The sequence below is a fragment of the Streptomyces sp. BBFR25 genome, assembly GCF_044590125.1.
Lineage (GTDB): Bacteria > Actinomycetota > Actinomycetes > Streptomycetales > Streptomycetaceae > Streptomyces > Streptomyces canus_D.
This window is the reverse complement of record NZ_CP172447.1, coordinates 3,472,972-3,530,642: the sequence shown is the minus strand read 5'-3', so window position 1 is coordinate 3,530,642 and position 57,671 is coordinate 3,472,972. Positions and strand designations below refer to the sequence as shown.

Sequence of the window (57,671 nt, the reverse complement as noted above, 5' to 3'; positions counted from 1 at the left end):
GAACGGCAAAGCGCCGTTCACCACCCGCCAGTGGCTCATCATCGCCCTGCTGTGCGGCACGCAGTTCATGCTCGCCCTGGACTTCTCCATCCTCAGCGTCGCCCTCCCCGTCCTCGGCGAGGACCTCGGCTTCGAGCTGAGCGACCTGCAGTGGGTGGTCACCGCCTTCGCCCTGCCGTCCGGCGGCCTGCTGCTGCTCTTCGGCCGGGCCGCCGACCTCTACGGCCGGCGCAACTGGTTCATCGCCGGCATGGTCCTCTTCACGGTCGCCTCCCTGGCCGGCGGCCTCGCCCCCACCCCCGGCTTCCTGCTCGCGGCCCGCGCCGCCCAGGGCGTCGCGGCCGCCATGCTCACCCCGGCGGCGATGTCCCTGCTCACCACCAGCTTCGCCGAGGGCTCCCAGCGCGACCGCGCGCTCGGCATCAACGGTGCCCTGCTCTCGCTCGGCTTCCTGTCCGGCGTCGTCCTCGGCGGAGTCATCACCGACTTCACCAGTTGGCGCGTGACGCTCTTCATCAGCGTCCCCGTCGGGATCGTCGCCGCCGTCGCCGCCCCGATCCTCATCAAGGAGAGCCGCAACGAGAAGGCGCCGAAGCTGGACCTCCTGGGCGCCGTCACCGTCACCGGCGGCCTCCTCTCGGTGATCTTCGGCATCACCTCGGCCGAGCGCAACGGCTGGGGCTCCACCACCACTCTGCTCTCCCTGGCCGCCGGGCTCGTGCTCCTCGTCGCCTTCTTCGCCGTCGAGTCACGGGTCGCCGCACCCCTGGTCGACCTGACGGTGCTGCGCCGCCGCACCGTCAGCTGGGGCAACACCACCGGCCTGATCACCTTCGCGATGATGACCGGCATGGTGTTCCTGCTGACCCTGTACCTGCAGCAGGTGCGCGGCATGAGCCCGCTCAACGCCGGCTTCACCTTCTCCGCCCTCGGTGTCGCGGCCGTCGTCGGCGGCGCCTTCGCCGCCCGGATCATCGGCGTGATCGGCGTCCACCGGGCCCTCGTCTACGGTCTGCTGCTGCAGGCCGCGAGCACGGCCGCGCTCTACTTCCTCGACGCCGCCGGCAGCATGCCGCTGCTCCTCGTCGCCACCGCCACCGGCGGGTTCGGCCACCTCCTCGCGGTCGTCGGCTACATGATCACCGCCACCTCGGGGCTGCCGGACCACGAGCAGGGCCTGGCCACCGGCCTCGCCTACACGGGCCAGCAGCTCGGCGTCACCGTCGGCACCCCGGTCCTCGCCACCGTCGCCGCGGCCGGCATCGACTCCGCGGGCGGCAGCGGCCCCGCCGCCGTCCTCAACGGCGTACAGGAGGGTCTGCTGGTCGCCGCCGGAGCGCTGCTCCTCGCGGGCCTCGCCGCCGTCGCCTTCCTCCGTCCCGACCGGACCGCGGCGGCCGAGGCCCCGGCGCCCGAGGCCCCGGCGGCCGGCGGCAAGGTCTCCGTGGAAGCGCGCTGAGGAACCGCGGAACGCACCGGCACACCGAGGGGAACGAATCACATGCGCATGCGCCACCTGGGCCGCACCGGCCTCCAGGTCTCCGAGATCTGCCTGGGCACCATGACCTTCGGCGGGCGGCACGGTTTCCAGCACATGGGCCAGCTCAACACCATCGAGGCCCGGCGACTCGTCCACACGAGCATGGACGCGGGCGTCAACTTCTTCGACACCGCCGACATGTACTCCGCCGGACAGTCCGAGGAAGTCCTCGGCGCGGCCCTCGGCGCCCGCCGTGACGACGTGATCATAGCGACGAAGGTGCGCTGGCAGATGCCCGACGGCAGCAGCGGCCCGAACGACCGGGGCCTGTCCCGTCACCACATCGTGCGCTCGGTGGAGGCCAGTCTGCGCCGACTGGACACGGACTACATCGACCTCTACCAGACGCACGGCTGGGACGGCCGCACTCCGTGGGAGGAGACCCTGCGGGCCATGGACGACCTCGTCCGGGCGGGCAAGGTCCGCTACACCGGTGCGTCCAACCTGACGTCCTGGCAGCTGACCCGCGCCCTCGCCACCAGCGAGCGGACCGGTCTCGAGCGTTTCGCCTCGCACCAGATCCAGTACAGCCTCGCGGCCCGCGAGGTCGAGTGGGAGCTGCTGCCCATGGCCGAGGCGGAGGGCGTGGGCGTCATGGTGTGGAGCCCGCTGGCCGGCGGGCTGCTCAGTGGCCACCAGGAGCGGGACGCCACGCCGCCCCCGGGGACGCGGCGGGCGGTGGGCTGGTTCGAGCCCGTGGACCCCGAGCGCACCTTCGACACCATCGACGTACTGCGCAAGATCGCCCAGGAGCGGGAGGTGAGCCCGGCCCAGGTGGCACTGCGCTGGGCCCTGGACGGCAAGGGCGTCACCTCCGTGGTGATCGGTGCCCGCAACGAACGCCAGCTCACCGACAACCTGGCGGCGACGACCTGGTCGCTGACCCCCGAGGAGCACGCCGCCCTCGACGCGGTCAGCGCTCCGCGGCTGCCCTACCCGTACTGGCACCAGGACTACAGCGACGCGGACCGGGTCAGGGAGCGGGGCGAGGACTGACGGCGCCGGACCGAAGCGCGGAGGGCCACCCCGTCCACCGGACGAGGTGACCCTCCGCGATCTCGCAGGGTCCGCGGACCTCAGCGCACGTCGCCCATGAGTTCCTTGACCCGCTTGCGGTACATCCAGATCGCGACGCCGGCGAGCACCGCGAGGGCCGCCTCCGCGGCGACGATGCCCGTCTTGTTGAGGTCGACGCCGGCGATGGAGAGCAGACCGGTCGTGGCGTCACCGGCGGTGACGGCCAGGAACCAGACGCCCATCATCTGCGAGGCGTACTTCACCGGCGCCATCTTCGTCGTCACCGACAGGCCGACCGGGGAGAGCATCAGCTCACCGCAGGTCTGGACGAAGTAGATCGCCACCAGCCACAGGGCCGCCGCCTTGTGGCCGCCCTCCGCGATGCCCAGCGGGGCCAGGAAGAGGAAGAAGGACGCGCCGACCAGGACCAGGCCGCCGCAGAACTTGACGACCGTGCTCGGCTCCTTGCCGCGGCGGTTCAGCGCCAGCCACAGCGTGGCGAAGACCGGGGCCAGGGCCATGATGATGACCGGGTTGACCGACTGGTACCAGGAGACCGGGAAGTCCCAGCCGAAGACGCTGTTGTCGGCCGAGGAGTCGGCGAACAGCGACAGGGTCGAACCGCCCTGGTCGTAGATCATCCAGAACACGGCGGCGGCGACGAAGAACCAGATGTACGCCGACATCTTGGACTGCTCGGCGCGGTCCAGGGACTTGTCGCGCTTGATGTTGGTCAGCACCAGCACCGGGATGATCACGCCGAGCAGGGTCAGCGGGACCAGGACCCAGTTCAGGGTGTAGTGGCCGGAGAAGCCGACGATCGCGTAGAAGACGACGGCCAGCGCGGCCCAGAACGCGGCCTTGCGCAGCGTCGAGGTCTTCTCCTGGACGGACAGCGGCTTCGGGACCACGCTGGAGTGCGCGGCCAGGTGGCGGCTGCCGATCAGGAACTGGAGCACGCCCAGGCCCATGCCGACCGCGGCGAGCGCGAAGCCCAGGTGCCAGTTGACGTTCTCGCCGATGGTGCCGATGGTCAGCGGCGCGGCGAAGGCACCGAGGTTGATGCCCATGTAGAAGACGGTGAAGCCACCGTCGCGGCGCGGGTCGTCGGGGCCGTCGTAGAGCTGGCCGACCATCGTGGAGATGTTGGCCTTCAGCAGACCCGAGCCGATGGCGACCAGACCCAGGCCCGCGTAGAACGTGCCGGAGGACGGCAGCGCCAGCGTCAGGTGGCCGAGCATGATCACACCGCCGGCGACGGCGACGGTCTTGCGGGGGCCCCAGACCCGGTCGCCGAACCAGCCGCCCGGCATCGTGAGCAGGTACACCAGCGAGAGGTACACCGAGTAGATCGCGGTCGCGGTGCCGGCGCCGAGGCCGAGGCCACCCGGGGCGACGAGGTACAGCGGGAGCAGAGCCCTCATGCCGTAGTAGGAGAACCTCTCCCACATCTCGGTCATGAAGAGTGTGGCCAGTCCGCGGGGGTGGCCGAAGAAGGTCTTCTCGGAGCCGGGGGTGCCCGGGGTGACCGAGTCCTTCGTCAGGCTGGACGCCATGGTCGATCCTTGCTGGTCGGGACGCGCTCATGAGGCGATGCGCGCCCGGTGGGGGGCGGCCGGCACCGGCGGCCTTCCCCGCCCGTCCCACGCCTGAGGGATTCCGCTCCGGATTGCGAAGCGGTGGGCGGCGGCCACCGGGATCCACGCCTTAGCGCGCGTCACTGCACGCGGTGAGGCCCGGCCACAGGTCATTCCTTTCAAGGCCGGCCGTGGGGGCCGGCCCGCACGCAAAAGAGACCTTCAGCGTCGAACTGTCGCCAAAGGTCCGCGGGGTGCTACAGGCGCTGATTCACCATACGGCAGGACACCGCCCGGTATGGAAGGACTTGAGACACGGATCACAGGTAATAGTGGAACCGCGAACGATCTTTCGAAGGTCCATCACAGGATGGCACCCCACAGCCCCAGGTGCGGACGCGGGGTCGACGGGGCCCGTCGTACGGCGCCCGTCCGGGGAGCGCGCGGCCGGTGCCCGGCTTGTCCCTTGTGCGGCGGCGGTGGCAGCGATCTTGCCCCGGGCGTTGCTCCGAGCGGTCTACCATCAGGCCATGACCCGTGTACTGCTCGCCGAGGACGACGCGTCCATCTCGGAGCCGCTGGCCCGCGCACTGCGCAGGGAAGGGTACGAGGTCGAGGTGCGTGAGGACGGACCCACCGCACTCGACGCCGGGCTGCGGGGCGGCATCGACCTGGTCGTGCTGGACCTCGGCCTGCCGGGCATGGACGGTCTGGAGGTCGCCCGCCGGCTGCGGTCCGAGGGCCACGCCGTGCCGATCCTGATCCTGACCGCCCGCGCCGACGAGGTGGACACCGTCGTCGGCCTGGACGCGGGCGCCGACGACTACGTCACCAAGCCCTTCCGCCTGGCCGAGCTGCTCGCCCGGGTCCGGGCGCTGCTGCGGCGCGGCGCCGTGGAGCCCGCGCAGCCGCCCGCCACCCACGGCGTGCGCATCGACGTCGAGTCGCACCGGGCCTGGATGGGCGAGGAGGAGCTCCAGCTCACCGCCAAGGAATTCGACCTGCTGCGGGTCCTGGTGCGCGACGCCGGCCGGGTCGTCACCCGCGACCAGCTGATGCGCGAGGTCTGGGACACCACCTGGTGGTCGTCGACCAAGACCCTCGACATGCATATCTCCTGGCTGCGCAAGAAGCTGGGGGACGACGCGGCCAACCCCCGCTACATCGCCACCGTGCGCGGCGTGGGCTTCCGTTTCGAGAAGAACTGAGCGCGCCCCCGAGGGGCCTTCCGGGTAAGAGGACATGCGCCGCCGACTGATCCAGTCCACGCTCGCCGTGGTGCTCGTCGTGATCGCCGTCTTCGGCGTCTCCCTCGTCATCGTCGAGACCCGGACCATCAGCAGCGCCGCCCAGGAACGGGTCGACCTGGAGGCGGTGCGGCTGGCCAGCATCGTCGACAGCCGGCTCATCGGCACCGGCTCCGTCGACGAGGTCTTCCTGCGGGAGCAGATCCGCGACGCCCGGTACGCCGTGATCCGCATCCCCGGCGAGCCGGTCATCGAGGTCGGCAGCAAGCCGTCCGGCGACGTCCTTGAGGGCAGGGCCACCGGTGAGGAGGGCGAGTCGGTCCTCGTCGAGGAGCCCAGCTCCTCGGTCACCCGGGAGGTCGGGCGGACGCTGCTGATCATCGGCCTGGTGGCGCTGCTCGCGGTGATCGCCGCCGTCCTGCTGGCGATCCGGCAGGCCAACCGCCTCGCCTCGCCGCTCACCGACCTCGCCGAGACCGCCGAACGCCTCGGCTCCGGCGACCCGCGCCCGCGGCACAAGCGGTACGGCGTCCCCGAGCTGGACCGGGTCGCGGACGTGCTGGACTCCTCCGCGGAGCGCATCGCCCGGATGCTCACCGCCGAGCGGCGGCTGGCCGCGGACGCCTCCCACCAGCTGCGTACGCCGCTGACCGCGCTGTCGATGCGGCTGGAGGAGATCACCCTCACCGACGAGCCGGAGACGGTGAAGGAGGAGGCGACGATCGCGCTGTCGCAGGTGGAGCGGCTGACCGACGTCGTGGACCGGCTGCTCACCAACTCCCGCGACCCGCGCAGCGGCTCCGCCGTCACCTTCGAGCTGGACGACGTGATCCAGCAGCAGATCGCCGAGTGGCGCCCGGCCTACCGCGGTGAGGGCCGGGCCATCGTCAGCTCGGGCAAGCGCCACCTGACGGCCGTGGGCACCCCGGGCGCCGTGGCGCAGGTGCTGGCCGCGCTGATCGAGAACTCCCTGATGCACGGCGACGGCACGGTGGCCCTGCGGACCCGGGTGACCGGCAACCAGGCCGTGGTCGAGGTCACCGACGAGGGCCCCGGCGTCCCGGCCGACCTGGGCGCGCGGATCTTCGAGCGGGCGATCAGCGGACGCAACTCCACCGGCATCGGCCTCGCCGTCGCCCGCGACCTGGCCGAGGCGGACGGCGGCCGCCTGGAGCTGCTCCAGGGGCGCCCACCGGTCTTCGGGCTGTTCCTGTCCCGTACGCCGCCCTCGAAGAAGTCCTCGGGGGACGGCGACCCGACCGTGCGCTGAGCGCCCCGGTCGAGGGGAGCGGAGCGGGTCAGCGGTGGCCGGCGGGGGCGCCGTCGGCGCGGGGGACCGCGGTCGGGTGCTCGTGCTCCAGGAAGGTCTCCGCCCGGGTCACCGGCTCACGGGCGGGCAGCGCGCGGAAGACCCAGCTGCGGTACGACCAGAAGCGGAAGAGCGTGCCGAGGCCGATGCCGAGGAACTTGAAGATGTTGCTCTGCAGCGGGCTGTCCCAGCCGAAACCGTACGTCGCGGTGTAGAGCACGCCGTTCTCGATGACCAGCCCGACCGCGCTGAACACCAGGAACAGCGACATCTCGCGGGTCTGGCCGCTCTTGTCGCGGTCGCGGTAGGTGAAGTAGCGGAAGCCCACGTAGTTGAAGACGATCGCGACGACCGTGGCGACGATGCTGGCCCGCACCACCTGGAGGTCGGTGACGTGCCGCACGAAGTTGAAGACGAGGAGGTTGACCAGCACCCCCGCGCCGCCCACGGCGCCGAACTTCACGACCTCACGCACGAACCGGTCGACCCGCCCCCGCATCCCGGCGCGCCGCGCCGCGGGCGTGGAGGGAGCCGTGTGAGCACCCGAGGAACCATGTCCCATGGCCGTGCAGGCCCCCGTCCATCGGTTGGCGTCAATCCGTTCATGCTAACCACCCGGACGCGCGATCTTCCTGCGGACGGTCCCACGGGAGCCGGAACGGGCGTCTGGACCGGCTGGAAACGGCCGGTAAACAGGTGGGCTCCGCGCGGCCGATACGCTAGGGGTGTGACGTTCCCGGTAGTCGGCATGGTCGGCGGTGGCCAGCTCGCTCGTATGACACACGAGGCGGGCATCCCGCTCGGCATCAGGTTCAAGCTTCTCAGTGACACTCCTCAGGACTCTGCGGCGCAGGTCGTGAACGAAGTCGTCGTCGGCGACTATCGCGATCTGGACACGTTGCGCGAGTTCGCGCGCGGCTGTGACGTGATCACCTTCGATCACGAGCACGTGCCGACCGAGCACCTCAAGGCCCTGGAGGCGGACGGCATCCCCGTCCGCCCCGGCCCCGAGGCGCTCGTGCACGCCCAGGACAAGGGCGTGATGCGTGCGAAGCTCGTCGCGATCGGCGTGCCCTGCCCGCGGCACCGGATCGTGCGCGATCCGGCCGACGTGGCCGCCTTCGCGGACGAGGGCGACGGATTTCCCGTTGTCCTCAAGACGGTCCGCGGCGGGTACGACGGCAAGGGCGTGTGGGTCGTGGACTCCGTCGAGGAGGCGGCCGAGCCCTTCCGCGCGGGAGTCCCCGTGCTGGCGGAGGAGAAGGTCGACTTCGTCCGCGAGCTGGCCGCCAACGTGGTCCGCTCCCCGCACGGCCAGGCGGTGGCCTACCCCGTCGTCGAGTCCCAGCAGGTCAACGGCGTCTGCGACACGGTGATCGCCCCGGCGCCCGACCTCGACGAGACGCTGGCCCTGCGCGCCGAGGAGATGGCGCTCGGCATCGCCAAGGAACTCGGCGTCGTCGGGCACCTCGCCGTCGAGCTGTTCCAGACCCGCGACGGCCGCGTCCTCGTCAACGAACTGGCGATGCGCCCGCACAACTCCGGCCACTGGACGATGGACGGCGCGATCACCTCGCAGTTCGCCAACCACGTCCGCGCGGTCCTCGACCTCCCCCTCGGCGACCCGCGCCCGCGCGCCAGGTGGACGGTGATGGCCAACGTCCTGGGCGGCGACTACCCGGACATGTACTCCGCGTACCTGCACTGCATGGCCCGCGACCCGCAGCTCAAGATCCACATGTACGGCAAGGACGTGAAGCCCGGCCGCAAGGTCGGCCACGTCAACACCTACGGCGACGACCTGGACGACGTGCTGGAGCGCGCCCGTCACGCTGCCGGCTACCTGAGAGGGACGATCACCGAATGAGCCAGGCCAGCCCGGTGAGCCCGGTCGTAGGCATCGTCATGGGGTCGGACTCCGACTGGCCCGTCATGGAGGCCGCCGCCAAGGCCCTCGACGAGTTCGAGATCCCCTACGAGGTCGACGTCGTCTCCGCGCACCGCATGCCGCACGAGATGATCGCCTACGGCGAGCAGGCCGCCGGACGCGGACTGAAGGCGATCGTCGCCGGGGCCGGGGGCGCCGCCCACCTGCCCGGCATGCTCGCCTCCGTCACCCCGCTGCCGGTCATCGGCGTCCCGGTGCCGCTGAAGTACCTGGACGGCATGGACAGCCTGCTGTCCATCGTGCAGATGCCGGCCGGTGTCCCCGTCGCCACCGTCTCCGTGGGCGGTGCCCGCAACGCCGGGCTGCTGGCCGCCCGCATCCTCGCCGCCCACGACGAGGAGCTGCTCGGCCGGATGCGCGAGTTCCAGCAGGAACTCAACGACCAGGCCACCGAGAAGGGCAAGCGGCTGCGCAACAAGGTCGGGGGCTCCGCGGCCGGCTTCGGATTCGGCAAGTGACGGACAAGCGACGCAAGGGACGGAAGGCACGCCCATGACGACCTCCACGGCCTCCCTCGACCGGGCCCGCGAGCTGCTGCGCGAGTTCCCGGTCGTCGACGGGCACAACGACCTGCCCTGGGCGCTGCGCGAACAGGTCCGCTACGACCTCGACGCCCGCGACATCGCCGCCGACCAGTCCGCCCACCTGCACACCGACCTGGCCCGGCTGCGCTCCGGCGGCGTCGGCGCGCAGTACTGGTCGGTGTACGTCCGCTCCGACCTGCCGGGCGCGGTGACGGCGACGCTGGAGCAGATCGACTGCGTACGGCGGCTGATCGACCGCCACCCCGGGGAGCTGCGGGCCGCGCTGACCGCCGCCGACATGGAGGCCGCGCGGGCCGAGGGCCGGATCGCGTCCCTGATGGGCGCCGAGGGCGGCCACTCCATCGACAACTCGCTGGCCACCCTGCGCGCCCTGTACGCGCTCGGCGTGCGCTACATGACGCTCACCCACAACGACAACGTGGCGTGGGCGGACTCGGCGACCGACGAGCCCGGCGTCGGCGGCCTGTCGGCCTTCGGCCGCGAGGTCGTGCGGGAGATGAACCGCGAGGGCATGCTGGTCGACCTCTCGCACGTCGCCGCGACGACGATGCGGGACGCGCTGGACACCTCCACCGCGCCGGTGATCTTCTCGCACTCCTCCTCCCGCGCCGTCTGCGACCACCCGCGCAACATCCCGGACGACGTCCTGGAGCGGCTGCCGGCCAACGGCGGCATGGCGATGGTGACGTTCGTGCCGAAGTTCGTGCTCCAGGCGGCCGTGGACTGGACGGCCGAGGCCGACGAGAACATGCGCGCGCACGGCTTCCACCACCTCGACTCCAGCCCCGAGGCGATGAAGGTGCACGCCGCCTTCGAGGAGCGCGTCCCGCGTCCCGTCGCCACCGTCTCCACCGTCGCCGACCACCTCGACCACATGCGCGAGGTCGCGGGCGTCGACCACCTCGGCATCGGCGGCGACTACGACGGCACGCCCTTCACCCCGGACGGCCTCGGCGACGTCTCCGGCTACCCGAACCTGATCGCCGAGCTGCTGGAGCGCGGCTGGTCCCAGGCCGACCTGGCCAAGCTGACCTGGAAGAACGCGGTCCGCGTCCTCGACGCCGCCGAGGAGGTGGCCCGGGGGCTCCAGGCCACGCGGGAGCCGTCCAACGCGTCGCTGGAGGAACTGGACGGCTGAGCCGTCACCTCACCGAGGGCGGGGCAGCCGGTGGGTCCGGCCGCCCCGCCCGGGCATGTCCGGCGGCCGAGCCGCGTACCCCCGAACGCTCCATCCACCAGGAAGCCCTTTCCGCTCCGTGCGACGGTGGCCGTACCTCACGACGACCGTTCGGAGCCCGTCATGGCAGACCTCCAGGACGACCTGCACACCGGTACCGAAGCCGGTGGGCTCGACGACCTGCCCATGCCGCTCGCCGCGGAGGCCTATCCGCCGGAGCCCTACGCCCCCGTGTCCGACCCCGACGACGAGCCGCTGTCCCGGGCGCTCGCCGTGCTGGCCGCCCACCCCGTCGCCGACGGCTGCAACGGTCTGCCCTGGGCGCTCAGGCACCTGCCCTGGTACGACCTGGAGCTGGGCGAGAGCGCCGTCGACACCGACGTGCCGCGGCTGCGCGCGGGGCACGTGGGGGCGCTGCTGTGGTCGCTGCACCTGCCCGAGTCCCTCGACGGGGACCGCGCGGTCGGCGCCACGCTGGAACAGCTCGACCTGGTCAAGACGGTCGTACGGGCCCACCCCGAGGGGCTGCGCCTGGCCTACGACGCGGGGCAGGCCATCGACGCCCGCAACTGCGGCCGGATCGCCGTGCTGCCCGGTCCCGCGGGCGCCGCCGCCCTCGGCGACTGCCTCGGCATCCTGCGTTCCCTGCACGCCCTCGGCCTGCGCGCCCTGACGCTGTCCGGGGTGAGCTGGGCGAGCGAGGCGGGGCTGACCCGGTTCGGCGAGGAGGTCGTCCGGGAGATGAACCGGCTCGGTGTCGTCGCCGACCTCTCCGGCGCCTCCGCGGAGACCGTCCGCCGCACCTTCGCGGTGTCCAAGGCGCCCGCGCTGTGCACCCGCTCCGCCGCCCGCGCCCTGCGCCCGCACCCCGCCAACCTCCCGGACGACCTGCTGGTGGAGCTGGGCGCGGCCGGCGGCCTGTGCATGGTGCCGCTGACCGCCGAGCAGACCGGCCCGACCGTCCGGGACGTCGCCGACCACCTCGACCACGTCCGCACGGTGGCCGGGCCGCAGAGCGTCGGCCTGTCCGGCACCTACGACACCGGCACCGCCCACCCCCTGGAGCTGGGCGACGCCTCCTGCTACCCGCGGCTCATCGCCGAGCTGCTCAGGCGCGGCTGGGACGAGGCGGACGTGGCCCTGCTGACCTGGGGCAACGTCCAGCGCGTCCTGCGCGCCGCGGCCTTCACCGCGAAGGCGGCCCAGCTGCGCCGCGAGCCGTCCACGGCGACCATCGCCGACCTGGACGGGTAGTCAGCGCGAGCGGGGAAGTCCGCGCGAGCCGTCAGGTGTGCTCGATCCGGCACAGGCAGAACGGATGCCCCGCCGGATCGGCGTACACCATGAAGTCCTTCTCCTCCCGGTCCTCCAGGTCCAGCGGACGGGCGCCCAGCGCGAGCACCCTCTCGTGTGCGGCGTCCATCTCCGCCCAGGTCGCCCCGCCGTCGAAGTCGAGGTGGAACTGCTGGGCGTTGCGGTCGGAACGCGGCCACTCGGGCGGGGTGAGGTCCGGCGCCCGCTGGAAGGACAGGCGGGGCCCGCCGGGCACCTGGAGGACCACCCAGTCCGGGTCCGCCTCGTCGGGCGTGCCGCCCCCGACCGCCGCGTAGAAGCGGGCCAGCTCACGGGGCTCGGGACAGTCGACGACGACGGAACGGAAACGTGCCGCGGGTGCCATGCGGGTACCTCCCGGGATCGGCTGATCGGCGCTCAGCGGGCGCGGAGGCAGAACGGGTGCCCGGCCGGGCCGGCGCAAACCCGGAAGGCACGGGTGCGGTCCTCCGCGTCCACGGGGCTCGGGAAAGTCCGGGACCGCTGGGCGAGCTGCGGGGCCTACTGCGACCGCCGCTCGGTGGGGCAGAATGCCCGGGACGCCGGTTCGGCCGACTGAGCCTCGGCCGAACCGGCGTCCTGCGTGCCGTCGTCAGGCGGTGGGGCGGCCCATCGCCCGGTAGGTCCAGCCGGCCTTCCGCCAGAGAGTGGGGTCCAGGGCGTTGCGCCCGTCCAGGATCACCCGGGCCGCGGCGGCCTGCCCGAGCGCCTCCGGGTCCAGCTCACGGAACTCCCGCCACTCGGTGAGGTGCAGCACCACGTCCGCGCCCCGCACCGCCTCCAGCGCCGAGTCGGCGTAGCCGAGGGTCGGGAAGAGCCGCCGGGCGTTCTCCATGCCCTTGGGGTCGTACACCGTCACCTGGGCGCCCTGGAGGTGCACCTGCCCGGCGACGTTCAGCGCGGGGGAGTCGCGCACGTCGTCCGAGTCGGGCTTGAAGGTGGCGCCGAGCACCGCGATCCGCTTGCCGAGGAAGGGGCCGCCGCCCAGCGCCTGCCGGGTCAGCTCCACCATCTGGCCGCGCTGGCGCATGTTGATCGAGTCGATCTCGCGCAGGAAGGTCAGCGCCTGGTCGGCGCCCAGCTCACCGGCGCGGGCCATGAAGGCGCGGATGTCCTTCGGCAGGCAGCCGCCGCCGAAGCCGATCCCGGCCCGCAGGAACTTCTTGCCGATCCGGTCGTCGTACCCGATCGCCTCCGCCAGCTTGGCGACGTCGCCGCCGGCCGCCTCGCAGACCTCCGCCATCGCGTTGATGAAGGAGATCTTGGTGGCGAGGAAGGAGTTCGCGGCGGTCTTCACCAGCTCGGCCGTCGGGAAGTCCGTGACGACGAACGGCGAGCCCTCCGCGATCGGCGTCGCGTACACCTCGCGCAGCAGCCGCTCGGCCCGCTCGCTGCGCACGCCGACCACGAGCCGGTCGGGGTGCAGGGTGTCCTCGACGGCGAAGCCCTCGCGCAGGAACTCCGGGTTCCAGGCCAGCTCGGCCTCGTCGCCCGCCGGAGCGTGCTCGGCCAGGTAGGCGGCCAGCCGGTCGGCGGAGCCCACCGGCACGGTCGACTTGCCGACGACCAGCGCCGGGCCGGTCAGGTGCGGGGCCAGCGAGGCCAGCGCGGAGTCGACGTACGACATGTCGCAGGCGTACTCGCCGTGCTTCTGCGGGGTGTTCACGCACAGGAAGTGCACGTCGCCGAAGGCGGCGACCTCGGCGAAGTCGGTGGTGAAGCGCAGCCGCCCGCTGGCGCCCTCGATACCGGCGACGTGCTTGCGCAGCAGCTCCTCGAGACCCGGCTCGTACATCGGGACCTCGCCCCGCTGGAGCATCTCGATCTTCTCGGGCACCACGTCCAGGCCCAGCACCTCGAAACCCAGCTCGGCCATCGCCGCCGCATGGGTCGCGCCGAGATAGCCGGTGCCGATCACGGTGATCTTGAGGGCCATGGGTGCTCCAGAGGTGTACGGCTGAGGTGCGCGCCCGAGCATATCCGGGACACGGCGAAAGCCCTGCGGGCGGCTGTCGTCAAGCTCACCTATCCACCGGCACGGCCGGGGCTCTAAAATTTGGGTTACTTAACGGTAGTTAGCGTGCCCAGCATCACAGCGTTTTGGAGCGTGAGACACCTTGGCCGGATCGGCTGACTTCGACCTGTACCGCCCGTCCGAGGAGCACGACATGCTCCGGGACGCCGTCCGCTCGCTGGCCGAGGCGAAGATCGCGCCGTACGCCGCCGCGGTGGACGAGGAGGCCCGCTTCCCGCAGGAGGCCCTGGACGCCCTCACCGCGAACGACCTGCACGCGGTGCACGTCCCCGAGGAGTACGGCGGCGCGGGCGCCGACGCGCTCGCCACGGTCATCGTGATCGAGGAGGTGGCCCGCGCCTGCGCCTCCTCCTCCCTCATCCCGGCCGTGAACAAGCTCGGCTCGCTCCCGGTGATCCTCTCCGGCTCCGAGGAGCTGAAGAAGAAGTACATGACCCCGCTCGCCAAGGGCGACGGCATGTTCTCCTACTGCCTCTCCGAGCCCGACGCGGGCTCGGACGCGGCCGGCATGAAGACCAAGGCCGTCCGCGACGGCGACTTCTGGGTGCTCAACGGCGTCAAGCGCTGGATCACCAACGCGGGCGTCAGCGAGTACTACACGGTGATGGCCGTCACCGACCCGAGCAAGCGCTCCAAGGGCATCTCCGCCTTCGTCGTGGAGAAGTCCGACGAGGGCGTGTCCTTCGGCGCCCCGGAGAAGAAACTCGGCATCAAGGGCTCCCCGACCCGCGAGGTCTACCTCGACAACGTCCGCATCCCCGCCGACCGCATGATCGGCGCGGAGGGCACCGGCTTCGCGACGGCCATGAAGACGCTGGACCACACCCGCATCACCATCGCCGCCCAGGCCCTCGGCATCGCCCAGGGCGCCCTCGACTACGCCAAGGGCTACGTCCAGGAGCGCAAGCAGTTCGGCAAGCCGATCGCCGACTTCCAGGGCATCCAGTTCATGCTCGCCGACATGGCCATGAAGATCGAGGCCGCCCGCCAGCTGACGTACGCCGCGGCCGCCAAGTCCCAGCGCGGCGACAGCGACCTCACCTTCCAGGGCGCCGCCGCCAAGTGCTTCGCCTCCGACGTGGCCATGGAGGTCACCACCGACGCGGTCCAGCTGCTCGGCGGCTACGGCTACACCCGTGACTACCCGGTGGAGCGCATGATGCGCGACGCCAAGATCACCCAGATCTACGAGGGCACCAACCAGGTCCAGCGCATCGTGATGGCGAGGAACCTTCCCTAGCAGGATCTTCGCCCCGCCGACCGCACGGACATCACAGCCCCCGGCGAGCCGGGGGCTGTGGCCGTTCTGCCCGGTCGGGTCAGCGGGTGCCGAGGCTCCAGCGGGGTCCCTGCGGGCTGTCCTCGATGACGAGTCCGGACTGTCCGAGCTGGTTACGGATGGCGTCGGCGGTGGCCCAGTCCTTGCGTGCCCGCGCGCTCTCGCGCTGGTCGAGGACGAGGCGTACGAGGCTGTCGACGACGTCCCGCAGGTCCTCGCCCTGTTCCTGCTCGCCCGCCCACTGCGGGTCCAGGGGGTCCAGGCCGAGGACGCCGAGCATGGCCCGTACCTCGGCGAGCCGGGCGACGGCCGCGTCCTTGTCGTCGGCGGCCAGCGCGCTGTTGCCCTGCCGGACGGTGGTGTGCACGATCGCGAGCGCCTGCGGGACGCCCAGGTCGTCGTCCATCGCCTCGCCGAAGGCGGGCGGCACCTCGCCGGCGGGCTCGACGGCATGGCCGGCCAGCTCGGTGACGCGCTGCACGAAGCCCTCGATCCGCGCGTACGCCGACTCGGCCTCGCGCAGGGACTCCTCGCTGTACTCGATGGTGGAGCGGTAGTGCGGGGTGCCCAGGTAGTAGCGCAGCACGACCGGCCGCCACTTCTTGACCATCTCGCTCACGAGCACGCTGTTGCCGAGCGACTTCGACATCTTCTCGCCGCTCATGGTGACCCAGGCGTTGTGCACCCAGTACCGGGCGAAGGCGTCGCCGAAGCCGCGGGCCTGGGCGATCTCGTTCTCGTGGTGCGGGAAGATCAGGTCGATCCCGCCCCCGTGGATGTCGAACTCCTCGCCCAGGTACTTGTGCGCCATCGCCGAGCACTCCAGGTGCCAGCCCGGCCGCCCCCGCCCCCACGGCGTCTGCCAGCTCGGCTCCCCGGGCTTGGCCGCCTTCCACATGGCGAAGTCCCGCGGGTCCCGCTTGCCGGTCTCGCCGTCCTCGGAGGGCTGGCGCAGGTCGTCGAGGTCCTGGTTGGACAGCGACAGGTAGCCCGGCAGGGACCGCACGTCGAAGTAGACGTTGCCGTCGGCCTCGTAGGCGTGCCCGCGCTCGATGAGGCCGCGCATCATCTCGACCATCTCGGTGATGTGGCCGGTCGCACGCGGCTCGTAGGTGGGCGGCAGGCAGCCCAGGGCGGCGTAGGCGTCGTTGAACGCCCGCTCGTTCTCGTACCCGATGGACCACCAGGGACGCCCCTGCTCGGCCGACTTCCTGATGATCTTGTCGTCGATGTCGGTGACGTTGCGGATGAACGTGACCTCGTAGCCGCGGTAGGCGAACCAGCGGCGCATGATGTCGAAGTTCAGCCCCGACCGGATGTGCCCGATGTGCGGGGCGGCCTGCACGGTGGCACCGCACAGGTAGATCGAGACGCAGCCCGGCATGAGGGGGGCGAAGTCACGGATCTGCCGGGCGCTGGTGTCGTACAGGCGAATGGGCAAGACGGCTCCTTGACGTATTCAGGACGCGGCGCGTACGGCCTTGACGAAGGCTCTGATCAACACCGGGTCCTTGACCCCTCTGACGCTTTCGATGCCGCTGGACACGTCGACGCCCCAGGGCCGGGTGGTTTCGACGGCGTGGGACACGTTGTCCGGGGTGAGGCCGCCGGCCAGGAGCCACTGCCCGCCGGGCGGACGGAAAGACCTGCGGGTCCAGTCCCAGGGGACGCCGGCGCCGGGCGTGGGCGCGTCGAGGAGCAGGATGTCCTCGCCCATCTGCCCGTTCCTCGGCACGGGTTCGCGGTACGACGTGGCCCGGATCAGCGTCCACTCGCCGTTTCCCAGTGCGGCGAAGTGCCCTCGCTCCTCGTGTCCGTGGAGCTGTATCGCCCGGATTCCGGTGATGTTGGCCAGCGAGCGGATGTAATCCACCGGCTGGTCGCGGAAGACCCCGACGGTCATCACGTGGGGCGGGATGCGTTCCATCAGGCGGATGACCGTGCTGGCGTCCACCCGGCGAGGGCTCTCGGCGAACATGAACCCGATGGCGTCGGCTCCCACCTCGACGGCCGTGTCGACGTCCTCCTGTGTCTTGAGCCCGCAGAGCTTGATGAACAAGTGGTTCGGCATGGCTGCTGTCTCCCCCTCGGTCGGCCGGATGCCCGCTCACCCCCGCCGGCGTCGTGCGCGCCGCGGGCTCGCAGCCGCGGTCAGCGACTGGCGAGCGCCAGTTGAACGCCCAGGCCGACGAAGGCGACGGCGAAGGTCCGGCGCATCCACGCCATCACCTTCGGGCGGGAGATGATGTGATCGCGCACCGCCGCGGCGAGAGCCCCGTAGATCACGAACACGACAAAGGTCATGATCATGAAGACGGCCGAGAGCTGGAGCATCTGAGGCAGCGAATTGCCGCTGTCGGTCGGTACGAACTGGGGCAGGAACGCCAGGAAGAACATGGACAGCTTCGGGTTGAGGAAGTTGATCAGAATGGCGGTCCACGTGACCTGTGCGGCCGACCTGTCCTTGGTCTTGTCCGTCTCCTCGGACTCGATCTTCATCGCCCCCTTCTCACGCAGCGTCTGCCAGGCGAGGAAGAGCAGATAGCAGACACCGGCCCACTTGAAGCTCTCGAAGGCCACCGCACTGGTGTGGAGGATGGCGGCCAGTCCCGCGATCGCCGCGGCCAGGTGGGGGACGATGCCGAGGGTGCAGCCGAAGGCCGCCACGACCGACATGCGTAACCCGCGGGCCAACCCGGTCCCGACGGTGTAGACGGCGCCGGTCCCCGGGGAGACGACGATGATGAACGCGGTGACGAGGAACTCAACACTCATGGCGGGCCACTCCCTGGCGGTCACTCCGGCTGCGTGATGGACGGAACTACTGTGCCAGCAGCGCTCTCGTGGCGGGCTCGACATCAGGAACACCGGCCAGACTTTCGCCGACCAGGAACGCCGTGACACCGACCGCCGCCATGCGCTTGAGATCCATCGGGCTCCGCAGCCCGCTCTCGGCCACGACGACCTTGCCCTCGGGGACCTGGGGGGCGAGGCGCTCCGCCGTCGACAGGCTGGTCACCATCGTCTTGAGGTCCCGGTTGTTGATGCCGATCAGCGTGGACCGCAGCCGGGCGGCACGCTCCAGTTCCGTGCTGTCGTGCACCTCGATCAGGACGTCCATCCCGAACTCCCGCGCGGTGTCCTCGACAGCCGCGGCGGTGTCGTCGTCCACGGTGGACAGCATCAGCAGGATCGCGTCGGCGCCCCAGGCCCGCGCCTCGACGACCTGGTAGGGGTCGAGCATGAAGTCCTTGCGGAGCACGGGCAGCCCGACCGCCGCCAGCACGGCGGTCACGTGGTCCAGGCTGCCGTCGAACGAAGGGGAGTCGGTCAGCACGGACAGGCACGTGGCGCCCCCGGCCTCATAGGCGCGGGCCAGCTCAGCCGGATCGAAGTCCGCCCTGATGAGCCCCTTGGACGGGCTCCTCTTCTTGACTTCCGCGATCAGCGCGTACTCGCCCTGCCGCTGCCGGCGTTCGATGGCCGCGAGGAACCCCCGCGGAGGAGCCGCGGCGGCGGCCCGGTCGCGCAGCAGCGACTCCGGCCGGACCTTCCGCGCCGCGGCGATCTCCTCGCGCTTGTAGGCGGTGATACGGGTCAGCAGATCACTCATGAGACGTCCTCGGTGACGTGGGCGTGGGAGGCTTCGATCAGGGCGGACAGACAGGCCCGGGCCCGCCCCGAGTCGACGGACTCGGCGGCGACGGCGGCGGCCTGTGCGAAGTCGGTGACATGGGAGGCGGCGACCAGGGCGACGGCGGCGTTCGCCACCGCGACGTCCCGGTACGGCCCCCGCGCGCCCTCGAGGACGGCCTTCAGGGCCTCGGCGTTCTCGCTCGGAGTCCCCCCGCGCAGGTCCGCCGGGCGGGCGGGGCGCAGACCCAGGTCGGTGGGCCCGATCTCGAAGGTCTTCACCGCGCCGTCGGCCAGCTCGGCGACGTAGGTGACACCGGTGGTGGTGACCTCGTCGAGGCCGTCCGATCCGTGCACCACCAGTGCGCGGGTGGAGCCCAGCTCGCCCAGGACCTGGGCCAGGGGCTCGACCCAGTGCCGGGAGTAGACGCCGACCAGGTGGTGGCGCACCCCGGCCGGGTTGAGCAGCGGGCCGAGGATGTTGAAGACCGTCCGCGTGGCGAGTTCGACGCGGGTCGGAGCGACATGCCTGAGCGCGGGGTGGTGGTTGGGGGCGTGCATGAATCCGATGCCCGCGGCGGCCAGGCAGTGCTCGACGTCGGCCGGCGAAAGCTCGGTGCGTACACCCAGCGCGCCGAGCACGTCGGTCGCACCCGAGCGCGAGGACAGCGCACGGTTGCCGTGCTTGGCGACGGGAACGCCCGCGCCGGCGACGATCAGCGCGGCGCACGTGGAGATGTTGTAGGACCCCGAGGCGTCGCCCCCGGTGCCGACGATGTCGACCGCGCCCGCGGGCGCCCGCACCGGACGCATCCTGCGGCGCAGACTCGTCGCGGCGCCCGTGATCTCCTCGACGGTCTCGCCCCGTACCCGCAGGGCCATGAGGAGGGCCCCTATCTGGGAGGGGGTCGCCTCACCGGTCGTCATGACCGTGAAGGCGTCGGCGGCCTCCTGCCGCGTCAGCGGACGGCCGTCGGCCGTCTTGGCGAGGAGCTCCTTGAACGGTCTCATCACACGCCGCCGTTCGTGAGCAGGAGCAGGTCCCCGGCTGGGGTGACGTTCTCACGCCGGTAGGGGGCCTGGTCCGTCAGTGCGGTGTCGAGGGTGCGGGCGAACAGGTGCCCGCTGTGCACGGCACCGGCGATGATCCCGGGGCCGAGGGCGTCGCCCACGCGCGCCACCCGGCGGATGCCCGCCTCCGCGAGGACGTCCGTACCGAGTTCCATGAGGTCCCGGTACAGCTCGTCGCGGGGGACCTGGCTCGAGGCGAGCACCACCGCATCGGCCGGTACGACGGTCTCCCTTCCGGTGTACGTACAGGCGAGGCGGGCGGTGCCCCGCTCGGCCCGGGCGAGCGTGGTCGACGTGTGGACGGCGGAGCACAGCTCGATGATGCGGCGCTGGACGCGCTTCTGCTCGGCGGTGTACTGGGTGAACGCCGACACCGTCGGCTCCGGGGTCACGAAGGTCACCTCGCAACCCGCGGCGGTGAGCTGCTCCGCGATCACGCCGGCCATGTAGTAGTGGTCGTCGTCGTAGACCACGACCCGTCCCCGGGGGAGCCTGCCGTCCATGATGTCGTCCGGAGTGAACACCTCGGTTTCGTCCAGACCGGCCACGGGCTCGGAGTGGTATCGCCCGACGCCGTCGCCCCGCCAGGTCGCGCCGGTGGCGACGGCGACGAGGGAGCACCCGGCTTCCAGGACCAGGTCCGCCGTGACCCGGCTGGCGGGCAGGAGCTGTACGTTCTTCATCCGTCTGAGCTGTTCGAGGCGCCAGTCCCGCACCCGGCCGTAGGTCCCGAGGCCGGGCAGCCGGGCCTCACGCGTGACCCGCCCGCCGAGTTCGCGGCGCTCCTCGCAGAGGATCACCTCGTAGCCACGCTGGCCCAGGCCACGAGCGGCCTCCAGCCCGGCGGGACCGCCGCCGACGACGAGAACCGTGTCGTCGGTGTCCTTGGGCGGGATGGTCTCCGGATGCCAGCCGCGGCGCCACTCCTCTCCCATGGTGGGGTTCTGGGTGCAGCGCAGGGGAGCGCCGAGGGAGTCGAAGGCCAGACAGACGTTGCAGCCGATGCACTCGCGGATGTCGTCGAAGCGGCCCTGCTCGATCTTCCGGGGAAGGAAGGGGTCGGCGATGGAAGGGCGGGCCGCCCCGATCAGGTCCAGGGTGCCGGACCGGAGCATGGACACCATGGTGTCGGGCGAGGTGAAGCGACCCACGCCCACCACGGGTTTCGTGGTGGCCTGCTTGACGCGCTTGACGTACTTCTCCTGCCAGCCCTCCTGCTCGAACCGGGCCGTCGCGCCGTCGTGGGCCATGTTGGCGATGTTGATGTCCCAGAGGTCGGGAAGTTCACCGAGGAGCCCGACGACCTCGATCCCCTCACCGTCCGCGGTCAGTCCGCGCGGTCCCGCCATCTCGTCGATGCAGAAGCGGACCGCCACCGCGCAGGTGTCGCCGACGGCCTCCTTCGTGTCCTCGATCAGCTCGCGCAGCAACCGGGCGCGGTTCTCCAGACTGCCCCCGTACTCGTCGGTGCGCTTGTTCCTGGTGGGGGACAGGAAGTTGACGGGCAGGGTCATGCTGTGTCCGGCGTAGACGTAGACGATGTCGAAGCCCGCGCGCCTGGCGTTGAGCGCGGCTTCGCGGTGCCAGCGGCGAAAGGCCCTGATGTCGCCCTTGTCCATGGCGCGGGCGCTACCGGGAAACAGACTGCGGGTGGCCTCGACGCTGGGAGCGATCGGCACCGCGCGGGATTCCAGGTTGGCCACGTGTCCGCCGTTGTGGGCCAGTTCGATGCCGGCCAGGGCGCCATGCTCGTGGATCAGTTCACTGGCCCGGGCCACCGTCGGAATGTCCTGGGCGTCCCAGAGCCGCAGCTCACGTTGGTGCTGACCCGAGTAGTGGATGTCGCACTGCTCGGTGCACACCACCCCCCAGCCGCCCTCCGCCTTGATGCCGCGCATGGCGGCCATGGGTGAGGGATAGGCGCGGCCCATGCCGTTGCAGTGGGGCACTTGGTAGAAGCGGTTCTTCGTGGTGACCGGGCCTATCCGGAGCGGCTCGAAAAGTATGTCGAAACGGGACGGGCGGGACAAGGCGGGGTTCCCTTCGTCATGACCGCGATACATGCCGTGCCGTGTCACTGGCCGGGAGCCGGATAGGACCGGTTCCCGAAGATCGCGGACCCCACCCGGACACTGGTCGCGCCGTGCTCGACGGCCAGGGCGTAGTCGCTGCTCATCCCCATGGACAGCTCGGGGATTGCGTTCCGTGCGGCGATCTTGGCGAGCAGGTCGAAGTGCGGCTCGGGAGGCTGTCCCGCCGGGGGGATGCACATGAGGCCGACGACGTGCAGTGCGTAGAGGTTGCGGCAGGCCGCGAGCAAGTCGTCGGCCTGCTCCGGGAGGACGCCGGACTTCTGCCGTTCGGCCCCCGTGTTCACCTGCACGAAAATCTTCGGCCACCGCTCCTGGTTCTCGCACTGGCGGGCGAGCGCCTTGGCGAGGGAGTGCCGGTCCAGGGACTGGATGACGTCGAACAGGGCGACGGCCTCACGTGCCTTGTTGGACTGCAGCGGCCCGATCAGGTGCAGTTCGGTCTCCGGGTGCTCCTCCTTGAGGGCCGGCCACTTGGCCTTCGCCTCCTGCACGTAGTTCTCGCCGAACGCCAGCTGCTCACAGCCGACGGCCGCTCTCACGGTGTCCGCGTCGAAGGTCTTGCAGGCGGCGATCAGCCGTACGTCCCCGGGATCCCGTCCGGCCCTCGCGGCCGCGGCCGCGATCCGCTCGCGTACGCGGGTGAGACCGTCGGCTATGCCGGAGTGGTCAGAGGTGCTCACGCGGTTCCCCTCGTCCGGTGTGCTGCCCCGCCCGGCGGGGCAGCACATGGGTCAGAACTCAAACAAGCGGTGACTCTCCGAGAGGAGAGCCGAGCTGCCCAGGGTGACCCCGAGCGCGGCCAGCCCCGTCTTCAGCTCCGCTTCCATCGCCGTCAGGTCCTCGGCCGCCGAGGCGTGGTGGGCCTCCGCGACGATCAGGGCGGACTCGCTCGACTTGGAGATGGCCGAACGGGCCGACTGCCGGAAGGTCCAGCGACGCGAGTGCGCGTGCCCGGCGGGGTCGCCGAAGACGACCTCCCCCGGGGCGGGGTTCTCGATGTCGCCCTGGAAGGTCTCGTAGCTTTCCGTGCCGGTGGCGGGGCGCACGGTGATCCCGGAGTCGACGTGTGCGACGTCGAACACCGCGATCGGGATGGCATACGCCATCGAGACGTGGTTCAGGTAGTCGACCAGCGGATGGAAGCTGGGGAGGCTCTTGTCCTTGCGGTACCGGCGCAGCAGCGCCTCCGAGGCGCACCGGTACTGGGTGGGCTTGAGCCCCATGCGGGCGAATGCCTCACGCCACGCCGCGATCTCCGGCATCTGGGCCTCGGCCTGCTCGCTCTGGCGTCGGTCGATGCGTTCGGCCAGGCCGGTCAGCCGCACCTCGTCGGTCGTGGCCGAGGTGAGGCCGCCTGCCGTGAGGGTCAGCGCCCGCAGGCTCGGATGCGTGGCCCAGATCTCGTCGGCGTGGGTGAAATACATTCTGGTGAACCTTCCGGAGCAGCCGTTACGGGTACAGGCGCCCGTGCTCCCAGGCGCCTCGGGGAGTCATCCTGGTGAAAACGAGGCGGTCGTGGAGCCGAAACGGTCGATCGGACCAGAACTCCAGGTAGATCGGCCTGATGCGGTACCCCGCCCAGTGCGGAGGGCGGGGGACCTCCCGGCCCTCGAAGCGCGCGGTCTCCGCCTGGACGGCGTCCTCCAGCACCTTGCGGGCGGGCAGCGCGGTGGACTGGCGACTCGCCCAGGCGCCGATACGGCTGTCCCGGGCACGGGAGGTGAAGTACGCGTCGGACTCCTGCGCGGTCACCATCTCCACCGGTCCGCGAAAGCGCACCTGGCGGCGCAGGCTCTTCCAGTGCAGCACGCCGGACGCCTGACCGTTCTCCGCGATCTCGCGGCCCTTGGCCGATTCGGTGTTGGTGAAGAACACGAATCCGCGGGCGTCCCGGTGCTTGAGCAGCACCATGCGCACGTCGGGAAGACCATGGGCGTCCGCGGTGGCGATGGCCATCGCGTTGGGGTCGTTCAGTTCGCTGGATTCCGCTTCGCCGTACCAGCGCTCGAAGAGGTCGAAGGGCTCGTTTTCGGCGGCGGGGCCTTGGGCTGTTTCCGGCAGGCCGTCGTGCGACGACGTCATGGAGATCTCCTGTAGGGCCGAGAATACGGGTGCGAACCGATGCTTCGTCAGCTCTTGACCGGCTGTTTCTCGGCGAGGAGATTGCGCCACTTGTCGAGTTCATCGCCGGCCGCTGTGATCAGGTCCATGGTTCCGTCGCTGTTCACGAGGACCTCGGCGGCCGGCGGTACGTTCAGGAATTCCATGTGCTGGGTGGCGCAGTAGGCTCCGGTGTCGAGCACCACCATGTAACTTGTCGCGTCGACACCGTCGGGAACGTGAATTTCTCCCGGCAGCAGGTAGTCGTTGCGCAAAATGGTGCGGCCCCGGACGGCGGCGCTGATTCCCCGCTCTTCGACGATCTCCCGCATGTCCCGGTCCAGGAAAGCGGTGTTGTGCCCGCGGTTCCGCAGCTGGGCCGAGGGCATGAGCATCCGGCTGCCGTCGGTGACCACGATGGAGGAGACCGGCGTGGTGATGACGGAACGCTCCACCGACATCAGCAGCGCGCCCGTGTCCGCGAGGACGTCGCGAGCGGGCTCGAAGAGGAACTTCACGTCCTCGGGGATGGCCATGCGCTCGGCGGCGTCGGCGAGCCGGCGGAAGTAGCGGGGCCAGTCGAAGTGCTTGTCCGCCTCCGCGTGGGCGTCGTAGTCGAAGCCGTGTCCGCCGGCGAAGTTGATGCCCCGGGCGGTGGGGAAGTGCTTCTGGAAGACCTCGAACATCTCCTCGACGGTGCGGACCATGTCGTCGAGCGAGTTGCCGCTGCCGCAGTAGACCTCGACGCAGTCCAGGTCCCTGCCGTGCTGCTGCAGCAGCGCCGTCAGTTGAGGGAGTTCCCCGTACTTGACGCCGGGCTTGCCCGAGTCGAGCGAGTCCACGCGGACGCTGATGGACGGGGCGCGCGTGGCGAGGGAGTGGGCCACCTCGTCCAGGCTGGCGAGGAAGGTGGGACATCGTGTGCCGTCCCAGAAGCTGATCTCTTCGTCGGAGACGTGCCCGGGGGACACGATGAAGTTGTCGAACCCGTGGGCGCGCAGGATCCGGTACTCGCTCGGCAACTGGACCAGGACGCCGAAGCCGTCCATGTCCTTGATCGGTGAGAGGTGGTGCGGGTTCGAGTTCGGGAAAAACGGAATGTAGAATTCGACGCGTTCCCCGAGGCCCACGTCCACCGCGGCCTTTCGTACGCGATTCAAATTCTTACGTAACTGGGCCTCGCTGTACACGAAGGTCGGCGTACCCACCTGGTCGGCTATGAGCCTGAGGTCGATCCCGCTCAGCCATGACTCGGACAGTGCTGTCAAGACACAACTCCCCTACTTGTGCTTTTACTGTGAGACGGCTCTTCGAGGTGCCGGCGCCAGGGAGGGTGGGCTTCAGTCGTGAAGCCAAACGGAATTAGCGATTTCCGCGAAGCGACGCTGCTTCATTTCCGGCGCGGCCGGGTCGGACGGACACAAGATGTACGGCATCGACTACCGGCGCGCAAGAAGAGTGAACGGGAACAGGACAGGCGGGCGAGAGTTGGCCTGTTCATACTGCCGTAATGTTTCAGCATGCGGACAGCGGTTGACGGAATGGCGCGCTCTCGCTGTAACTTCACTGCCGTGACGCGGTATCGACGGCGTCACCCGAGGGAGCTTTTCGTCCCTTCGGCCGTGTGCCCGAGTGGATAGGGAGCCGCCTGCAAAGCGGCTTACATTGGTTCGATTCCAATCGCGGCCTCAAGGTGTCGCAGGCGGCCCCCGAGTTGGTCGGAATCTTGCATTCCGAGGTATTCGGCGGGCCTTGGTCGGGCCGGCTCCGACCGGTCAGTCCTCGTACCCCTCCGCCCCCCGTCGCTCGCGCAGCTCCATGATCGCGCGGCGGCGGGCCAGGCGGTGGGTGCGGCGGATCTGGGCCTCCTGGTAGCGGCGCTTGTCCTTCTCGGTCTCGGGGAGGACCGGCGGGACCGTGCGGGGCTTGCCGTCGGCGTCCACGGCGGCGAAGACCAGATAGGCCGAGCCGACCTGGGTGGCCGGGGCGGACTCGTTCCAGCGCTCGGCCAGCACTCGGACACCCACCTCCATGGAACTCCGGCCGGTCCAGTTGACCTGAGCCTTCACATGGACGAGGTCGCCGACGCGGACCGGTTCGAGAAACGCCATCTCGTCCATGGACGCGGTGACGGCGGGCCCGCCGGAGTGCCGTCCGGCCACGGCGCCCGCCGCGTCGTCCACGAGCTTCATGATCACACCGCCGTGCACCGTGCCCAGAAGGTTGGTGTCGCTGTGCGTCATGATGTGACTGAGAGTGGTGCGGGAGGCCGAGGTCGGCTTGCCCGGGATCTCCGGGGCCGCCGAGGGCGCGGCCGAGGCCTGTTCTGCCTGGTCTGTCATGCCCTCCACCTTATGCCGGGGCTACACCGGCGTGTTTTTGTGTCGGGTTCGCAACAGCACTGCCCTGATTTTCCGACATACCTTGTAACCCCCACAGGGCGGCCCGGCACACTGGGCGCATGAATGATTGGCCCGAGGGATGGTCCGGTGACAACCGCGGCAGCGGATACGGACGCGGCAGCGCGAGCGCACGGCCCGAGAGCGCACGTGTGATGCGTCAGGTCCGCCGTGGCGCGACGCCGCCGCCCGGCCCGGGCCCGTCGGCCCCGCCGTACGGCGCCGGGGTGCCCCAGCAGCCGTCGTACACCGACGGCCAGGGGTACGGCGGCGACGGGTACGACAGCGGCTACAACACCGGCCAGGTCTACGGCGGCGGTGGCGGCGGCCAGGGCCCCGGCCGCCAGGTCCGGGACCGGCCCGCGCCGGACTGGCGCCGCCGCATCAAGTGGACCGCGATCACGGTGGTGACCGCGCTGGTCGTCACCACCGTCGGCACCTACTTCTGGGCCGACTCCAAGCTCAACCGCGAGGTCGACCTGTCCAAGGTCATCGAGCGGCCCGAGGCTGGCGAGGGCACCAACTACCTGATCGTCGGGTCCGACAGCCGCGAGGGCATGACCGACGAGCAGAAGAAGGACCTGCACACCGGCTCCGCCGAGGGCAAGCGCACCGACTCCATGATGATCCTGCACACCGGGGACAACGGGTCGACGCTGATCTCCCTGCCCCGTGACTCGGACGTGGAGATCCCGAGCTTCGTCGGCTCCGAGTCCGGCAAGAAGTACCCGGGCACCGGCCGGCACACCAAGCTGAACGCCGCCTACGCCGAGGACGGCCCCGAGCTGCTGGTGCGCACCGTCGAGCACAACACCGGGCTGCGCCTGGACCACTACGTGGAGATCGGCTTCGCCGGCTTCGCGAACATCGTGGACGCGGTCGGCGGCGTCGAGATGGACATCCCGCAGGACATCAAGGACAAGAAGTCCGGCGCCGACTTCCAGAAGGGCAAGCAGACGCTGAACGGCGAGGAGGCCCTCGCCTTCGTCCGCACCCGGTACGCGCTGGCCGGCTCCGACCTGGACCGCACCAAGAACCAGCAGAAGTTCCTGTCGGCGCTGGCGAGCCAGGTGGCCACCCCGTCGACGGTCCTCAACCCGTTCAAGCTGTACCCGACCATGGGCGCCGGTCTGGACTCCCTGATCGTCGACAAGGACATGGGCCTGTTCGACCTGGCGAGCATGTTCTGGGCGATGAAGAGCGTCAGCGGCGGCGACGGCACCTCGATGAACATGCCCGTCTCGGGCAGCGTCGGCGGCAACCTCAAGTGGGACGACGCGAAGGTGAAGAAGCTCGTCGAGGAACTGAAGAACGACGAGAAGGTCACCGTCTCCGGCAACTGAGCGGGCGCGCGCCGGTGGGCCCGGCGCGCCTCACTCCTTGCCGCAGACCACCTCGTCGCCGCGCACCACGGTGCCCGACTCCTGCGGCGGGTCGGCCGGCCGTACCTTCGCCACGTTCTTGAAGTCGGCGCCCGCGATCACCTTCAGCGTCGCCCCCTGCCCCTTGACCGGCTTCAGCTCGCTGCCGGGCAGGGCGGCGGCCAGCGACTTCGCCGACTGGTCCCAGCGCGGGTCGTAGGCGACGACGGTCCGCTCGACCGCCCGGTCCTTGGCGTTCCTCGGCGCCTTGGTGGTGCGGAACCCGGTCGCGGCCAGCGCGTCGTCCACCCGCTTGCCGAGCCCGGGGGTGCGGGTGCCGTTCTCCACCCGGACGCGGATCTGCTTCGGGTCCACCGGGACCCGCACCGGCGGCGGACCCTTCGGCTTCGGTTTCGGCGCGGCCAGCGGCTTGTCCTCGCGCAGGGCGTCGAAGAGCCGCTCGGACTTCGCCGGGTCCCACTTCAGGGTCGAACCGACGCCCTTGACGGCGTAGCCCATCCGCCCGATCGGCACGGTGGTGAACTCGGAGGACGATGGCGAGAAGTTCCGCATCGCCCGCCCGAGCGTCAGCAGCTCGTCGGTGCCGAAGCCCTGGTCGGCCCGGACCGAGCCGAGCACGGCCCGGGTGACGTCACGGAACTTCAGCGGGTTCAGCAGGATCCCCGAGGAGGTGGCCCGGTCGATCAGGGCGGCCAGGAAGCGCTGCTGGCGCTTCATCCGGCTCAGGTCCGAGGCGCCGTCGAGGTGGCGGGCCCGCACGTACTGCAGCGCCTGCCCGCCCATCAGCGTGTGGGTGCCGGCCGGCAGGTCGAGCCCGGTGTAGCTGTCCTTGAGCGGCTGGACCGTGCAGATCTTCACCCCGCCGAGCACGTCCACCGTCTTCATGAAGCTGGTGAAGTCGACCTCCAGATAGTGGTCGATCTTCACGCGCGTCATGTTCTCCACGGTGCGGATCGTCAGCTGCGGGCCGCCCTCGGCATAGGCCGCGTTCAGCTTGAGCGGGTGCCCCTCGTGGTGCTCGCCGGTGGTGCGGTCGGTGTGGCCCGGCGTGACGGCGTACGAGTCGCGCGGCAGGCTGACCACGCTCGCGCGCTCCCGGTCCTCCGAGATGTGCACGATCATGATCGTGTCGGTGCAGTGGCAGGGGGCGCCGCCCAGCCTGTACTTGCGGCGCTCCTCCTCGGTGATCTCGTCCCGGCCGTCGGTGCCGACCATCAGGACGTTCATGCCGTCGCCCGCCCGCGGCCGGTTCTTCATGTCCTTGAACGCGTCGAACCGCGAGATGTCCGAGTCCAGACCGGAGAGCACCGCGTGCCCGATCCCGGCCGAGGCGAGCACCACCACCGACAGCGCGGTCACCGCCCGCACGGCCCAGCGCGGCCTCTTGCGCCGTACGGGGGGCCCGGGCGGACGCCGGGGCGGGCGCGGGCCGCCGCGCTGCGGCGGAGGTCCGCCCCGGGTGGTCGAGGCCGGGACCCGGGACGAGCGGGGCGGCGTGGGCAAGGGGACACCTCCGCGGGGACGGGCCCTGGGCGTGGACCGTGAGGCCGGGTGGGATTCCTGAGCACCGTAGGCCCATACGATCTGCTGCCCGGGCTGCGACCCCTGCGGCGCGCACCCGTGTCCCCCGATCGCGGTAACGTGAGCACCGATGAACGCCAAGTCCGACGTGCGGCCGCCCGCCGTTTCCGTGATCATGCCCGTCCTCAACGAGGAGCGGCATCTGCGCGGCGCCGTCCGCGCCATCCTCGCCCAGGAGTACGCCGGCGAGATGGAGGTCGTGATCGCCGTCGGTCCCTCCACGGACCGCACCGAGGAGATCGCCGCCGAACTCGTCGCCGAGGACCCCCGCGTCCACACCGTGCCGAACCCCACCGGCCGCACCCCCGCCGCACTGAACGCCGCGATCAAGGCCTCCCGCCACCCGGTCGTCGTCCGCGTCGACGGCCACGGCATGCTCTCCCCGAACTACATCGCCACGGCCGTACGGCTCCTCGAGGAGACCGGCGCGCAGAACGTCGGCGGCATCATGCACGCCGAGGGCGAGAACGCCTGGGAGGACGCCGTCGCCGCCGCGATGACGTCGAAGATCGGCGTGGGCAACGCCGCGTTCCACACGGGCGGCGAGGCCGCGCCCGCCGAGACCGTCTACCTCGGCGTGTTCCGCCGCGAGGCGCTGGAGCGGCAGGGCGGGTACAACGAGGAGTTCATCCGCGCCCAGGACTGGGAGCTGAACTTCCGTATCCGCGAGGCCGGCGGCCTGATCTGGTTCTCGCCCGAGCTGAAGGTGTCCTACCGCCCCCGGCCGTCGGTGCGGGCGCTGGCCAAGCAGTACAAGGACTACGGCCGCTGGCGGCACGTCGTCGCCCGCTACCACTCCGGCTCCATCAACCTGCGCTACCTCGCCCCGCCGACCGCCGTGTGCGCCCTCGCGGCCGGGGTCGTGGTGGGCGCGGTGCTGACCCCGTGGGGCTTCGTCGTGCCCGGCGGCTACCTCGCGGCGATCGTGGCCGGTTCGCTGCCCGCCGGGAAGGGGCTCGGTCTGAAGGCGCGGGCGCGGATCCCGGTGGCGCTGGCGACCGTGCACATGTCCTGGGGCTGGGGCTTCCTGACCAGCCCCAAGTCGCTGGCCAGGAAGGTCATCGCCTCGCGGCGCCCGGCGGTCCAGCCGGAGACGGACGCCACGGACGCCGCCGCCGCTCGGTGACCTCGTCCGTCAGGACCAGGTGAACGCCGGGTTCACGTGCATGCAGGCGCTGTCGTCCGCGCCGTTGAGGGCCTCGGCCGACTCGGGCGTGCTGTCGTCGCTCTCCGGTGCCTTGTACGCCGTGCCCTCGCGCCAGTCGGCGCCCACGACGAGCGTGACGCCGGAGACGTCCGTCGACCGCTTCACCGAACTCGCCGGAATGCCCAGGGACTTGGCGACGCGCCGGGCGTCGCCCTCCAGGTCGGCGCTCGGGTAGCGCACCACCGTACGGTCCTCGCTGGGCAGCACCGACGGGTCCGCGACGGCCTTCGTGAAACCGCGGTCCACCAGGAGCCCGGTGACCGTGTTCGCGCGTCCGGGGGCCGTGCCCAAGTCGTCCGTGCGGGTGCCGTTGCGGACCTGCACCGCGATCTCGTCGTCGGACGCGGCCGGGTCGGCCGGGGGCCCCGGCTCCGCGTCGGGCTTCTTCTTCGCGTCCTTGCCGTCCAGCGCGATGTCCTCGCGCACCAGCCGGAACAGCTGCTCCGCGTCCTCGGTCGGTTCGACGCGGGCGCCCACGTACCGGTTGGGCATCGTGGTCATGGTGATGCGCTCGGGCTTCACCTCGCGCAGCTCGTTGCTGAGGTCGTACAGCTTCTTGACCGAGTCCAGGCCCGGGTCGACGGTGAGCGCGGCGGTGGCCTCCTCGGCGAGCCTGCGCAGCTTGTTCGGGCTGCTCAGCGTCGCGTTCTCGCGCAGCACCCGCACCATCGAGTTCAGGTACATGTGCTGCGCCTTGGCCCGCGCGAGGTCGCTGCCGTCCTCGAAGCCGTACCGGGTGCGCAGCCACTGCAGGGCCTGCTCGCCCTTGACCGGGTGCGTGCCCTTGGCCAGTTTCAGACCGGAGCCGTGGCCCCCGGCGTCGCGCGAGTGGATGTTGGCGTCCACGCAGACCGGGACGCCGCCGACGGCGTCGGCCATCGAGACCACACCCGCGAAGTCGACCATGACGAAGTGGTCGATGTGGATGCCGGTCAGCTCCTGCCAGGTGGCCACCGTGCAGCCGGGACCGCCGTGACCGAGGCTCTGGTTGGTCATCACCCGGCCCTCGCTCGCCGGGTAGACCTCGCCGTCGTCCGGGTCGGTGCACTTGGGTATCTCCAGCAGCGTGTCGCGCGGCATGCTGACCACCGACATGTTGCTGCGGTCCGCGGACAGGTGCACCAGCATCTGCACGTCCGCCAGCGGCGTGGAGCCGAACGTCTCGCGGGCGCCGCCCAGTTGCTGGTTCTCCTCGCTGTCCCGGGCGTCCGAGCCGATGACGAGGATGTTCAGCGGGGTCTGCCCGGCCGCGTTCGGCCTCGGGGCGGCGACCTTGCTGTCGCCCAGGTTCAGGACGTCCTGCTTGATGTTGTCGTTGAGGTGCTCGTAGTAGAGGTAACCCGCCCCGGCCGTGCCCGCCAGGACCACGGCGAGCACCACCGCGGTCCAGCGCAGGACCCGGCGGCGGCGCCGCGGACGGGGGCCCTCGGGCTCGCCCTCGGTGCTGCCGCTGTCGTCCTTGGTGTTGCTCCTGGTGTCCTCGACACCGTTGTCGCCGTCCCCCCGGACGGCCTCCTCACGTTCGGGGGCGTCTGCTACGCCCTCGTCCGTGTCCTCCCCCTGCACACTGCTCCGCGTCACTTCCGCGTCCCTCCCCGCCCCCGGGCCACCGCGTGGGCCCGTCGCCGTCCTGTGAGACGTACGACAGGCCCCTCAGGTCAACTGGCGCACTGCTTCTGGTCGGCCGTGGACTTGTCGAGGTCCGGCGTCTCGATGGACTTGGCGTCGAGCTTGACCCCGGCGCCCTTGAAGTCCTTGCCGAGGGTGAGGGTCATGGTGGGCAGGCCCTGGGAGTTGGTGACGCTCTCGCCGGGTTTCATGGCGGCGCCGGACAGGCCGAGGATCTCGGCGAGGGCGCGGGCCTGGTCGGCCTGGTCGGGGGCGTACTCCAGGGTGGTCTTGGCGAGGTCGGCGGGTGCGTTGCCCGCGTTCTCGGACTTGGAGACGCCCGCCTGGGTCTGGAGGTAGGCGAGTTCCTCCTGGGCGCTGCCGGTGGGGGCGCCGCCGTTCATGACCCGGACGCGGACCTCGCCGGGCTCAGACTTCTCGCCCTTGAGCCGGGCGGCGACCGCGGCCTTCTCCTTCTTCTCCTTCTGCTTGACCTCGGTGAAGGAGATGTCGTTCTTGATCATGTCGAAGACCTGGGGGCCCTTGGCCTCGTTCACGACCACCGTCGCCTTGACCTTCTCGGCCGGGTTGTCGATCACCGGCACCGTGGTGAACGTGATGTTCTTCGGCGGCACCTTCTTCAGCTCCAGGGCCATGTCCTTGAGCGTGCCCACCTTGCCGATGGCGCTGTCCACGGTGAGGGCCTCGGTCGCGGCCTCGGCGAGCTTCACCAGCTTGGTGGGGCTGGTGAGGGTGTCGCTGGAGGACATCTTCCGCATGAGCGAGCCCAGGAACTGCTGCTGCACCTTGATGCGGTCCAGGTCGCCCTCGTTGCCGAAGGCGTGCCGGGTGCGGACGAAGGCGAGGGCCTGCTCGCCCTTGACCGTGGACTCGCCCGCGGGCAGCTTGAGATGGGACTTCGGGTCGTCCACGGCGTGCTCCACGCAGACGTCGACGCCGCCGACCGCCGAGGTCAGGGTCTTGACCGCGTTGAAGTCCGCCATCATGAAGTGGTGGGGCTTGATGCCGGTCGCCTCCGCCACCGTGCGCATGGTGCAGCCCGCGTCCCGGCCGTGGTCGCCGAGGCTCTGGTTGAAGCGGACGCCGGAGGTGCCGGGGATGACCTTCTTCGTCCCGTCCTCCTGCACGGTCTCGCAGTCGGGGATGTCGACGATCAGGTCGCGCGGGATGCTGAGCGCGGTGGCGTTGGAGCGGTCCTCGGAGACATGCAGCAGGATGTTGGTGTCCGCGTGCCCGACGCTGCCCTTGTCGCCGTAGCCCTCGTTGCCCTCACCGGTGCGCTTGTCGGTGCCGATGATGAGGATGTTGAAGGCCTCGTCCTTCTTGAAGCTGCTGCTTCCGGCGGTGCCGACGTCCGTCGTCGAGACGTTGCCCTCGAGGTGCTTGAGGTAGACGTAGCCGCCCACACCGGCCACGAGGACGACGAAGGCCATACTGCCGCCGGTCCACAGCAGGGCCCGCTTGCCCCGGGACTTCTTCTTCTCCGGCCGGCGTCCGCGCCGCCCGGGCACCGGCGCCTCGGGCTCCGCACGGCGCCGCCGCTGGGGCGGGACCTCACGGCCCGGAGCGGTCGTACGGCGCCCCGCCGCGCGGGGTCCCTCCGTGCGGGGCCCCGGGACGGACGACTCCGGTGCGGAAGGGGACAGTCGCAGTTCGTATTCACCGGTCCGCGGATTCAGCACCCACTGGTCTGCGGGATCCACGTCGTCTGCCCGCCCACGTCCTTGCGCGTCCACGGTCTCCCAATCCTCCGTCGGGGGCCACGCGGCACCTTCCCCTGAAGGCGCACGGTAAAGAGTCAACAAGTGCACGACGCCAGGGCGGACCTCGCGGCAGGGGGCACTGGAGCGCTCACACTATCCGCCCGGTTCGGCGTCGAACGACACTGGTGTCACGATCGTCACCCCTACAACAGGGCATTCCCTCCTATTTTCGTGAACTCCTACCATCGATACGGCCGGTAGACGTCCATGCACTTGCTGGTGTCCGAGCCGTTGATGGCGTCGCTCGTCTCCGGCAGGTCTCCGGCTTCGGGCGTCTTCTGCTTCGGGTAGGACGTGCCGTCGCGCCAGTCAGCTCCCACGACGAGCGTGATCCCGGACACGTCCGCGGACTTGCGCACCGCGTCCGCGGGGATCCCCATCGCCTCGGCCACCCGCCGTGCGTCGCCCGCCAACTCCTCGCTCGGGTAGCGCACCACGGTCCGCTCCTCGGAGAGCGCCGCCGAGGTGTCCTTCGACGCCTTGGCGAAACCCTTCTCCGCCAGCGCCCCGGCGATCGCACCGGCCCGGCCGGTGACCGGGCCGAGGGTGGCCGAGCGGGTGGCGTTCTGGACCAGGACGCCGATCTCGGAGTCCGCGGCGGGCTCGTCGGAGGGCTGCCCGGCGCCGTCCTGCCCGGTGGCGCCGTCTTTGGCGGCGTCCTTGCCGTCGCCCTTGCCCGCGCCCTTCTTCTCCTTCGTGCCCTTGTCGTCGAAGGACACGTCGTCGCGGAGCATCGCCCACATCTTGTCGGCGTCGGCGGCGGGCAGCAGGTGGTTCTTGTCCTCGGGGTCCTCGACGGTGGGGATCGTCGTCATGGTGATGCGGTCCGTGGGCACCGTCTTGAGCTGCGTGCCGAGGTCGTACAGCTTTTTGACGGTGCCGATCTCCTCGGAGACCGTCAGCGACTTCGTGGCGGCCTCGGCCAGGTTCATCAGCTTTCCGGCGTCCGTGAAGACGTTCTGGCTCTTCAGCGTGCGGATCATCGAGTTCATGTACATGTGCTGGGCCCGGGCCCGCAGCGGGTCGCTGCCCCAGGCGTGCCGGGTGCGCAGCCACTGCAGCGCCTGCTCGCCCTGGACCTTCTTCCGGCCGGCGGTCATCTTCAGGCCGGAGCCGCCGGGTACGCCGGGCAGCGGGCGGTCCCACACGTTCTGGTTCACGCAGACCTCGACCCCGCCGACGGCGTCCGCCATCGAGACCACGCCCGCGAAGTCGATGGTCATCCAGTGGTCGATGTAGACCCCGGTGAGGTTCTCCCAGACGGCCAGGGAGCAGCCGGCGCCGCCGCGGGCGAGCGACGTGTTGATGATGGCGTTGGTCGCCGGGAATTTCTCCCCGGTGTCGGGGTCCTGGCAGGCCGGGATGTCGACGCGGGTGTCCCGGGGGATGCTCACCACCGCGGCGCTCTTGCGGTCGGCGGCCAGGTGGATCAGCATCTGCACGTCGGCCAGCGGCGGGTTGTCGCGGTGGTTCTTGCCGCCGCCCAGCGCCACGTTGGCGTCGGAGGCGCGGCTGTCGGAGCCGAGCAGCAGAATGTTCAGGGGCGTCTGTCCGGCCGCGTTCGGCTCGGCCTTGTGCGCCTTGGAGTCGCCGCTGCTGCGCTCGCCCTTGTCGATGTTGCCGTTCAGGTGCTGGTAATAGAGATATCCGGCGCCGGCCGTGCCGAGTATCAGCACCGCGAGGGTCGTCGCGGACCATCGCAGCGCCCGGTGCCGCCGCCCCCCGGCGCGCCGCCGCCCGGAGCGGCCGTTGCCGCCGTTGCCGCCGTGGCCGCCCGAGCCGCCCTGCCCGCCCGTGCCCGCGCCGTCCTCCTCGCGGCCGCCGCGTCCGGATCGCCTGCCGCGGGCGTGCCGGACCGGGTCGGGTCGCGTTCCCTCCCCGCGCACACTGCTCTGCGTCATGCCTCTCCCACCCTCGGACCCGCGAACGTGTCCCCGCACGCGACCTGTTCGCACAGTTGGACGTACGAAGCCGCACGTTGGCTGTACGACGCCCGTCGGTTTGTTCGCGGTTTTGACCGGTCGACCGATGGACTGCCGTACTGTCAGACGGGTTTGAGGCCCCTCAGGTCACTTCGCGCACTCGACCTTGTCGGCCGTGGACTTCTGGAGGTCCTCCGGTGCCTTCGCGGAGGTGGCGTCGAGCTTGACCCCGGCGCCCTTGAAGTCCTTGCCGAGGGTGAGGGTCATGGTGGGCAGGCCCTGGGAGTTGGTGACGCTCTCGCCGGGTTTCATGGCGGCGCCGGACAGGCCGAGGATCTCGGCGAGGGCGCGGGCCTGGTCGGCCTGGTCGGGGGCGTACTCCAGGGTGGTCTTGGCGAGGTCGGCGGGTGCGTTGCCCGCGTTCTCGGACTTGGAGACGCCCGCCTGGGTCTGGAGGTAGGCGAGTTCCTCCTGGGCGCTGCCGGTGGGGGCGCCGCCGTTCATGACCCGGACGCGGACCTCGCCGGGCTCGGACTTCTCGCCCTTGAGCCGGGCGGCGACCGCGGCGTCCTCCTTCTTCTGCTTCTGCTTCTCCTTCTTCTTGACCTCGGTGAAGGAGACGTCGTTCTTGACCATGTCGAAGACCTGCTGGGCGGGCCCGTCCTTGAGGACGACGGTCACCGGGGTCTTCTCGGCCGGGTTGTCCTTCACCGGCACGGTGGCGAAGGTCAGGTTCTTGGTGTTGAGCTTGCCCAGTTCCAGACCGAGATCCTTCAGCTTGCCGATGCTGTCCAGCTTGGCGTCGACGGTCAGTGCCTCGGTGCCCGCCTCGGCCAGCTTCACCATCTTCGTCGGGCTGGTGAGCGTGTCGTTGGACTTCAGCTTGCGCATCAGCGAGCTGAGGAACTGCTGCTGGATCTCGATGCGGCTCAGGTCGCCGCCGAAGCCGACCGAGTGCCGGGTGCGGACGAAGGCGAGGGCCTCCTCGCCCTCGACGGTGTGCTTGCCCGCGGGCAGGTTCAGGTGCGAGTCCGGGTCGTTGATGTCCTTCGCCAGACAGACCTCGACGCCGCCGACCGCCGAGGTCAGGGTCTTGACCGCGTTGAAGTCGGCCACCATGAAGTTGTCGGGCTTGACGCCGGTCAGCTCGGTGACGGTCCGCATGGTGCAGCTGGGCGTACGGCCGCTCTGGCCGAGGCTGGTGTTGAAGCGGACTCCGGTGGAGCCCGGGATGACCTTGGTGCTCCCGTCCTCCTGGGCGGTCGGGCAGTCGGGGACGTCGACGATCAGGTCGCGGGGGATGCTGAGGGCGGTGGCGTTGGAGCGGTCCTTGGAGACGTGCAGCAGGATCGTGGTGTCGGCGTGCCCTGCGCTCCCCTTGTCGCCGTAGCCGTCGTTGCCGGAGCCGGTGCGTTTGTCGGTGCCGATCAGCAGGATGTTGATGGCCTGGTCCTTCTGGAACCCACCGGTGCTCGCGCCGTCGTCGGGGAGGGACTCGATGTTGTCGTTGAGGTGCTGCAGATAGAGGTATCCGCCGGTACCGGCGGCGAGGATGACGAACGCCATCGTGCCGCCGGTCCACAGCAGGATCTTCTTGCCCCTCGACTTCTTCTTCGCCGGCCGCCGGCGGCCGCGCCGTCCCGGCGGCGGCTCCTCCGGTGTCGCACGGCGCCTGCGGGGCGCGGGGACCTCCGGGGCGGCCGGTGCCGGTGAGGCCCGGCGGGGGCCCGGGATCGGCGACTGCGGTGCGGAAGGGGGCAGTCGCAGTTCGTAGTCGCCGGTGTCCGGATTGAGTACCCACTGGTCTGCGGGGTCGACGTCCTCCGCCCGCCCACGGCCTTGCGCGTCCACGGTTGTCCGAATCCTCCGTCGGGGCCACGCGGCGCCCTCCCCTCCGGGCGCCCGGTCTCGCTCACGTCAGTTCAGTGCGTGGCCAGGGCAGAACTCCGCGGCCGGGCACACCGGATCGCTCACATTAACCGTCCCGCCGGGCGCGGGGCGACGGCAGTGACGCATTCCACGACCTTTACAACTGGGCAATACGGCGCATTTATCGGACAATTGTCCGCACGGGCATGCCGCCTTGCACTCCGGGTTGCCCCTTCTTGGAGCGCGCTTTACTCGCAGATGTTCTCGTCGGCGGTGTTCCCGCTGAACGTCGGGGCCGGGGAATCGGCGTCACCGGGTTCACCGGAATTCGCCGTACCGCCCGTCGAGTCCTGCCGGGAAGCGGTGATCGTCACCGGCTCGTCCGTCCGCAGGCGGGTGAACAGCTTCTCGGCGGCGGGCTGCACGAGCTGGTCCCGATTGGCGTCGCCCGTGTACGACTCCCGCGGGACGGTCAGGAATTGCACGCGTTCGGTGGGAATCCCGCGCAGCCCGCGCACAAGGTCGTACAAACCGCGCAGATTCGCCAGGTCGGGGTCCGTGGTGAGCGACGACGTGGCGGCGTCCAGAACGGGATACAGCTTCACCGGATTCAGCAGCACGTCATTGCTCTGCACCTTGTTCACGAGCGCGCCCAGAAAGCGCTGCTGCCGGTCCATCCGGTCGGTGTCGCTGCCGTCGCCGAGCGACTTGCGGGCCCGGACGTACCCGAGCGCCTGCTCCCCGTCGAGCGTCACCCGGCCCGCGGGCAGCTTCAGCTTGGCGTCCTTGTCGTCGACCGGCTTGCGCAGGCACACCTCGACGCCGTCGAGCGCGTCGACCATCTCCTTGAAGCCCTTGAAGTCGACGACCACGTGGTGGTCGACGCGGATGCCGGTCAGCTTCTCCACCGTACGGATGGAGCAGGCCGAACCACCCGCCGCGAAGGCGTAGTTGAACTGCTGGAGCGCCGGTTCGGTGCGGGACCCGTCCGGGCGGTGACAGCCGGGGACGTCCACCATCAGGTCGCGGGGGAGGGAGACGGCGGTGACGCTGTCCCGGCCCGCTGCCAGGTGCAGCAGGATCGTGGTGTCCGACCGCTCGGTCCCGGAGTCCCGTCCGTAGCGCGCGTTGCCGTCCCCGGCCCGCGAGTCCGACCCGATCAGCAGTACGTTCTGCGCGCCGCGCACCAGCGAGGTGGGCCGCTCCTTCTCGTACCGGGCGAGTTCGGCCGCGGCCGCCTCGTCCGCCGTGATGTTGCCGCTCAGCTTGGCGTACACCGCCCACCCGACGCCCACCGCACCCCCGGCCAGCGCGACCACCACGACCCCGGCGATCCCCAGCCGCCGCCTGCGCCGCCGCCGCTTCAGCCCGGCCCCGCTCGCGGACGCCCCGTGCCCCGGGTCCCCGCGGGAGGCCGCAGTGCCCGCGTCATCACCCACGCCTGCCTCCGTCCACACCCGCACGCTGCTACGACCATGCCCCGGGGAAGCACGGAAGACAGAACGCAACTAGCCCGAACGGGTCAGCACCCTTCCGGGGCCACCCCGGGGCTGCGCCAAGCTGTGCCGAGCGGCGGGCATTCGTGCCTCCCCCAGTGCCTGAACGGCCTGGGAGGTACCCCCAGGGCGGCACGGGTGGGCGCAGGCGGCACCCCGTCAGCGCCGGGCCGCGCACCCACCCCGCGCCGACACCGACGCCGAGCACGGGTGAGCGCCGGTCCACGAACCCCACCCCGGCCCACACCCACGCCGGGCACGGCCCAACGCCGGTCCACCGACGCACCGGCCTCACCTCACCCCCGGCCCACCCCCCCGAAAAACCTCACCGCGCCGTCGCCGACACCCGCTCCGCCTCGATCCGCTGATCCACCACACCCGCCCCCGCCAGCTCCAGATGCCGGCACAACACCACCGACCCCCCACTCGCCAGCGGCCCGTACAACCCCGCGCTCAACCCCTCCCACGTGTCGTACGGCAGCCCCGACAGGATCCGCGCCCCCGGCCCCGTGAGCCCCAGCCCCGACGCCTCCGCCCGCGCCCGCTCCACGACCTCCGCCCCGCTGAACTCCCGCCCGGCCACGATCAGCGCCGGTGCCTCCGGGTCCACCGGCACGTACGGCACGAACCGGTCCCCCTGCCCCGGCACCTCCACCGCGTAGTCGGCGAAGCCCTCCGGCGGCGCCGGTGCGAACCGGCCCCCCAGCGGCCGCAACGCCAGCGCGATCCGCGCCCCCGAGCACGCCCGCGCCGCCTCCAGCGACGCAGGCTCGGGCCCGCTCACCACCACGTCCGCCGCCCCCGGATCGCCCGCCACGTCGGCGACGACACCCACCGACGCGCACGCCAGCAGCCACACCGCCGTCTGCCAGTGGGCGGGCAGCAGCAGCGCCACCCGGTCGCCGGGCTCGACGGACAGTTCGTCCTGGAGCAGGTTCGCGGTCTTGGCCACCCAATTGGCGAAGGTGGCCACGGACAGTTCGACGCGTTCGCCCGTGGCGTCGTCGTAGAAGGTCACCAGGGGGCGTCCCGGGTCCGCGGCGAGCGCGGAACTCAGCAGGTCGGCAGGGGTGCGGTCGGTCGCGTTCACCCGCGCAAGCGTACGCGGGCCGGGCAACGGGCACCGAGCGGACGGCGTACCGCACCACCACCGGTTCGGACCAAAGCACCCTACGGCCCGTCAGATCCCAAATGGACATATTTGTCAGACCGTGTCCAGGATCAGGGGCATGCGTGGATTCCTAGCTTCCTCGACCGGCGTCACGTGCGCGGCGGCCCTGGCCCTCCCGCTCGCCCCGCCCGCGGCATCCGCCACCTCCTCGGCCCCACCCGCGACGAGCCCGGCCGCACGCGCCGAGGCGTACGCCCCCGGCGGCACCCAGTCGCTGCCCCTCGCCCCCCTCGCCCGCGACCGTGCCGCACCCGATGCGGCCCAACAGGGCCTGCACCGACGGGAGGTACGGCGCTTCTCGCTCGTCGGCGTCGTCTGGGACAGCCCCGCCACCGAACTCCACGGCCGCGTCGAGGTCCGTACCCGAACCGCCGCCACCGGCACCTGGACCGGCTGGCAGCGGCTGGAGACCCACAACGCCGAGCACGCCGCCGACCCGGGCACCCCCGAGAGCACCTCGGGCCGGGCCCGCGGCGCCACCGCACCCCTGTGGGTGGGCGAGTCCGACGGCGTCGAGGTGCGGGTACGGGCCGAGAACCCGCCAGGCACCGCCAGATCCGCCTCGCCGCTCCCCACCGGCCTGCGCCTCGAACTCGTCGACCCCGGCGAGAGCGCCGCGCCGCCGGCGAACCGCGTCCGGACCCGGACGGAACCCTCTGTGCTCCCCGCGCGGAAGAAGGCGAAGCCGCACGTCGGCCCCCGCCCGAGCATCACCACGCGCCGCGGCTGGGGCGCCGACGAGAAGCTGCGCGACCAGGGGTTCGTGTACACGAAGCAGGTCAAGACGGCCTTCGTGCACCACTCGGCCACCGGCAACAACTACCGCTGCTCACAGGCACCGTCGGTCGTCCGCAGCATCTACCGCTACCACGTCAACAGCATGGGCTGGCGTGATCTCGGCTACAACTTCCTCGTCGACAAGTGCGGACACATCTACGAGGGCCGGGCCGGAGGAGTGTCCAAGCCGGTGCTGGGCGCCCACACCCTCGGCTTCAACTCCAACAGCATGGGAATCGCCGTGCTCGGCACCTACAGCTCGAAGAAGCCGTCGCCGGCCGCGCTGAAGGCGATCGCCCGGCTCACCGCGTGGAAGGTCGGCCTGTACGGCATGAATCCGCGCGGGAAGACTTACCTGAAGTCCGGGGGTGGCAACCTGTACCGAAAGGGCAAGAAAGTACGACTGAACGTCATCTCCGGTCACCGTGACGGCTTCGCCACCAACTGCCCCGGCAAGAAGCTCTACGCCAAGCTCGGCACGGCCCGTTCGAAGGCGGCGAAGTACCAGGGCCGCTGAGCGCGGGAACGGTTTGCATACACTGGCCCGCCGAAAGACAGTTCGGCCGGTCCCGGCAGGAAGCAGAGACGACAGGTGACAGAAGCGATCCTCCTGGTCGGCGGCAAGGGCACGCGGCTGCGCCCGCTCACGGTGAACACGCCCAAGCCCATGGTCCGGGCTGCCGGAGTGCCGTTCCTCACGCATCAGCTGGCGCGGGCCAAGGCGGCCGGCGTCGACCACATCGTGCTCGCGACGAGCTACCTGGCCGAGGTCTTCGAGCCGTACTTCGGCGACGGCTCGGCCCTCGGTCTCCACCTCGAATACGTCACGGAGGAGGAGCCGCTCGGCACCGGCGGCGCCATCCGCAACGTGGCGTCCCGGCTGCACTCGGGCCCCGAGGAGCCGGTGCTGATCTTCAACGGCGACATCCTGACGGGCCTGGACATCGGCGCGCTGGTCCGCACCCACGAGACGTCGGGCGCGGACGTCTCCCTGCACCTGACGCAGGTGACCGACCCGAGGGCGTACGGCCTGGTCCCCACGGACGACACGGGCAGGGTGCTCGCCTTCCTGGAGAAACCCCAGACCCCCGAGGAGATCGTCACCGACCAGATCAACGCGGGGGCGTACGTCTTCCGCCGCTCCGTCATCGACACGATCCCGGCGGGGCGTCCCGTCTCGGTCGAACGCGAGACCTTCCCCGAGCTGCTGGCCACCGGCGCGCACCTCCAGGGCATGGTCGACTCCACGTACTGGCTGGACCTCGGCACCCCGGCGGCCTTCGTCCGCGGCTCGGCCGACCTGGTCCTGGGCCGCGCCCCGTCCCCGGCCGTACCGGGCCGCTGCGGCGACCGCCTCGTCCTGCCCACGGCACGGGTCGCCCCCGACGCCAAGCTGACCGGCGGCACGGTGGTCGGCGAGGGCGCCTTCGTGGCGGAGGGTGCGCGCGTCTTCGGCAGCACGATCCTGCCGGGCGCCGTCATCGAGCCGGGGGCGGTCATCACCGACTCCCTCATCGGCACCCGCGCCCGCGTCGGCACCCGCTCGGTCCTCGCCGACACGGTCATCGGCGACGGCGCGGTCATCGGCGCCGACAACGAACTCCGCTCCGGCGCCCGAATCTGGTGCAACGCCCACATCCCCCCGGCGTCCCTACGCTTCTCCCCGGACGCGTCCTAGCCGCCGCCCCCCAGCTGCGGGCAGTCGTGCCGCTGGGGCGCCACGGGTGGGCGCAGCGGCACCCCGCCACGCCGGGCCGCGTCCCCACCCGCCGCCCGCACGCACCCCGGGCGCCAGAAAACGCCGGACCACCTACAGCCGCTCAATCCCCCGCGGAGCCATCCGAGGCGCCCGCCTCCCCGGCACCCGCCCACTCAACAGCACCAACCGAGCCGCCCGATGCCGCTGCCCCGCATACGGCTCGAGCAACCGCAGCATCTCCGCATCGTCCGCGTACCGGTCCCCACCCAGCGCGAACCCCACGATCCCCGGCAGATGCAGATCGCCCACCGTCACCGCATCCGGCGCCCCATGACTGCGCTGCACGGTCTCCGCCGACGTCCACGGCCCGATCCCGGAGACCAGCTCCAGCCGCTCCTGCGCGGCCGCCGGCTCCATCCCCGCCGCCTCCTCCAGCCGCGCGGCGACCCGCACGACCCGCAGGATCGTCGACGCTCGCTTGTCGTCCACCCCGGCCAGGTGCCACTCCCAGGACGGGATCAGCGCCCACGTCCGTGCCGACGGCATCACACACATCCGCCCGGGCGCGGGCCCCGGCGCCGGCTCCCCGAACTTCCGTACCAGCAGCCGCCACGCCTGGTACGCCTCCAGCGTCGTGACCTTCTGCTCCAGCACCGACGGGATCAACGACTCCAGCACCAGCCCGGTCCGCGCCAGCCGCAGACCAGGACGCCGGTGCGCCGTGAACGCCAGCAGCCGGTGCCGCGGCACGAACGCCGCCGGGTCGTCCTCGGCGCCCAGCATCCGCGGCAGCTGCTCCAGCAGCCACTCGGCCCCCGGCCCCCAGGCCTCGCCCCGCAGCTCACCGCCGCGCGCGGTGACCCGCAGCGTGCCCGGCCCGGCGGGCGTCCGGCTGGCCCGCCACACCGACCCGTCCGGCATCGTCCGGAACGTCGGATCGCCCGGCCCGCGCCGCAGCGGACCGAGCACCAGCCCCAGGTCCAGCGGCCCGTCCGGCACCCACACCCGTACCCGGCCCGGCGCGAGCGCCTGCCGGGGTATCCCGCCGCGCACGGCGCCGCGCGGGGTGCGGGGAGCGAAACGTCCTGCCACGAGTGAGGTCCTTGGGCGAAGCGGGGGAGTGGGCGAGAGCTGACGAGAAAAACAAGGAGAAGGCCCCTACGAGGGTAGAGGCCGCGAGCGAGATCTCACCGCACCTCGATGAACGCCTCCGCGTCCCGCTCCGCCCGGGCCTTCGGCTCCTCGGCCGGATGCCCGACCGCCACCGTCCCCATCGGATCCCAGTCGCCCGGCAGCCCCAGCACCTCCCGCACGACGTCCCGGCAGAACATCGTCGAGGACACCCACGCGGAACCCAGCCGCTCCCCGGCGAGAGCGACGAGCAGGTTCTGCACGCCCGCGCCGGTGGCGACCACGAACATCTCCCGCTCGGCCCCGTCGCGCCGCGCGTCCCCGTAGGTGTGCGAGCCGTCCATGACCAGGCAGGGGACGACGAGGTAGGGCGCGTTGCGCAGGACGTCCCCGCGCCGCACGCGCTTGGCGATGGACTCCTCGCTCTTGCCGTCGCGCCGCAGGTCCGCGATCCAGGCGTCCCGCATCGCGTCGAGCAGCCGGGTGCGGGAGTCCGCGGACTCCAGGAGCACGAACCGCCACGGCGTCGTGTGGTGCGGCGCCGGCGCGGTCACCGCCGCGGCTACCGCCCGGCGTACGGCGTCGGGGTCGACCGGCTCGTCCGTGAAGGCCCGTACCGTACGCCGCTGCGTGACCGCCTGCCGTACCGCCTCCGAGGTGCCGAGGCGGAACATGTCGTCGCGCGCGCCGCGCACCATGGCCCGCGCGCCCCCGCCGTCGTCCTCGGCGACCACCTGCGCCAGCCCGCGCACCACGGCGACGGGCAGGCCCGCGGCCTTGCCCTTGACCAGGTCGCCCGCGGCGGCCAGCTCGTCGGCGGTGGCGACGACGGTCGCGCCGAGCGGATTGCCGTGCGCGTCCTTGCCGCCGCGCAGGTCGTCGAGGACGCGGACGCCCGCGGCGCCGATCGCCACGTCCGTGAGCCCGGCCCGCCAGGGGCGCCCGAAGGTGTCGGTGACGATGACGCCGACGTCCACGCCCAGCGTGTCGCGGAGCCCCTCGCGGATGCCGCGCGCGGAGGCGTCGGGGTCCTCGGGGAGCAGCAGTACGGTCCCGGGCGGGGTGTTGGAGGCGTCGACGCCGGCCGCCGCCATGACCAGGCCCTGGCGGTTCTCGACGATGCGCAGCGGGCCGCGCCGGGCCACCACCCGTACGGTCTCCGCGTCGATGGCGGCCTCCCGGTCGGTGGCCTCGACGGTCCGGCCCTCGGCCTTGGAGACGATCTTGGACGTGACGAGCAGCACGTCCCCGTCGGCCAGGGCGGGCTCGGTGGCCGCGATCAGCTTGGCCAGGTCGTCGCCGGGGCGCACCTCGGGCAGACCGGGCAGGGCCCACACCCGGTAGCCGTCCCCGCGGCCGGGGGCGCCGTCGCGTGTCGCGTCGCTCATGCCTCGCGCACCTCCTCGGCCAGCGTCAGCGCCTCCCGGGCCATCTGCGCCGTCGCGTCGAGGTCGGTCATCATCAGCGGTACGGCGCGGCAGAGGATGCCGGCCGCCTTCACGCGGGTGACGACCTCCGCGTCGACCGTGTCGACCAGCCAGCCGTCGAGCAGGCCCGAGCCGTAGTGCTCGGCGACCGCGGCGGCCGTGGACTCCACGCCGACCGCGGCGAGCACCTTGTCGGCCATCCCGCGCACGGGCGCGTCCCCGACGATGGGGGACAGGCCCACCACCGGCACCCCGGCGTCGGCGATCGCCTCGCGGATGCCGGGCACGGCGAGGATCGTGCCGACGGAGACGACCGGGTTGGAGGGCGGGAAGAGGATCACGTCCGCCTCGGCGATGGCCTCCAGGACGCCGGGCGCCGGCTTGGCCTGCTCCGCGCCGACCGGCACGACCGCCTCGGCGGGGACGGAGGCGCGCAGGCGCACCCAGTACTCCTGGAAGTGGACGGCCTTGCGCTCTCCGTCCAGCTCGACCGCCACGTGGGTCTCCACGCGGTCGTCGGTCATCGGGATCAGCCGCACGCCGGGCTTCCAGCGGTCGCACAGCGCCTCGGTCACCGCGCTGAGCGGAAAGCCCGCGGTGATCATCTGCGTCCGCACGATGTGCGTGGCGAAGTCGCGGTCGCCGAGGCCGAACCACTCGGGGCCGACGCCGTACGCCGCCAGTTCCTCCTTGAGGTGGAAGGTCTCGTCGGCCCGTCCCCAGCCCTGCTCCTCGTTGATGCCGCCGCCGAGCGTGTACATCACCGTGTCGAGGTCCGGGCAGACCTTCAGCCCGAAGAGGTGGATGTCGTCCCCGGTGTTGCCGATGACCGTGATGTCCGCGTCCGGCGCGGCCTGCTTGAGACCACGCAGGAACCGGGCACCACCGATGCCGCCTGCCAGAACCACAATGCGCATGGCCCCAGTCTTGCAGGCGGGTACGACAGTGCGTCAGCCAGTCGTCACCGCGCCGGTGCGGCGTCGGCGGCGGCGTCCTCGGGCACGGCGGCGGCCGAGCACTGCGGGGAGTGCATGGGCATCTCGGTCAGACCCGGGTAGTAGACGTGCAGGCTGACCGCCGGCTCCAGCGCGTCGTTGACCACCTCGTGCACGTAACCCGGCGCGAACACGCGCTGCGTACCGGCGTCCAACGCGTGCGTGCCGCGCTCCGTGTGCTCGGTGAGGGTGCCCTCCAGGACCGTCCACACGCCGCAGGAGGCGCCGTGGTCGTGGCGTCCGCTGCCCTGTCCCGGTACCCAGGACAGCAGCCAGACCTCGTATCCGGGCCCGGTGCGCAGCCGGTGGTACCAGCGTGTCGTCGCGTCGTACCGGACGAGGTGCTCCCACGCGGAGCGGTCGGCGGCGAGGGAGCGGACGAGACCGGCGAACTCGGCGACGGTGGCCGGGTGCTCGCGCGGGGCCTGAAGCAGGTGGGGGACTTCGAGGATGTCGCCGGCGATCTGGAGGTCGCTGTCGCTGTTCATGGGTGCGGTGGTTCCTCGGCGGAAGAGTGCGGGGAGCGGAGCGAATGACGAAGAAACGCCCTGGTGGGGCGGGAACACGGCAGTCGGGTCGCGTGGACCCGGGGACAGCCGGAGCGCGGTTGGCTCAACAGCTGGAACAGCGGCAACAGCTACAGCGAGCGCGGGCAGCACCGTGGGACCCGGCGGTGCGGGTCGAGGTGGGCGCCAAGTTCGCGAGCATGCCCCCAAGGACAGCGGTTCACACCAGCACTGTCAACTCGATGCCAGTTATGTGGGACATGTTTCACCTCATCCGGTTGATCGCGCTGGCGAAAGGTTTGCTCAGACGACTTCCGGGACACATGGCGCACAAGCCGGGTGCGCAACCCCCGTTGCGATCCCGTGATCCGAATGTGATCAGGTTCGCTTCGGCGCGTGTATCGGAACGGGATCGAACGCCGGGGCGTCCTTCCTGATGAGGGTGTGAATCGGGACGGGCGTCCTGCGGGCCTCTTTGGGATGTCAAGGTTTATGGCGATTTGAACACTTACTGCATGGCCTTGGTTCCGCAGAGTGAATAAGGGGCCCAATAGCAGATCTCGGCTTGACTCGCCCGGAGCAGCACACTTGTAATTTCACTCGTGTCGTTCAGCCGGAATCGGTAACGGCTAGATCACGGGGACGCGAAAGACAGACGAGGGGCGCACATGACCGAGCTGGTGCAGCAACTGCTGGTCGACGACGCGGACGAGGAGCTCGGCTGGCAGGAGCGCGCACTGTGCGCCCAGACCGACCCCGAGTCCTTCTTCCCCGAGAAGGGCGGCTCCACCCGCGAGGCCAAGAAGGTCTGCCTCGCCTGTGAGGTCCGCTCCGAATGCCTCGAATACGCCCTTGCCAACGACGAGCGCTTCGGCATCTGGGGCGGCCTGTCCGAGAGGGAGCGCCGCCGGCTGAAGAAGGCGGCGGTCTGACGGTCGACGAGGGCGGCGGTCTGACGGTCGACACAGGCGGCGGTCCGACGGTCGTGGCCTGACGCGGCGGCAGAAACGGTCCGAACTGCGGGAACGGCCCGTCGCCGGTGGGTTGTCCACAGGCGGCGGGCCGCCCCTGTGTCCAGCCGATAGTGTGGGCGCTCGTCCGAGACGCCCCGCCGTTCCCAACCGGCACGGGCGTCCACCGCAGTCCACCGAACCGGGGCCCGTACCTCGATGTCCGTGCAGAGTCACACGGCAGCCCAGCACGACCTCGCTGCCACACCTGAGTTCCCGCGTCACGTGGTGACCGCGGTCCTCGTCGCCCACGACGGAGCCCGCTGGCTGCCCGACGCGCTCGCCGGGCTGCTCGGCCAGGAGCGCCCCGTCCAGTACGCCGTGGCCGCCGACACCGGCAGCGCCGACGAGTCCTCCCGGCTGGTCGCCGACGCCCTCGGCGACGACCGCGTCCTCCACCTCGCCCGGCGCACCGGCTTCGGCCAGGCGGTCGAGGAGGCCGCCCGCACCGCCCCCGTGCTCACCCCCGAGGAGCTGCCCTACCTGAGGCGGCCCAGCGGCTGGGACCCCGCCACCCGCAGCTGGCGCGACGACGCCTACGACCTGCCGGAGTTCCCTCACGGAGAACCGGTCCAGTGGCTGTGGCTGCTGCACGACGACTGCGCCCCGGAACCCGAAGCCCTCGCCCAACTGCTGCGCGTCGTGGACACCGAGTACGAACTCGGCCGCGACGACGTGGCCGTCGTGGGTCCCAAACTCCGCGGCTGGTACGACCGACGGCAACTGCTCGAGGTCGGCGTCTCCATCGCCAACTCCGGCCGCCGCTGGACCGGCCTGGACCGCCGCGAGCAGGACCAGGGCCAGCACGACCACGTCAGGACCGTGCTGTCGGTGTCCACCGCCGGCATGCTGGTCCGGCGCGACGTCTTCGAGCGGCTCGGCGGATTCGACCGCCGACTGCCCCTGATGCGCGACGACGTCGACCTGTGCTGGCGCGCCCACGCCGCCGGACTGCGCGTCCTCGTCGCTCCCGAGGCCGTCGTCCGCCACGCCGAGGCGGCCTCGCGCGAACGCCGCGCCGTCGACTGCGCGGGCCGCACCACCGCCTCACCGCACAAGGTGGACAAGGCCGGCGCCGTCCACACCCTCCTCGTCAACGTCCGTACCGCCGCCCTGCCCTGGGTGCTGCTGCGCGTCGTCCTCGGCACCCTGCTGCGGACCGTCGCCTACCTCGTCGGCAAGGTCCCCGGTCAGGCCCTCGACGAGATCCGGGGCCTGCTGGGCGTCCTGCTGCGCCCCGAGCGGATCCTCGCGGGCCGGCGCGAACGCGGCCGCCCACAGGTCGAGAAGGACGAACTGCGGCCCCTGTTCCCGCCCCCCGGCGCGACCGTCCGCGCCACCGTCGAGCAGGTCGCGGGCGACCTCTTCGGCAGCTCCGAGGCCGAGGCCGCCGCGGGCGCCGGACGGCACGGCGGCGCCATCGAGTCCGGACCCGGCGGCGACGACGCCGACTTCCTGGAGATCGAGCAGTTCGCCCGCCTCAAGCGCATCGCCCGCAAGCCGGGACCGGTGCTCTTCGTGGTGCTGCTGCTCGTCTCCCTGGCCGCCTGCCGCGCGCTCCTCGGCGGCGGCGCCCTGTCCGGCGGCGCGCTGCTGCCCGCACCGGCCGGCGCGGGCGAGCTGTGGTCGCGGTACACGGATGCCTGGCACACGGTCGGTACCGGCGGCACCGCCTCCGCGCCGCCCTACCTCGCGCTCGTCGCCACGCTCGCCTCCGTCCTGCTCGGCTCCACCGGACTGGCCGTCACCCTGCTGCTGGTCTGCTCGGTGCCCCTGGCCGGTGCCACCGCGTACTTCGCCTCCCGCCCGCTGGTCCCCTCCCGGCTGCTGCGCGCCTGGGCCGCCGTCGCCTACGCCTTCCTGCCCGCCGCCACCGGCGCGCTCGCCGGAGGGCGCATCGGCACCGCCGTCCTCGCCGTACTGCTGCCGCTCATCGCCCGCGCGGGCGTCGCGGCGGCCGGTCTGACGGGCTCCTCCGGGGCCCGCGGCAGCTGGCGCGCCACCTGGGCGTACGCCCTCCTGCTGACCATCGCCACCGCCTTCACGCCCGTCGTGTGGCCCGTCGCGCTGGTCCTCGGCGTCGGCGTCCTCGCCCTGCGCCGCGGCGAGATCACGGCCTACGGGTTGCGTTTCCTCGCCCAGCTCGGCACCCCGCTGCTGCTGCTCGCGCCGTGGTCGCTGTCGCTGCTGCCGTTCGGCTTCTTCGACGAGGCGGGGCTCGACTACGGCGCCTCGGCCGCCTCCGCGCTCGACCTGCTCGGCGCCAGCCCCGGCGGCCCCGGCACGGTGGGCGGGTTGCTCCTGCTCGGCATCGTGCTGGCCGCACTGGCCGCCCTGCTGCGCTCCGAGCGGCAGTTGGGCATCCGCACGGCCTGGGCCGTCGCCCTGGTCGCCCTCGTCTTCTCGGTCCTGTCCAACCGCTCCGCCTGGGCCGGACCCGCCACCCTCGTCTACGGCATCGCCCTGCTGTCCGCCGCGACCCTCGGCGCCGACGGGGCGCGCTTCCGGGTGGCCGAGCAGAGCTTCGGCTGGCGCCAGCCCGTCGCCGCCCTGATCGCCCTCGCCTCGGCCCTGGGCCCGCTGATCGCCGCCGCCGGCTGGATGATCGGCGGCGCCGACGGCCCCGTCGAGCGACGCGACCCCGTCCAGGTGCCCGCGTTCGTCGCCGAGGAGAGCCACACCCGCGACCAGGCCCGCACCCTCGTCCTCGACAGCGACTCCGCCGCACACGTCGGCTACATGCTGGTCCGCGGCTCCGGCGCCCGCCTCGGCGACGGCGAACTGGCCTCCGGGGACGGCGGGAACAGCACCCTCGACAAGGTCGTCGCCAACCTCGTGGCCGGGTCCGGCGCCGACCAGGCCGACCAGCTCGGCGGGTTCGCCGTGCGCTACGTGCTCGTGCACAAGGGCGCGCCCCGCGAGGTCATCCGCGTCCTGGACGCCACGCCCGGACTGAGCAGACTCAGCCAGCAGGACGGCAGCGGACTGTGGCGGGTGGACCAGGAGGTCGCGCGCGCGACCGTCGTCTCCGGCGACAAGTCCGGTGCCGGGACGTCCGGTAGCGGCGAGCCCGAGCCCGTGGCGGCCGGACCCGTGGAGATCCACACCGACATCAAGGCGGGCGCCGAGGGCCGAGTGCTGCGCCTCGCCGACACCGCCGCCGAGGGCTGGACCGCCACCCTGGACGGCAAGCCGCTCACCCGCACCACGGTCGACGGCTGGGCCCAGGGCTTCCAACTCCCCGCCTCCGGCGGCCGGCTGGACGTCACCTACGACGCCCCGTTCACGCACACGGCCTGGCTGTGGGCCCAGGGACTCCTGGGCGTGGTCCTGGTCGTCCTCGCCCTGCCCGGCAGGCGCCGCGACGTCGACGACGACCTGCCCGACGAGCCGCTCGTCCCCGCCCAGCCCGTCGAGGGCGAAGGACGCCGGGCGCGGCGGCTGCGGGCCCAGGCCGAGGCCGAGGCCGAGCCGGAGACGGCGGCCGGGGTGCCCGAGCCGCCCGCGGAGGCACCCGTGCCGGTCCCGCAGCAGCCGGCGTACGGGGAATGGGACGCGACGGCTGGGTACTCCGGCGCCGAGTACGGCTCCTACGACGGCGGCTACGGCGGCGAGCAGTACCAGGGCGCCCCGCAGTACGACCCGGGCGCGTACGGGCAGCAGCCGTACCAGGCGGCGGACCCGTACCAGCCGGACGCCTACCAGGGCGGGCCCGGCGGCCAGGGCGGGCAGTACGGGACGGGCCAGTACGACCCCTACGCCTACGGCGACCCGACGCAGGCTCAGGAGGGCGGCTACGACCCCGCCTTCGACCAGGCGTACGGCCAGGGCGGATACGACACGTACGACACGCCGTACGACCCTTCCCAGCCCCAGCAGCCCCAGCAGCCCCACGGCACGGGCGATGAGCGTCCCGACGGGAGCCAGCAGTGAAGCGCACGACCCTGTCCCTGATCGCCTGTGCGACGGCGCTCGCCGCGGTCACCGGTTTCGCGGCGGTGTCCGCCCCGGACGGCGCGGGCACGGACACCGCGGCACCGGCCGCCCGGCTGCCCGTGGAGCGCACCAGCCTGCTGTGCCCGGCGCCCAGCACCTCCGACCTCGCCGAGACCGCGTACACGTCCTTCACGCCCGTCACGAAGGGCGCGGACGAGAAGGGCAGCGCGACGCTCACGGCGGCGGAGTCGGCCGACGCCACCGAGGACGGCAAGTCCGACGAGAAGGGCGACAAGGGCGAGAAGAAGGAGAAGCCGGTCGTCCAGCCCGGGGCACCCGGCACACCCGTCGCCGGGAAGACCACCGGCGCCGACACCCCCGCGCTGATCGGCACCGCCGAGGGCGGCAACGCGCCGGGCTGGACGGTCCAGCAGACCACCGAGGTCGCCGCCGGGACGGGCCGGGGCCTGCAGGGCGTCAACTGCGGCGCACCGGACACGGAGTTCTGGTTCCCGGGCGCCAGTACGGCGACCGGCCGCAGCGACTACGTGCACCTGACGAACCCCGACGACTCGGCGGCCGTCGTGGACATCGAGCTGTACGGCAAGGACGGTGCCCTGAAGACCACGGTGGGGGAGGGGGTCACGGTGCCGCCGCACAGCAGTGAGTCCCTCCTGCTGTCCACGCTCAGCGAGGTGAAGCAGACCGACCTGACCGTGCACGTCGGCGTGCGCAGCGGACGGGTCGGCGCCGCGGTGCAGGCCCTGGACGACAAGACCGGCGGCGACTGGCTGACCGCGGCCGCCGACCCGGCGAGCGACCTGGTGCTGCCGGGCATCCCGAAGGACGCCACCGCCGTGCGGCTGGTGCTGTTCACGCCCGGCAACGCCGACGCCGACCTGAAGGTGCGACTCGCCTCGCCGTCCGGGCTGATCACGCCCGCCGGTCACGAGACGGTGCACGTCAAGGCCGGGATGACGACCGGCGTCGACCTCGGCGAGGTCACCCGCGGCGAGGCGGGCTCGCTGGTGCTGACCCCGGCGGACCGGTCCGTGCCGGTCGTGGCCGCGGTCCGGGTCGTGCGGGGCAAGGGCGGCGAGCAGGAGTCGGCGTTCATCCCGGCCTCGGACCCGGTCGGGGCGCGCGCGACGGTCGCGGACAACCGCGCCAAGAGCACCACCCTGGCCCTGTCCGCGCCGGGCGAGGCCGCGCAGGTCAAGGTCACGGCGTCGGCGGGCACCGAGGGCGGCACGGCGGCGACCAAGACGTACACGATCAAGGCCGGCACGACCCAGAACGTCGACGCACCGGTCCCGGCCGGGCTCAAGGGCTCCTACGCGCTGACCGTCGAGACCGTCTCGGGCGGCCCGGTCCACGCGTCCCGCACCCTGACGGGTGCGGACGACGACGTGGCGGCCTTCACCGTCCAGACCCTCCCCGACGACCGGGGCACGGTCTCGGTGCCGAACGCGGACGAGGACCTGTCGGTCCTGCAGAAGTAGCGGCCGGGGGCGATCGAGCCCCCGCCGCTCAGTCCTCCCCGTACCGGGGATCCACCGTCTCCGGCGTCAGTCCCAGCAGCTCCGCGACCTGTTCGACCACGACCTCGTGCACCAGCAGCGCGCGCTCTTCCCGCCCCTTGGTCCGGATCTCCACCGGCCGCCGGTACACCACGACCCGCCCCCGCCGCCCGTCGCGCGAGGGCACCGTGCCCCCGAGCGGGACCGCCTCGTCGTTCCACGCCTCCCCGGCCGCGGGCGGGCGCGGCACGTCGAGGACGAGGAAGTCGATGTCGGCGAGCTGCGGCCACCGCCGCTCCAGGCGCTCCACGGAGTCCCGCACCAGGTCGGCGAACACCTCGCCACGGCTCGCGGCGAGCGGCACCTGCGGGGGCGCGACCGGGCCGCGCATGCCCCGGCCGTGGCGATCACGACGGCGGGGTCCTGGGCGGCCGGCATCACGGGGCGACACGGGGTTGTCCATCACTGGTGAAGGGTAGTCCCCGCCGGGGCGGTGTGCCCGATCGCGCGCACACCGCGGGCGGCGTGGCGGCGGCCCACTCCGCTTGTCGCCGGATGACCATTCCAGCCAAGATTGGGCTCGATTCCGTATCTCTCCATGACCGCGGAACTCAAGGCAAATGTCGTTGTTTGTATCGGCTCGTGACCGCCCGCCGCGTCGCACGGACCCGTGGAGACGGGCGTCCGCCCAGGTCGGAGGGGGCTGTTGGGGAGGGTTCGCAGGTCGTTTCACGCCACGACACGGGGGTGTGACCTGGTGGAGAGTCGTCGCGGCCCGCTCAAGAGTGCGGTACCGTCCAACATCGTGAGCCCTGTACGTCGCTGTTCGCGCACCGCCTGCGGCCGTCCCGCCGTCGCGACGCTGACGTACGTCTACGCCGACTCGACCGCGGTCCTCGGCCCGCTCGCCACCTACGCCGAACCCCACTGCTACGACCTGTGCGCCGAGCACTCCGAGCGCCTCACGGCCCCCCGCGGCTGGGAGGTCGTCCGCCTGCTCGACGGGTCCGCCCCGGCCCGCCCCAGCGGCGACGACCTGGAGGCGCTCGCCAACGCGGTGCGCGAGGCGGCCCGGCCCCAGGAGCGTGCGGCCGAGGCGGGGGGCGCACGGACGGCCGACCCGATGGAGGTCGCGCGCCGCGGCCATCTGCGCGTGCTGCGCTCGCCGGACAACTGAGCCCCGCCCGACGGGTTCTCGCCTTTCACTCGCCGTGTCCTCGGTCACATCCGTTGCTGCACACCCATTGACGCGTCGTTGTCGCGGACACGACCATTCCGGAAGCCGCGAGAAATCGCTTTCGCATGGCGGAATCCGGGGAGGCGTGCGTGTACGTGCAGGAACTGGAACCCGTCGCCGGTTCGCTCGGCCTGTCGGCCCTGGTGGCCGCCCTGCCACTGGTGATCGTCCTCGTCCTGCTGGGCGGCGTCCGCATGAAGGCCCATCTGGCGGGCCTCATCGGCCTCCTGGCCGCCGTACTCGTCGCCTGGCTCGCCTACGGCATGCCGCTGGACCAGACGGCCTCCAGCGCCGTGCAGGGAGCGGTTTTCGGCCTCTTCCCCATCCTGTGGATCGTCGTGAACGCCCTGTGGGTCTACCGGATGACCGTCCGCACCCGGCACTTCGACATCCTGCGCCGCTCCTTCGGCCGGCTCTCCGACGACCCCCGCATCCAGGCCCTCGTCGTCGCCTTCTGCTTCGGCGCCCTGTTGGAGGCCCTCGCCGGGTTCGGGGCGCCCGTCGCGATCTGCTCGGTCATGCTCGTCGCCCTCGGCTTCGACCCCGTGCGCGCCGCCGTCGTGTCCCTGGTCGCCAACACCGCGCCGGTCGCCTTCGGCGCCATGGGCACCCCGGTGGTGACGCTGGCCCAGGTCACCGGGCTGCCCCTGGACGACGTCGCCTCCGTGGTGGGCCGCCAGACGCCCCTGCTGGCCCTCGTCGTCCCGCTGCTGCTGGTCGCCCTGGTGGACGGGCGGCGCGGGCTGCGCGAGACCTGGGTGCCCGCGACGGCCTGCGGTGCGGCCTTCGCCGTCGCCCAGTTCGTCGCCTCCAACTACGTCTCGGCCCAGCTCGCCGACATCGGCGCCGCCCTGCTGGGCGCGGCCGCCCTGGTCGCCGTACCCCAGGCCCGCAGGCCCGCCGCCGAGCCCGTACGGGCGTCCGTGCTGACCGGCGTACGCAGCGAGGAGCTGGACGAGCGGGACCCCCGGCGCGAGGTCGTGCGGGCATACGCGCCGTACGCGCTGATCGTCGCGATCTTCTCCGTCGCGCAGATCCCGGCGGTCAAGGACTGGCTGGCGAAGGCGACCCAGACGTACGACTGGCCGTTTCTCGACGTGGTCGACCCCGAGGGCACGCCGGTCGGCGGCAACGTCTTCTCCTGGCCGATCGTCTCCACCGGCGGCACGCTCGTGCTGTTCGCCGGACTGGCCACGGCCGTCGTCCTCGGCGTGCACGCGCGCGTGGCGGTCAAGGAGTGGCTCGCGACCGTGCACGAACTGCGCTTCGCGATCCTCACCGTCACCTCGGTCCTCGCCCTCGCCTACGTCATGAACCTCTCCGGACAGGCCGCCACCATCGGCCACTTCGTCGCGGCCGCGGGCGCCGGGCTCGCCTTCCTCTCCCCGGTGCTCGGCTGGTTCGGCGTCGCCGTCTCCGGCTCCGACACCTCGGCCAACGCGCTCTTCGGCGCCCTCCAGGTGACCGCCGCGCGGGAGTCCGGCCTCTCGCCCGAACTGCTGGCCGCCGCCAACAGCTCCGGCGGCGTCCTCGGCAAGATGATCTCCCCGCAGAACCTCACCATCGCCTGCGCCGCCGTCGGACTCGCGGGCCGCGAAGGCGACCTGCTGCGCAAGGTGTTGCCGTGGAGCCTGGGCCTGCTGCTGATCATGTGCCTGATCGTGGTCGGGCAGTCCACGGCGGTGCTGGGCTGGATGCTGCCCTGACCTCGGGCAACCGCCCGGGCGGCCCGCCGGTCCCCACGGGGTAGTTTGTGGACTCCGACAGGACTTTCAGGAAGGTTGGCCGTGGCTGCTGATCTGTCGCAGATCGTGAAGGCGTACGACGTGCGCGGTGTCGTCCCGGACCAGTGGGACGAGCCGCTGGCCGAGCTGTTCGGCGCGGCCTTCGTCGAGCTGACCGGCGCGGGCGCCGTCGTGATCGGCCACGACATGCGGCCGTCGTCCCCGGGCCTGTCCGGTGCCTTCGCGCGCGGGGCGGCGGCCCGTGGTGCCGACGTGACCGAGATCGGCCTGTGCTCCACCGACCAGCTGTACTACGCCTCCGGCGCGCTCGACCTGCCGGGCGCCATGTTCACGGCCTCGCACAACCCCGCGCGGTACAACGGCATCAAGCTGTGCCGCGCGGGCGCCGCCCCGGTCGGCCAGGACACCGGCCTCGCCGAGATACGCGCCCTGGTGGAACGCTGGAGCGACACCGGCGCCCCGGAGCCCGTGTCCCGTCCGGGCAAGGTCACCCGGCGCGACACCCTCGCCGACTACGCGGCCCACCTGCGCTCCCTCGTCGACCTCGGCACCGCCCGGCCCCTCAAGGTCGTCGTCGACGCGGGCAACGGCATGGGCGGCCACACCGTCCCCACGGTCTTCGCCGGCCTGCCCCTCGACCTCGTGCCGATGTACTTCGAACTGGACGGCACCTTCCCCAACCACGAGGCCAACCCGCTCGACCCGGCCAACCTCGTCGACCTCCAGCGGCGCGTCCGCGAGGAGGGCGCCGACCTCGGCCTCGCCTTCGACGGCGACGCCGACCGCTGCTTCGTCGTCGACCAGAACGGCGACCCCGTCTCCCCGTCCGCCGTCACCGCCCTCGTGGCCGCTCGCGAACTGGCCCGCAACGGCGGCAGGGGCACGGTCATCCACAACCTGATCACCTCCTGGTCCGTCCCGGAAGTGGTGCGGGAGAACGGCGGCACACCGGAACGCACGCGCGTGGGCCACTCCTTCATCAAGGCCGAGATGGCCAGGACCGGCGCCATCTTCGGCGGCGAGCACTCCGCGCACTACTACTTCCGCGACTTCTGGAACGCCGACACGGGCATGCTGGCCGCCCTCCACGTCCTCGCCGCCCTCGGCGAGCAGGACGGCCCGCTGTCCGCCCTGGTCGCCGCCTACGACCGCTACACCGGCTCCGGCGAGATCAACTCCACCGTCGACGACCAGCAGGCCCGCCTCGCCGCGATCCGGGCCGCGTACGAGGGCCGCGACGACGTCACCGTGGACGACCTGGACGGGCTCACCGTCCAGGCGGCCGACTGGTGGTTCAACGTCCGCCCGTCCAACACCGAGCCGCTGCTCCGCCTGAACGCGGAGGCCCGCGACGAGGCGACGATGA

Annotated in this window: 46 protein-coding genes and 1 tRNA gene (2 of these 47 only partly in view); 20 read left to right on the top strand and 27 right to left on the bottom strand. The window is 71.6% G+C overall.

The genetic code is table 11. The annotated features are described in order from the left end of the window. Both ACGH52_RS15930 and ACGH52_RS15925 read left to right on the top strand, forming a co-directional pair. On the top strand, window positions 1-1,459 hold the 3' portion of the coding sequence (locus ACGH52_RS15930; RefSeq protein WP_210977684.1) for an MFS transporter. Its footprint begins 26 nt before the window's first position; the window shows 1,459 of its 1,485 coding nt (coding positions 27-1,485); its start codon lies off the left edge, out of view; it ends in the stop codon at window positions 1,457-1,459. 42 nt (window positions 1,460-1,501) lie between these two features. Next, complete coding sequence (locus ACGH52_RS15925) at window positions 1,502-2,536, top strand: aldo/keto reductase (RefSeq protein WP_059302067.1); 1,035 nt, start codon at window positions 1,502-1,504, stop codon at window positions 2,534-2,536. 80 nt (window positions 2,537-2,616) lie between these two features. Here ACGH52_RS15925 and ACGH52_RS15920 read toward each other — a convergent pair whose 3' ends face one another. After that, window positions 2,617-4,113, bottom strand: a complete 1,497-nt coding sequence (locus tag ACGH52_RS15920; RefSeq protein ID WP_059302066.1) for an MFS transporter — start codon at window positions 4,111-4,113, stop codon at window positions 2,617-2,619. Window positions 4,114-4,664: 551 nt separating this feature from the next. Between ACGH52_RS15920 and ACGH52_RS15915 the strand changes: the two genes are divergently transcribed. Continuing rightward, window positions 4,665-5,342: a response regulator transcription factor gene (locus ACGH52_RS15915; protein ID WP_059302065.1), complete on the top strand. Its 678-nt coding sequence runs from the start codon at window positions 4,665-4,667 to the stop codon at window positions 5,340-5,342. Window positions 5,343-5,376: 34 nt separating this feature from the next. Next, complete coding sequence (gene draK, locus ACGH52_RS15910; protein ID WP_076974727.1) at window positions 5,377-6,651, top strand: two-component system sensor histidine kinase DraK; 1,275 nt, start codon at window positions 5,377-5,379, stop codon at window positions 6,649-6,651. Window positions 6,652-6,679: 28 nt separating this feature from the next. On the opposite strand, the gene ACGH52_RS15905 is transcribed toward draK, so the two are convergent. After that, window positions 6,680-7,252, bottom strand: a complete 573-nt coding sequence (locus ACGH52_RS15905) for a GtrA family protein (protein WP_059302063.1) — start codon at window positions 7,250-7,252, stop codon at window positions 6,680-6,682. Between the two features lie 165 nt (window positions 7,253-7,417). On the opposite strand from ACGH52_RS15905, the gene ACGH52_RS15900 reads away from it, so the two are divergent. The 4 genes from ACGH52_RS15900 to ACGH52_RS15885 all read left to right on the top strand — a co-directional run bounded on the left by ACGH52_RS15900 (window position 7,418) and on the right by ACGH52_RS15885 (window position 11,614). Then, entirely contained in the window at window positions 7,418-8,557 is a 1,140-nt protein-coding gene (locus ACGH52_RS15900; protein ID WP_076974726.1) for a 5-(carboxyamino)imidazole ribonucleotide synthase, read from the top strand. Continuing rightward, on the top strand, window positions 8,554-9,096 hold the full coding sequence (purE, locus tag ACGH52_RS15895; RefSeq protein ID WP_059302061.1) for a 5-(carboxyamino)imidazole ribonucleotide mutase: 543 nt from the start codon (window positions 8,554-8,556) through the stop codon (window positions 9,094-9,096). Before ACGH52_RS15900 ends, purE begins: the two co-directional genes overlap by 4 nt. Window positions 9,097-9,130: 34 nt before the next feature. Then, a complete protein-coding gene (locus tag ACGH52_RS15890; RefSeq protein WP_210977685.1) occupies window positions 9,131-10,321 on the top strand; it encodes a dipeptidase in 1,191 nt (396 codons plus the stop codon). A 162-nt stretch (window positions 10,322-10,483) separates the two neighbouring features. Further along, a complete protein-coding gene (locus tag ACGH52_RS15885) occupies window positions 10,484-11,614 on the top strand; it encodes a dipeptidase (protein WP_059302130.1) in 1,131 nt (376 codons plus the stop codon). A gap of 31 nt (window positions 11,615-11,645) precedes the next feature. On the opposite strand, the gene ACGH52_RS15880 is transcribed toward ACGH52_RS15885, so the two are convergent. Together ACGH52_RS15880 and ACGH52_RS15875 are read right to left on the bottom strand one after the other, a co-directional pair. Continuing rightward, the gene (locus ACGH52_RS15880; protein WP_059302059.1) at window positions 11,646-12,038 is read right to left on the bottom strand and encodes a VOC family protein; all 393 of its coding nucleotides are present in this window, start codon (window positions 12,036-12,038) and stop codon (window positions 11,646-11,648) included. A gap of 246 nt (window positions 12,039-12,284) precedes the next feature. After that, window positions 12,285-13,628 carry a UDP-glucose dehydrogenase family protein gene (locus ACGH52_RS15875; protein ID WP_399940007.1) on the bottom strand — a complete coding sequence of 448 codons (1,344 nt, stop codon included), beginning with the start codon at window positions 13,626-13,628 and terminating at the stop codon, window positions 12,285-12,287. Window positions 13,629-13,809: 181 nt separating this feature from the next. Here ACGH52_RS15875 and ACGH52_RS15870 point away from each other — a divergent pair, with 181 nt between their 5' ends. Continuing rightward, a complete protein-coding gene (locus ACGH52_RS15870; protein WP_059302056.1) occupies window positions 13,810-14,967 on the top strand; it encodes an acyl-CoA dehydrogenase in 1,158 nt (385 codons plus the stop codon). Window positions 14,968-15,046: 79 nt separating this feature from the next. Here the strand turns inward: ACGH52_RS15870 and cysS are convergent, their stop codons facing one another. The 10 genes from cysS to ACGH52_RS15820 all read right to left on the bottom strand — a co-directional run bounded on the left by cysS (window position 15,047) and on the right by ACGH52_RS15820 (window position 25,063). Continuing rightward, window positions 15,047-16,447 carry a cysteine--tRNA ligase gene (gene cysS / locus ACGH52_RS15865; protein WP_399940003.1) on the bottom strand — a complete coding sequence of 467 codons (1,401 nt, stop codon included), beginning with the start codon at window positions 16,445-16,447 and terminating at the stop codon, window positions 15,047-15,049. 18 nt (window positions 16,448-16,465) lie between these two features. Next, window positions 16,466-17,077: a phosphoribosylanthranilate isomerase gene (locus ACGH52_RS15860; protein WP_121702622.1), complete on the bottom strand. Its 612-nt coding sequence runs from the start codon at window positions 17,075-17,077 to the stop codon at window positions 16,466-16,468. Window positions 17,078-17,157: 80 nt separating this feature from the next. Continuing rightward, window positions 17,158-17,781, bottom strand: coding sequence for a LysE family translocator (locus ACGH52_RS15855; protein ID WP_399939999.1), 624 nt, complete (start codon window positions 17,779-17,781; stop codon window positions 17,158-17,160). 46 nt (window positions 17,782-17,827) lie between these two features. Continuing rightward, window positions 17,828-18,619: an indole-3-glycerol phosphate synthase TrpC gene (gene trpC, locus ACGH52_RS15850; protein WP_121702620.1), complete on the bottom strand. Its 792-nt coding sequence runs from the start codon at window positions 18,617-18,619 to the stop codon at window positions 17,828-17,830. Beyond that, window positions 18,616-19,650 carry an anthranilate phosphoribosyltransferase gene (gene trpD / locus ACGH52_RS15845; RefSeq protein WP_399939995.1) on the bottom strand — a complete coding sequence of 345 codons (1,035 nt, stop codon included), beginning with the start codon at window positions 19,648-19,650 and terminating at the stop codon, window positions 18,616-18,618. The genes trpC and trpD overlap by 4 nt, the downstream gene beginning before the upstream one ends. Continuing rightward, complete coding sequence (locus ACGH52_RS15840) at window positions 19,650-21,740, bottom strand: FAD-dependent oxidoreductase (protein WP_399939992.1); 2,091 nt, start codon at window positions 21,738-21,740, stop codon at window positions 19,650-19,652. Before ACGH52_RS15840 ends, trpD begins: the two co-directional genes overlap by 1 nt. Before the next feature lie 44 nt (window positions 21,741-21,784). Then, complete coding sequence (locus tag ACGH52_RS15835) at window positions 21,785-22,483, bottom strand: YggS family pyridoxal phosphate-dependent enzyme (protein WP_202977687.1); 699 nt, start codon at window positions 22,481-22,483, stop codon at window positions 21,785-21,787. Between the two features lie 51 nt (window positions 22,484-22,534). Next, on the bottom strand, window positions 22,535-23,227 hold the full coding sequence (locus ACGH52_RS15830; RefSeq protein ID WP_210977593.1) for a B3/4 domain-containing protein: 693 nt from the start codon (window positions 23,225-23,227) through the stop codon (window positions 22,535-22,537). 25 nt (window positions 23,228-23,252) lie between these two features. Then, on the bottom strand, window positions 23,253-23,885 hold the full coding sequence (gene pdxH, locus ACGH52_RS15825; RefSeq protein ID WP_121702616.1) for a pyridoxamine 5'-phosphate oxidase: 633 nt from the start codon (window positions 23,883-23,885) through the stop codon (window positions 23,253-23,255). Between the two features lie 47 nt (window positions 23,886-23,932). Then, window positions 23,933-25,063, bottom strand: a complete 1,131-nt coding sequence (locus ACGH52_RS15820; RefSeq protein ID WP_399939987.1) for a hypothetical protein — start codon at window positions 25,061-25,063, stop codon at window positions 23,933-23,935. Window positions 25,064-25,521: 458 nt separating this feature from the next. Here ACGH52_RS15820 and ACGH52_RS15815 point away from each other — a divergent pair. Next, window positions 25,522-25,592 (top strand) — tRNA-Cys (locus ACGH52_RS15815). A gap of 86 nt (window positions 25,593-25,678) precedes the next feature. Here ACGH52_RS15815 and ACGH52_RS15810 read toward each other — a convergent pair. Beyond that, the gene (locus tag ACGH52_RS15810) at window positions 25,679-26,245 is read right to left on the bottom strand and encodes an acyl-CoA thioesterase (protein WP_399939984.1); all 567 of its coding nucleotides are present in this window, start codon (window positions 26,243-26,245) and stop codon (window positions 25,679-25,681) included. 119 nt (window positions 26,246-26,364) lie between these two features. On the opposite strand from ACGH52_RS15810, the gene ACGH52_RS15805 reads away from it, so the two are divergent. Continuing rightward, window positions 26,365-27,645, top strand: a complete 1,281-nt coding sequence (locus tag ACGH52_RS15805; RefSeq protein WP_171987218.1) for an LCP family protein — start codon at window positions 26,365-26,367, stop codon at window positions 27,643-27,645. Between the two features lie 30 nt (window positions 27,646-27,675). On the opposite strand, the gene ACGH52_RS15800 is transcribed toward ACGH52_RS15805, so the two are convergent. Then, window positions 27,676-29,052 (bottom strand): LCP family protein, encoded by a 1,377-nt coding sequence (locus tag ACGH52_RS15800; RefSeq protein WP_399946766.1) that lies wholly within the window; start codon window positions 29,050-29,052, stop codon window positions 27,676-27,678. A 283-nt stretch (window positions 29,053-29,335) separates the two neighbouring features. Here ACGH52_RS15800 and ACGH52_RS15795 point away from each other — a divergent pair, with 283 nt between their 5' ends. After that, window positions 29,336-30,391 carry a glycosyltransferase family 2 protein gene (locus ACGH52_RS15795; RefSeq protein ID WP_399939980.1) on the top strand — a complete coding sequence of 352 codons (1,056 nt, stop codon included), beginning with the start codon at window positions 29,336-29,338 and terminating at the stop codon, window positions 30,389-30,391. 9 nt (window positions 30,392-30,400) lie between these two features. On the opposite strand, the gene ACGH52_RS15790 is transcribed toward ACGH52_RS15795, so the two are convergent. From ACGH52_RS15790 to ACGH52_RS15765, 6 genes are all read right to left on the bottom strand, one after another. Then, window positions 30,401-32,053, bottom strand: coding sequence for an LCP family protein (locus ACGH52_RS15790; protein WP_210977592.1), 1,653 nt, complete (start codon window positions 32,051-32,053; stop codon window positions 30,401-30,403). 77 nt (window positions 32,054-32,130) lie between these two features. Beyond that, the gene (locus ACGH52_RS15785) at window positions 32,131-33,837 is read right to left on the bottom strand and encodes an LCP family protein (RefSeq protein WP_399939977.1); all 1,707 of its coding nucleotides are present in this window, start codon (window positions 33,835-33,837) and stop codon (window positions 32,131-32,133) included. Between the two features lie 206 nt (window positions 33,838-34,043). Further along, entirely contained in the window at window positions 34,044-35,765 is a 1,722-nt protein-coding gene (locus ACGH52_RS15780; RefSeq protein WP_193777682.1) for an LCP family protein, read from the bottom strand. A 168-nt stretch (window positions 35,766-35,933) separates the two neighbouring features. Then, entirely contained in the window at window positions 35,934-37,637 is a 1,704-nt protein-coding gene (locus ACGH52_RS15775) for an LCP family protein (protein WP_399939973.1), read from the bottom strand. A gap of 266 nt (window positions 37,638-37,903) precedes the next feature. After that, the gene (locus tag ACGH52_RS15770) at window positions 37,904-39,094 is read right to left on the bottom strand and encodes an LCP family protein (RefSeq protein ID WP_399939970.1); all 1,191 of its coding nucleotides are present in this window, start codon (window positions 39,092-39,094) and stop codon (window positions 37,904-37,906) included. Window positions 39,095-39,476: 382 nt separating this feature from the next. Further along, complete coding sequence (locus ACGH52_RS15765) at window positions 39,477-40,241, bottom strand: TIGR03089 family protein (protein ID WP_059302046.1); 765 nt, start codon at window positions 40,239-40,241, stop codon at window positions 39,477-39,479. Window positions 40,242-40,380: 139 nt separating this feature from the next. Between ACGH52_RS15765 and ACGH52_RS15760 the strand changes: the two genes are divergently transcribed. Continuing rightward, window positions 40,381-41,616, top strand: coding sequence for a peptidoglycan recognition protein (locus tag ACGH52_RS15760; protein ID WP_399939966.1), 1,236 nt, complete (start codon window positions 40,381-40,383; stop codon window positions 41,614-41,616). 75 nt (window positions 41,617-41,691) lie between these two features. Next, window positions 41,692-42,777, top strand: coding sequence for an NDP-sugar synthase (locus ACGH52_RS15755; RefSeq protein ID WP_121700563.1), 1,086 nt, complete (start codon window positions 41,692-41,694; stop codon window positions 42,775-42,777). Between the two features lie 132 nt (window positions 42,778-42,909). Here ACGH52_RS15755 and ACGH52_RS15750 read toward each other — a convergent pair whose 3' ends face one another. The 4 genes from ACGH52_RS15750 to ACGH52_RS15735 all read right to left on the bottom strand — a co-directional run bounded on the left by ACGH52_RS15750 (window position 42,910) and on the right by ACGH52_RS15735 (window position 46,839). Continuing rightward, window positions 42,910-43,890 (bottom strand): DNA-3-methyladenine glycosylase, encoded by a 981-nt coding sequence (locus ACGH52_RS15750; RefSeq protein ID WP_076974715.1) that lies wholly within the window; start codon window positions 43,888-43,890, stop codon window positions 42,910-42,912. Window positions 43,891-43,985: 95 nt separating this feature from the next. Then, window positions 43,986-45,317, bottom strand: a complete 1,332-nt coding sequence (locus ACGH52_RS15745) for a coenzyme F420-0:L-glutamate ligase (protein ID WP_399939962.1) — start codon at window positions 45,315-45,317, stop codon at window positions 43,986-43,988. Further along, the gene (gene cofD, locus ACGH52_RS15740; protein WP_121701744.1) at window positions 45,314-46,273 is read right to left on the bottom strand and encodes a 2-phospho-L-lactate transferase; all 960 of its coding nucleotides are present in this window, start codon (window positions 46,271-46,273) and stop codon (window positions 45,314-45,316) included. The genes ACGH52_RS15745 and cofD overlap by 4 nt, the downstream gene beginning before the upstream one ends. Before the next feature lie 44 nt (window positions 46,274-46,317). Continuing rightward, window positions 46,318-46,839, bottom strand: coding sequence for a cysteine dioxygenase family protein (locus ACGH52_RS15735; protein WP_059302040.1), 522 nt, complete (start codon window positions 46,837-46,839; stop codon window positions 46,318-46,320). A gap of 686 nt (window positions 46,840-47,525) precedes the next feature. Between ACGH52_RS15735 and ACGH52_RS15730 the strand changes: the two genes are divergently transcribed. The 3 genes from ACGH52_RS15730 to ACGH52_RS15720 all read left to right on the top strand — a co-directional run bounded on the left by ACGH52_RS15730 (window position 47,526) and on the right by ACGH52_RS15720 (window position 53,305). After that, window positions 47,526-47,789, top strand: coding sequence for a WhiB family transcriptional regulator (locus ACGH52_RS15730; protein WP_003975777.1), 264 nt, complete (start codon window positions 47,526-47,528; stop codon window positions 47,787-47,789). A 237-nt stretch (window positions 47,790-48,026) separates the two neighbouring features. Continuing rightward, window positions 48,027-51,800: a glycosyltransferase family 2 protein gene (locus ACGH52_RS15725; protein ID WP_399939958.1), complete on the top strand. Its 3,774-nt coding sequence runs from the start codon at window positions 48,027-48,029 to the stop codon at window positions 51,798-51,800. Then, window positions 51,797-53,305, top strand: coding sequence for a DUF5719 family protein (locus ACGH52_RS15720; RefSeq protein WP_399939955.1), 1,509 nt, complete (start codon window positions 51,797-51,799; stop codon window positions 53,303-53,305). The genes ACGH52_RS15725 and ACGH52_RS15720 overlap by 4 nt, the downstream gene beginning before the upstream one ends. Before the next feature lie 28 nt (window positions 53,306-53,333). Here the strand turns inward: ACGH52_RS15720 and ACGH52_RS15715 are convergent, their stop codons facing one another. Beyond that, the gene (locus ACGH52_RS15715) at window positions 53,334-53,786 is read right to left on the bottom strand and encodes a metallopeptidase family protein (RefSeq protein ID WP_063124437.1); all 453 of its coding nucleotides are present in this window, start codon (window positions 53,784-53,786) and stop codon (window positions 53,334-53,336) included. Window positions 53,787-54,080: 294 nt separating this feature from the next. On the opposite strand from ACGH52_RS15715, the gene ACGH52_RS15710 reads away from it, so the two are divergent. From ACGH52_RS15710 to ACGH52_RS15700, 3 genes are all read left to right on the top strand, one after another. After that, the gene (locus ACGH52_RS15710; RefSeq protein WP_052843574.1) at window positions 54,081-54,500 is read left to right on the top strand and encodes a DUF3499 domain-containing protein; all 420 of its coding nucleotides are present in this window, start codon (window positions 54,081-54,083) and stop codon (window positions 54,498-54,500) included. A gap of 149 nt (window positions 54,501-54,649) precedes the next feature. Then, the gene (locus ACGH52_RS15705; protein WP_076974709.1) at window positions 54,650-56,266 is read left to right on the top strand and encodes an L-lactate permease; all 1,617 of its coding nucleotides are present in this window, start codon (window positions 54,650-54,652) and stop codon (window positions 56,264-56,266) included. 81 nt (window positions 56,267-56,347) lie between these two features. Next, a protein-coding gene (locus tag ACGH52_RS15700; RefSeq protein WP_059302035.1) for a phosphomannomutase/phosphoglucomutase crosses the window boundary here: on the top strand, window positions 56,348-57,671 show its 5' portion. Its footprint extends 41 nt past the window's final position; only the first 1,324 of its 1,365 coding nucleotides appear in the window; the start codon lies at window positions 56,348-56,350; its stop codon lies off the right edge, out of view.

Excerpts from the sequence above, each read along its gene's own strand:
- ACGH52_RS15925 (WP_059302067.1), top strand. The coding sequence starts at position 1,502 with ATGCGCATGCGCCACCTGGGCCGCACCGGCCTCCAGGTCTCCGAGATC.
- ACGH52_RS15920 (WP_059302066.1), bottom strand. The coding sequence starts at position 4,113 with ATGGCGTCCAGCCTGACGAAGGACTCGGTCACCCCGGGCACCCCCGGC.
- ACGH52_RS15915 (WP_059302065.1), top strand. The coding sequence starts at position 4,665 with ATGACCCGTGTACTGCTCGCCGAGGACGACGCGTCCATCTCGGAGCCG.
- draK (WP_076974727.1), top strand. The coding sequence starts at position 5,377 with ATGCGCCGCCGACTGATCCAGTCCACGCTCGCCGTGGTGCTCGTCGTG.
- ACGH52_RS15905 (WP_059302063.1), bottom strand. The coding sequence starts at position 7,252 with ATGGGACATGGTTCCTCGGGTGCTCACACGGCTCCCTCCACGCCCGCG.
- purE (WP_059302061.1), top strand. The coding sequence starts at position 8,554 with ATGAGCCAGGCCAGCCCGGTGAGCCCGGTCGTAGGCATCGTCATGGGG.
- ACGH52_RS15890 (WP_210977685.1), top strand. The coding sequence starts at position 9,131 with ATGACGACCTCCACGGCCTCCCTCGACCGGGCCCGCGAGCTGCTGCGC.
- ACGH52_RS15885 (WP_059302130.1), top strand. The coding sequence starts at position 10,484 with ATGGCAGACCTCCAGGACGACCTGCACACCGGTACCGAAGCCGGTGGG.
- ACGH52_RS15880 (WP_059302059.1), bottom strand. The coding sequence starts at position 12,038 with ATGGCACCCGCGGCACGTTTCCGTTCCGTCGTCGTCGACTGTCCCGAG.
- ACGH52_RS15875 (WP_399940007.1), bottom strand. The coding sequence starts at position 13,628 with ATGGCCCTCAAGATCACCGTGATCGGCACCGGCTATCTCGGCGCGACC.
- ACGH52_RS15860 (WP_121702622.1), bottom strand. The coding sequence starts at position 17,077 with ATGCCGAACCACTTGTTCATCAAGCTCTGCGGGCTCAAGACACAGGAG.
- ACGH52_RS15855 (WP_399939999.1), bottom strand. The coding sequence starts at position 17,781 with ATGAGTGTTGAGTTCCTCGTCACCGCGTTCATCATCGTCGTCTCCCCG.
- trpC (WP_121702620.1), bottom strand. The coding sequence starts at position 18,619 with ATGAGTGATCTGCTGACCCGTATCACCGCCTACAAGCGCGAGGAGATC.
- trpD (WP_399939995.1), bottom strand. The coding sequence starts at position 19,650 with ATGAGACCGTTCAAGGAGCTCCTCGCCAAGACGGCCGACGGCCGTCCG.
- ACGH52_RS15830 (WP_210977593.1), bottom strand. The coding sequence starts at position 23,227 with ATGTATTTCACCCACGCCGACGAGATCTGGGCCACGCATCCGAGCCTG.
- pdxH (WP_121702616.1), bottom strand. The coding sequence starts at position 23,885 with ATGACGTCGTCGCACGACGGCCTGCCGGAAACAGCCCAAGGCCCCGCC.
- ACGH52_RS15810 (WP_399939984.1), bottom strand. The coding sequence starts at position 26,245 with ATGACAGACCAGGCAGAACAGGCCTCGGCCGCGCCCTCGGCGGCCCCG.
- ACGH52_RS15805 (WP_171987218.1), top strand. The coding sequence starts at position 26,365 with ATGAATGATTGGCCCGAGGGATGGTCCGGTGACAACCGCGGCAGCGGA.
- ACGH52_RS15795 (WP_399939980.1), top strand. The coding sequence starts at position 29,336 with ATGAACGCCAAGTCCGACGTGCGGCCGCCCGCCGTTTCCGTGATCATG.
- ACGH52_RS15780 (WP_193777682.1), bottom strand. The coding sequence starts at position 35,765 with ATGACGCAGAGCAGTGTGCGCGGGGAGGGAACGCGACCCGACCCGGTC.
- ACGH52_RS15760 (WP_399939966.1), top strand. The coding sequence starts at position 40,381 with ATGCGTGGATTCCTAGCTTCCTCGACCGGCGTCACGTGCGCGGCGGCC.
- ACGH52_RS15745 (WP_399939962.1), bottom strand. The coding sequence starts at position 45,317 with ATGAGCGACGCGACACGCGACGGCGCCCCCGGCCGCGGGGACGGCTAC.
- cofD (WP_121701744.1), bottom strand. The coding sequence starts at position 46,273 with ATGCGCATTGTGGTTCTGGCAGGCGGCATCGGTGGTGCCCGGTTCCTG.
- ACGH52_RS15735 (WP_059302040.1), bottom strand. The coding sequence starts at position 46,839 with ATGAACAGCGACAGCGACCTCCAGATCGCCGGCGACATCCTCGAAGTC.
- ACGH52_RS15730 (WP_003975777.1), top strand. The coding sequence starts at position 47,526 with ATGACCGAGCTGGTGCAGCAACTGCTGGTCGACGACGCGGACGAGGAG.
- ACGH52_RS15725 (WP_399939958.1), top strand. The coding sequence starts at position 48,027 with ATGTCCGTGCAGAGTCACACGGCAGCCCAGCACGACCTCGCTGCCACA.
- ACGH52_RS15715 (WP_063124437.1), bottom strand. The coding sequence starts at position 53,786 with ATGGACAACCCCGTGTCGCCCCGTGATGCCGGCCGCCCAGGACCCCGC.